The following is a 57,671-nucleotide window of genomic DNA, read 5'->3' as shown; positions in this document are numbered from 1 at the left end:
AAAATCTCGGCATGAGGAGTTGCGGAGGCAGCTACCTTAAGGGTCGTCCTGGCATTTGTGCCATCAGACTTGGAATCCTTCCCCTTGGCTGCACCGCAGCCTGCAAATGCGCCCACAGCCAAAGCTGCTGCCAAAACAGCGGATAAAATTTTCTTTTTCATATCTTACCTCTTTTCTTATTTTCTTTGATTCTCCAACTTCCGATCTCGCATGAGATCCGGCTCACAGTTTCCTCTTGTCCATCCTGTTGGCGATGAAAGTTCCCAGCAGCTGAAAGAGCTGCATAAGGATGATAAGAAGGACAACCGTGACAATCATGATATCCGCCTGATAGCGGTAGTATCCGTATCGAATGGCGATATCCCCCAGTCCGCCGCCGCCGATGACACCGGCCATGGCAGAGTAACCCAGAATCGTTCCAACAGAGATGGTCGCCCCCGCGATCAGGGAGACCCGGGATTCCACAAGAAGGACTCTGCTGATAATCTTTCCATTGGAGCAGCCCATGGATTGTGCCGCCTCGATGACGCCGGGATCCACCTCATTGAGGGAGGACTCGACCATGCGGGCAATCATGGGAGCCGCGGAAATAGTCAGCGGAACAACCGTCGCCGTTGACCCATAGCTCTTCCCTAAAAGAAGAGTGGTCAGGGGCATGAGCAGAATCAGCATGATGAGGAAGGGAACGCTTCGCATAATACTGCTGGCAACATCAAGAATCCGATAGATCACCCTGTTGGGGCGGATCCCCTCTTTCCCGGTCACCGTCAGCGCAATCCCCCAGGGGAGACCCAAGAGATAGCCGAAGACAGAGGAGAGGACCGTCATATAGAGCGTCTCGCCGATCCCCTTGATAATCATCAGAATTACATCACTGGACATGATCGCTCACCTCCTCGACTGACAGGCCATGCTCCTTCAGATAAGAAATCACAGCCGCCTGTGCTGTCTCTTCCTCCGGAAGCCCCAGAATCATCTGCCCCTTGGCGACGCCTCCGACATCCCGGGTATCCGCCAACAGGATATTGACCGCATGCCCTGTGGTCAGAATCATATTGGAAATAACAGGTTCATAGGAGGAATTCCCTGAGAAGACGATGCGAATCTTACGGTCCGTCTTAATCTCCTCCCGGGTTCGGCTGACGCCGTCAGTCCAGGCCTCCGGGTCCTTGCCCTCAATGATCAGAAGCCTGGCCGCTCTGGATTTGGGATGGTTGAAGATCTCCTCAACCTGTCCCTTTTCCGCGATCCGACCCTGGTCAATAATCGCCACATGCTGACAGACCTCCTGTACAACGGACATCTGATGGGTAATGATCACAATGGTGATTCCCAGCTTTTGATTGATCTCCTTTAGAAGTTGCAGGATGGAATTGGTCGTCTTGGGGTCCAGGGCGGAGGTTGCCTCGTCACAGAGCAGGATCTTAGGATCAGAAGCCAGGGCTCTGGCAATCGCCACCCTCTGCCTCTGCCCTCCGGAGAGCTGTGCCGGATAGGCCCTGGCCTTATCCTCCAGTTCAACCGTCTTGAGAAGCTCCAGGGCCTTGGCTCTGGCCTCTTTTTTAGGAAGACCGTGGACGGTCAGGGGAAAGCAGATATTGTCTAAAACATTCTTCTGCATCAGGAGATTGTAGCTCTGGAAAATCATACCGATACGAGTGCGCTCCCTGCGAAGCTCCCTGGCTGACAGCTTCGCCAGCTCCCTGCCCTCGATGATCACGTTTCCCTCCGTCGGGACCTCTAGAAAATTCAGACACCGCACCAGGGTCGATTTCCCGGCGCCGGAGAGACCTATGATTCCATAAATATCACCCTCTTCAATATCCAGATTGATATCGGAAAGAGCGCTGACCTCCCGATCCGCCAGAGCAAAGCGTTTGCTCAGCTTTTTTACCTCAATGATATTTGCCATGTAATTATTCCTCGAAAGGGTTTTGTACATCAGAAAAGGGGTTTGCACATCAGAAATTCAATTCTAAAAAAGCATCCCCGCAGAGCTCTGTCTGCCCCTGTCACTGCTACAGGCCATAATTTATCATATCCCTGGGTTCCTGTATAGAATATAATTTTTATCATTCGCTATAGTTGCATTCTATGTCTATTCCCTTATTTTCATATTCTCATATATTCCGGTCGCCTAATATTCCGGTGCCCTATATCCCGGTGCCCTGTGTTCCAATCGCCTTATCTTCCGGTGACCTATCTTCCGGTGCCCTGTGTTCCGATCGCCTTATGTTCCGGTGACCTCATTCCATGGCGCTCTTTCCTATTGCCATTTCTCCTCAGCCCCATGCGTGCCTCGTATTTTACTGATGATGTTTTCGCACTCTCGTCCTGAGTGCGCCAGCCCCCATACATGCTCGTATGTTTGCCGGCGCTTGATCCGGCGGGTTTTCGACTAGGACATTCATTTATGCTAGAATGGTGTCAAGACAGCAATGAGCACCTGCCCGATCAGCGGCGAGGAGAATTCATGAGAATTTATGACGAGCGCAATGTATCCATGATGATGGATCTCTATGAGATGACCATGGCCAACGGCTACTATCTCCTGGAGAACCAGGATACCCATGTGGCATTTGACGTCTTCTACCGGAGAAATCCCGACTCGGCCGGTTTTGCCATCTTCACCGGTCTCGAACAGATTGTGGAATATCTTGAAGGACTTCACTTTGATCCTGAGGATATCGACTATCTTCGCTCCCTGGGGCAGTTTGATGAGAGCTTTCTCTCTTATCTGGCTGATTTTTGCTTCAGCGGAGACCTCTACGCCTTCCCTGAGGGAACCATCATGTACCCCAATGAGCCTGTCATCACGGTCGTCGCTCCCCTGGTGGAGGCCCAACTGATTGAGACAGAGCTTCTGACCCAGATCAACCATCAGTCCCTGATCGCCACCAAGGCCCGCCGGATCGTCCGGTCCGCGGAGGGCCGCCCGGTCTCCGACTTCGGCGCCAGGAGAGCCCATAATAATGACGCCGCTATCTACGGGGCCCGCGCCGCCTATATCGGCGGTGTCGCAGCCACCGCCACCGTCTCCTCCGGCCAGCATTTCGGCATTCCCGTCAGCGGCACCATGGCCCACTCCTGGGTTATGTTCTATAAGAACGAACTGGAATCCTTCCGCAAATTCGCCTCGATTTATCCTGACAACTGCATTCTCCTTGTGGACACATATGATGTCCTTCACCAGGGTCTTCCCAACGCTATCCAGGTCTTCACCGAGATGCGCGACAGGGGAATCGCCTCCAAAAACTACGGAATCCGCATCGACTCCGGCGACTTGGCCTATCTGACCGCCCGCTCCAGGAAGATGCTGGATGAAGCCGGTTTTACCGATGCAAAGATCATCATCTCCAACAGCCTTGATGAGTACACCATCCGATCCATCTTAGACCAGGGCGGACAGGTCGATGCCTTCGGCGTCGGCGAGCGCCTGATCACATCCCGGTCCGAGCCCGTCTTTGGGGCCGTCTATAAGCTCTGCGCCGTCGAGGAGGATGGTCAGATGATCCCCCGCATCAAGCTGTCTGAGACGCCCGAGAAGATCACCAATCCGGGACTCAAGGATGTCTACCGGATCTATGACGCCGACGGACACGCCGTGGCTGACCTGATCACCAGGCAGGGGGAGGAGCTTGACCTGTCCAGCCGCTACGATTTCGTCGATCCCATCAAGCCTTGGAAGCGCCGCGCCTTCGAGAACTGCACCGCAAAAAAGCTGCAGGTCAAGATCATTGAGGCCGGCAAGAGAACCAGTCAGCTTCCCTCGGCCAAGGAGATCGCCTCTTATGTCGACCGGCAGCTGCGGGAGGAAATCTGGGATACGGAGCAGCGCTTCGAGAATCCTCATATCCACTATCTGGATATGTCTCCCGCCTACTACGAGATGAAGATGGATATGCTGGAGACCAATCGCTAAATGATCTCCAATTTCAAAAGCCTGCAGCTGTGGAGGGTTTTCCTTCCTCAGCTACAGGCTTCTTATAAATGCCGCAATCATTTCATCTACGATTTTTGGCTGATCATCGTTGGAATTCATCAAATGGCACAGATCTTTTCCCCATATGGTGAGCTGTCGACTGCGACAAAGGCGCGAACCAGGTCAGTGAATCTCTTGATCACAGACTGCGCGACATACCCTCCCATGGACTGACCGATGAAAACAGCATCTTTGATCTTCCTCTCCAGAAAAATCCGCCTGACGATCTCCCCCGCCCCCTCTCATAGCAATTGCATGATAAGAGATGATAAGGAGCATCCTTGAAAGCGAAAACAAAGCTGTCTTCTGCTGATGCCCTCGAATCCGATCTCTACAGATTCTCCTTGAAGAAAGCCTCCATCTCATCGGCCGCCTTGTCTTCATCGGGGCCCTCAACATCTACCCTGATCGTATCGCCCTGCTTAACTCCCAGGCTCATAATGGCCATCATACGGCCGGAATCTGCTGACTTATCGCCGAAATGGATGGTCACCTTGCTCTCATACTCCTTGGCCTTCTTGACCAGAAGTCCTGCCGGGCGGGCGTGCATGCCGGCGGCGTCCTGAACCTCGAACTCAAATGATTTCATTGTCTGATCCTCCTCTGCCTGTCAGTCTGTCGTAATAATTCTTGTAGATCATAGAATACATGTATTCTATACCATAAAACTATTGTATCCCCTGCTTTCCCTGTGTCAAGCCGGGGTGTTTCCGCTGTCATCTGCGCTGTCAGCGAAACCATTTGCTCCTACTCGTCTTTCATCCCGCTTGTGTTTCTCATCACTTGCGACTGTCAACGGAAGCCCATTTGTTCCTGCTCCTGTTTCATCCCGCTTGCGTTCTCACCCTTACTTGCGGCTGTCAACGGAAGCCCATTTGTTCCTGCTCCTGTTTCATCCCGCTTGCGTTCTCGCCCTTACTTGCGGCTGTCGATGGAGCGGATCTTGTCCCTGACCCGAAGAACCATGGAGGGGCTGACAGATAACTCGTCCACCCCCATTTTAATAAAGGTCTCTGTCAGACTGGTGTCAGCGCCCAGTTCTCCGCAGATCCCGGCCCAGGCTCCGTACTTGTGGGCATTTTCGATCACCATGGCAATCAGGCGAAGAATCGCCGGATGGTGGGGATCATTAAAGGCCTCCAGCTTGGGATTCTGCCGGTCAATCGCCAGGGTATACTGGGTCAGGTCATTGGTTCCGATCGAGAAGAAATCAACCTCCTTGGCCAATTCGTCCGACATAATGGCGGCCGCCGGCGTCTCAATCATGATACCCAGCTCCACGTCTCCATAGGGGAGCCCCAGTTCCTCCAGCTCGGACTTGACTTCCTCGGCGATGGCCTTGGCCCTTCTGACCTCATCGACAGAGATGATCATGGGAAACATAATGGAGATGGTTCCGAAATGACTGGCCCTGTAAATCGCCCGCAGCTGGGTCTTGAAGATCTCCGGCTGGGTCAGGCAGATGCGGATGGCCCGGTAGCCGAGCGCCGGATTGTCCTCCTGGTCCAGATGGAAGTAGTCCACCTTCTTGTCCGCGCCAATATCCAAGGTGCGAATGATCACCTTCTTACCTGCCATATTCTCGGCGACGGTCTTATAGGCCTGGAACTGCTCCTCCTCTGTGGGGAAATCCTTTGCCTCCAGATAGAGGAACTCTGAGCGGAAGAGGCCGATGCCCTGCGCGTCATTGGCATGTACGCTGGCCACATCCCCCACGCCGCCGATATTGGCATAGAGCTGGATATGCCTGCCGTCTAAGGTGACGTCTTCCTTGCCCTTGAGCTCCTGGAGGAGTCTGGCCTTCTCGGCGTCCTCGGACTGCTTCATCTGATAACTCGCCAGGATATCCTGGTCCGGGTCAATAATGAGTTTGCCGCTGTAGCCGTCCACCACAGCCATCCTGCCCTGCATGTCATCCCGGTAGTCCACACCGATCAGGGCAGGAATATTCATGGTTCTGGCCAGGATAGAGGTGTGGGAGTTGGTTGACCCGTGTCTGGTGACAAATGAGAGCACCTTGGACTTATCCAGCTGCACGGTCTGCGAGGGAGCGAGATCATCCGCCAGTAAAATGCTGGGGACGTCCCCATGGCCTCCGGTCTCCGCAGCCCCCGCCAGAACCTTAACCAGACGGTCGGAGACATCGCGGACGTCCGCCGCTCTCTCCTTCATGTAGTCGTCATCCATGGCAGCAAACATATTGGAGAAGTTATCCCCCGTGGTCGCCACGGCATACTCCGCGTTTAAACCCTGGTTTCTGATGATATTCTCCACGGAGTCCACATAATCCAGATCCTCAAGGAGCATCTGATGCACATCGAAAATAGCCGCAGAGGCCTCGCCGACCTCCTTGACCGCCTTCTGATAGAGCTCCTGCAGCTGCCTCTTGGCTTCTTCTGTGGCCTGGTGATAGCGCCTGACCTCAGCTTCCGCGTCAGAGACCTTCTGCCGTTTTACCAGAACCTCATCCTGTCTGAACACAGACAGGGGACCGATGGCTATTCCGCCAAAAACACTCTTACCTTGTAAAATCTCCATTTATTCCTCCGCATTCTTCTTCAGCAATCCCAGGAGCAGGCAGGTGACAATCGAGCCAACGAACCAGGCGATAATATAGAAGAGAGGGTTCCCGACCGTTGCAAAGACGAAGATTCCGCCGTGAGGAGCCATCAGGGTGCAGCCGAAGAGAGCTGACAGACCTCCGGCGATGGCAGAGCCAACCAGGGTCGCGGGGATGGTGTGCAGGGGGTCAGCCGCCGCAAAGGGAATGGCCGCCTCTGTGATGAAGGACGCTCCCATGACGAAGAGGGAGACCTTGGTATCTCTCTGGGTCTTGGTGAATTTCCTGGGGAAGAAAATGGTCGCCAGAGCGATCCCGATCGGGGGAACCATACCGCCGGCCATCACAGCCGCCATAGCGACATAGCAGGCGATGACAGCGGGATCTGTCGCGGAAGCCCCCTTGTCCATCAGTTCCGCTGCTGTTGACAGCATGCCGGTACCGAAGACATAGGCGGCCTTATTGATGGGACCTCCCATATCGATGGCCATCATGCCGCCCAGGATCAGCCCCATAACAACCAGGAGATTGGCGTCAGCCAGAGCGGTCAGCATGGAGGACAAACCGGCATTAATCAGACCGATCAGGGGATTGAAGATGAAGCACATCAGAAGGCTGATGATAAAAATTCCGCCCAGAGGATAAATCAGGGTGGGACGGATCCCGTCCAGGCTGGCGGGAAGCTTTGAGGTCAGCTTCTTGAGCCAGAGAACCACAAATCCTGCCACAAATCCGGCGGCAATACCACCCAGGAATCCGGACACTGTGGAACCGCCGTCGGCTCCCTGGAAGGCAAAATTCGCGATGAAGCTGTTAAAAGCTCCCAGATTCGTCCAGTTGTAACTGGCAAAGAGGGCATTTCCGGATGTGGCTAAAAGACCGCCGGTAAAGCCGACCGCCAAGCCGGGACGATCCGCAATGGAATAGGCAATGTAACCGGCCAGCACGGGAACCATCATGCCCATGGCCAGACCGCCCGCGTATTTAAAGAAGGCGGACAGGGGAAGCATAGTACCAAAAGCGGAACCTGTAGAAGCAGAACCGGCGGAGGCTCCATAGCCCGCGATGGTATCAATCAAAAAGGCCAGCGCCACCATAATACCGCCGCCAATGACAAAGGGAAGCATGTGGGAGACCCCACTCATCAGATGCGTGTAAGCCTGGTGACCGATGGAATCCGTCTCTTTATCCTTGTCATCCTCCTCTTCTCCTCCATCACCGCTTGCGTGATAGATCGGAGCGTCTGAGACGGAAGCCCTCGTCACCAGCTCCTCGGCCTTGTGAATCCCGTCGGCCACCTTGCACTCGATCAGATGCTTGCCATCGAAGCGGTCCATGGGCACCTTGGCGTCGCAGGCGACCACAACTCCGGCCGCTCTTTGAATGTCCTCAGCGGTCAGGATGTTCTTGGGTCCTGAGGAACCGCGCGTCTCCACCTTGACAGGAATCCCAAGCTTTTCTCCCGCCTTCTCTATGGCCTCAGCCGCCATATAGGTGTGGGCGATTCCGGTCGGGCAGGCAGTCACCGCAATGACATAGCCCTTATCGGAGCCTGCCCCATTGGCCTGCTCGTCAGAAGGTTCTTCCCTTGCGGCTTCTTTGGCGGCCTCCTTCTGGGCCTTGGCATTCTCCGCCTTCTCGATGATATCCAAAAACTCCTCGGGGCTCTTAGCCGCCTTGAGGGCTCTTGTGAAGTCCTCGTCCATAAGCAGCATGGACAGGTTGGAGAGAACCTCCAGATGCACATTGTCCTTGGTATTGGGAGCGGCAATCAGGAAAATCAGGTCGACGGGCTCATCATCCAGGGCCTCGTAATCGACGCCTCCCGGAACAACCATGGCAGCCAGTCCCGGCGCACTGACAGCATCAGACTTGCAGTGGGGAATGGCGATTCCCTCGCCGACACCGGTCGTCCCCTCTTCTTCTCTCGCGAAGACCCCGGCCCGATAGGTATCGATGTCCCTGATATTGCCCCGCTTTTCCATGAGGGCGACCATCTGCTCAATAGCCTCCTTCTTGTTTGCGGGCGCCCCATTGAGTTCAATGCTCTGAGGGGCAAGTAAATCTCTAACTCTCATTTGCTGTCCTTTCCTGACCGGGCATTCCTGCCCTTGTCACTGCTGATACCTGCCTGCTTTTTATCGACCCAGACTCCTGAGCAGGGTCTCGACCTCGTTTCTCTCTGCCAGTTCTTCGGAAAAGGCGGAGGCGGATCCGGTGCAAAGTCCCGTGTAAAAAGCGTTTTCATAGTCAGCTGTCTCAATGTAGCCGGTCAAAAAACCTGCCACCATAGAGTCTCCGGCTCCGACGGAATTGACAATCCTGCCCTTGGGAGGCATAGAGGCATATGTCTGTCCATCCTCCGTAATCAGAAGGCCCCCATCGCCGGCCATGGAGATCATGACATTCTTGGCCCCCATCTCCTGCAGCTTCTTCGCATAGGGGATGACCTCCTCCTTGGTCGACAGTGATACGCCAAAGATCTCACCCAGCTCGTGGTTGTTTGGTTTGATCAAAAAGGGATGGTACTTCAAAACGTTGACCAGAAGATCCCTGGTGGCGTCTACCACAATGTGAACGCCTCTTCCCTCCAGGCGCGCCATGATATCCTCATAGCTGGAGGCAGGCATGACATCCGGGATTGATCCTGCCAGGACCAGAAAATCCCCCTCCCCCAGCTGATCGAGCTTATCATAGAGCTTTGCAATGTCGGAAGCCCTGATGGCAGGTCCCTGCCCGTTGATCTCAGATTCCTGGTCGCTGCGCAGCTTGACATTGATCCGGGACATTCCCTCTGCCACATCGATAAAGTCGCTCTCAACCTGGCTGGCAGCTAACAGGCGCTCAATCTCTCTCCCGGTAAAGCCCGCCATAAAACCGAGCGCCCTGCTTTCATGGCCCATATTCTTGAGCACAATGGAGACATTGATTCCCTTGCCGCCGGGCAGGACATGCTCTCCTGTCGTGCGGTTGACCATGCCGGTCTGAAAATGATCCACGTCGACAATATAGTCGATGGACGGATTAAAGGTTACGGTATAGATCATTCGCTCACCTCCCAAATGTTCTCGTAGCTGCGGTAGCTGTCATCAAGCTGTCCTGCTACCAGGACGCGGGCCTCGGCGAAGCTTCCGAATGAAATCGGAGCTACGCGGCCGAACTTACTGGCGTCCGCCAGAATATAGACCTGTCGGCTGGCCGCCATTGCCTGCTTCTTGATATAAGCTTCCTTGAGTTCCGGAGTTGTAAAGCCCGCCTGGAGATCGACGCCATTCGCTCCCAAAAACGCCCTGGAGAAGTTATACTTGCGCACGGACAAGCTTGCCTCTTCACCGACAATCGCCTCTGTCACGGACTTGAACTGACCTCCCAGAATATAGCAGGTGTAGCCCCTCTGTCCCAATCGCCTGGCGTGACTGATGGCATTGGTTACAAAGGTCAGGTCCTTGCCATGGATGAAATCAATCATCAGCTCTGTCGTCGTCCCCGCGTCCAGATAGATCAGCTCTCCGTCCCGAATCAGTCCGGCAGCTTCCCTGGCAATCGCCAGCTTCTCCATCCGATGGCGCTGCTGGCGAAGCGTGACGGCATCATCCTGATCACCGGGCAGGCTCTCCGGAAGAATCGCTCCTCCATGCACTCTCTGGCAGCGGCCCTCCTTCGCCAGGCGGCTGATATCGCGACGGATTGTGGACTCGGAAGCTTCCAGCTCCCGCATCAGCTCTGTATTCAGAACAGACCCCTTCTCCCTGAGTTCTTCCAATATGAACTTGTGTCGCTCAGCGGTCAACATACTTTCTCCTCCTCACAACTTCTTGTTTATTATAGGTTGGATAAGCATTCAATACAATCATTTTCATTCAAAAACATTCATAAACAGTCAGCTCTCTTTTTGTCTATTTTCACCAGTCCTCTTTAAAAAATATTGGAGCGGGCTCCCCAAGAATCCCGCCCCAATATTGATATAGAGACCCAATATATTTGACACAGAACCACAAAAAGAAAGGGCTGCCACACATGAGTGCGACAGCTCCTTTCTGATCGTCATATGTTATTGGCCAAAGGGAATCGAACCGCTGTCATGCGCGTTCGATGATCTCAAAGGCAATTACTCAATGATCTCGGTAACACGGCCTGAACCAACCGTACGGCCACCCTCACGGATCGCGAAGGTAAGACCCTGCTCCATAGCTACGTTATGGATCAGCTCGATGGTCATCTCAACGTTATCGCCGGGCATGCACATCTCAACGCCGTCGGGAAGCTGGGTGATGCCGGTTACGTCAGTCGTTCTGAAATAGAACTGAGGACGATAGTTTGAGAAGAAGGGAGTATGACGGCCGCCCTCGTCCTTGGTCAGTACGTATACCTGCGCCTTGAACTTCCTGTGGCAGGTAACCGTGCCGGGCTTAGCAAGAACCTGGCCGCGCACGATCTGATCACGGTTCACACCGCGAAGCAGAGCACCGATGTTGTCACCGGCCATAGCCTCGTCAAGCTGCTTACGGAACATCTCAATACCGGTACATACGGTCTTTCCGACACTGTCCTTCACGCCGAGGATCTCAAGCTCCTCGTTGAGGTGAAGAGTACCACGCTCTACACGGCCGGTAGCAACGGTACCACGGCCGGTGATGGTGAATACATCCTCGACAGGCATAAGGAAGGGCTTATCAGTATCACGCTGGGGAGTAGGAATATACTCGTCAACCGTGTCCATCAGCTCCATGATGCAATCGCCCCAGTTCTTATCGGGGTTGGAAGGATCAAGGGGCTCGCCGTTAGCAAATACTGCCTTGCCCTCAGCATCCTGCAGAGCCTGATAAGCAGAACCCTTGATAATGGGGCAGTCATCGAAGCCGTACTCAGACAGCTGATCAGAAACCTCCATCTCAACCAGCTCAAGGAGCTCAGGGTCATCGATCATATCGCACTTGTTCAGGAATACGATGATGTAGGGAACGCCTACCTGACGGGCAAGAAGGATGTGCTCCTTGGTCTGGGCCATAACGCCGTCGGTAGCGGCTACAACCAGGATAGAACCATCCATCTGTGCAGCGCCGGTGATCATATTCTTAACATAGTCGGCATGTCCCGGGCAGTCTACGTGAGCGTAGTGACGCTTCTCGGTCTGATACTCAACGTGAGCGGTAGAGATGGTAATACCACGCTCTCTCTCCTCGGGAGCCTTGTCGATGTCCTCAAAAGCCTCCATCTTGTTACCAGCGACGCGCTGTGCAAGAACGGTAGTGATAGCAGCCGTAAGAGTGGTCTTACCATGATCGACATGACCGATGGTACCGATGTTTACGTGCGGCTTGGTGCGGTCAAAATGCTCTTTTGCCATTGTGAAATTCCTCCTTAAATCTCCCCCTCGCGGGGTATGTTACCTTATAAAATCTCAGCTAAAGTCCATTATATGAAATTCAGCTGAGTATTTCAACTATATTGCCGGGCAAATGCCCTCTCAAAGCAAGAATTACTTGCGCTCAGCGATTACCTTCTCCTGGACGGACTTGGGAGCCTGCTCATATCTGTTGAAGAACATGGAGTAGTTCCCGCGGCCCTGGGTGATGGAACGCAGGTTGGTCGCATAGCCAAACATCTCGGCCAGAGGTACATAGCCGACGACGATCTTACCGTTGCCCACATCGTCCATCTTCTCAATGCGTCCGCGCCGTGAGTTCAGATCTCCGATGACATCGCCCAGATAGTCCTCAGGCATGGTGACCTCAACCTTCATGATCGGCTCTAAGAGCGCGGGAGCAGCCTTGGCCATAGCCTCCTTGAAGCACATGGATCCGGCAATGTGGAAGGCCATCTCCGAGGAATCGACCTCGTGGTAAGATCCATCGTAGAGGGTGGCCTTGATGCCAAGAACAGGGAAGCCTGCCAGAATCCCTGACTGGGCAGCCTCTTCAATACCCTCGCCGACGGGAGCGATGTACTCCTTGGGAATGGATCCGCCGACAACAGCGTTCTCGAACTTGAACAGTTCCTCTCCATTGGCGTCCATGGGCTCGAAGCGAACCTTGACGTGACCATACTGACCGCGGCCGCCGGACTGCTTGGCGTACTTGTACTCCTGGTCGACAGACTTGGTGAAGGTCTCCTTGTAAGCGACCTGGGGAGCGCCGATGTTGGCCTCGACAGAGAACTCCCTGAGCAGACGGTCAACCGTGATCTCCAGATGCAGCTCGCCCATACCTGCCAAAATAGTCTGGCCGGTCTCCTCGTCCGTGTGAACGTGGAGCGTGGGATCCTCCTCGACGAGCTTGGCCAGGGCCTCTCCCATCTTCTGCTGTCCAGCCTTGGTCTTGGGCTCAACAGCGACCTGGATAACCGGATCCGGGAACTCCATGGACTCCAGAATTACAGGATGCTGGTCATCACAGAGGGTATCGCCGGTCGTCGTATTCTTCAGACCTACGATCGCGCAGATATCGCCGGAGAACATCTCGTCGAGCTCCTGACGCTTGTTGGCGTGCATGAGAAGGATACGGCCCACGCGCTCCTTCTTGTCCTTGGTGGAATTCAAAACGTAGGAGCCGGAATTGCAGTGACCTGAATACACGCGGGTAAAGGCCAGCTTACCTACATAGGGATCGGTCATGATCTTGAAGGCCAGAGCCGAGAAGGGCTCATCGTCGGAAGAACGGCGAACGACTTCCTCCCCGTTCATATCTGTACCCTTGATGTCGGGGACATCAACCGGGGCGGGCATGAACTCAATCACACCGTCAAGGAGCTTCTGGATGCCCTTGTTCTGATGGGCGGAACCGCAAAAGACCGGAACGCCCTCAGAATGAATGGTGGCCTTGCGGAGAGCTGCCTTGAGCTGATCGATGGAAGGCTCTTCCCCTTCCAGATACATCATCATCAGATCCTCGTCGAAGTCGCAGCACTGCTCAACCAGCTTGGCGTGATACTCCTCTGCCTGCTCCTTGAGCTCATCGCGGATATCGACGATCTCTATCTCCTGTCCCGCGGCGTCCTTGTAGAGGTATTCCTTCATCTCAAAGAGGTCAATGACTCCCTCGAAATAGTCCTCCTTGCCGATGGGAAGCTGAACACAAACGGCATTCTTGCCAAGCTTGGTTCCGATTTCCTTAACGGTATTGAAGAAGTCGGCGCCCATGATGTCCATCTTGTTGACAAAGGCCATACGGGGAACCCCGTAAGTATCCGCCTGACGCCATACGTTCTCGGACTGGGGCTCAACACCGCCCTTGGCATCGAAGACGCCGATGGCGCCGTCCAGGACGCGAAGAGACCGCTCTACCTCAACGGTAAAGTCTACGTGTCCCGGGGTGTCGATGATATTGATCCGGTGCTCAAGCGCGCCCTCCTTCAGCTGGGCCTTCTCCTGAAGGGTCCAGTGGCAGGTGGTCGCCGCCGAAGTAATGGTGATTCCTCTCTCCTGCTCCTGCTCCATCCAGTCCATGGTGGCAGTTCCCTCGTAGGTCTCACCGATCTTATAATTTACACCAGTATAATACAGAATACGCTCCGTCAGCGTGGTCTTACCAGCATCGATATGAGCCATGATTCCGATATTCCTGGTTCTCTCAAGTGGGTATTCTCTTGTAGCCAAGATATATTTCCTCCATACTTATTCGAATTGTCCGCCTCTCATAATGAGTTGCAGTGACTCGCACGGGAAATGTGTCGGTCAGGGGCATTTGCCCGGGCCGCCGCCAAAACAGTCTCTGCCTCCCTGACGCGGACTCTTCGATCAGAGATCCTGCAGCAAAATGCCTGTCCCGCAGACATTCTGCCGCCATAAACAATTGAGTGCCCTGCTTGCGGGCATTTGCCGCCATCAACAGCAGCATATGCCCCGCAGGCATCCGATTGTCCTGAAATCAGAAGCGATAATGCGCGAACGCCTTGTTGGCGTCTGCCATTCTGTGCATCTCTTCCTTACGTTTTACTGCAGCTCCGGTATTATTGGCTGCATCCATGATCTCATTGGCCAGTCTCTCCTCCATGGTCTTCTCACTTCTGTTGCGAGAGAACAGGGTGAGCCAGCGAAGTCCCAGGGCCTGACGGCGATCCGGACGAACCTCAATCGGCACCTGATAGGTGGCGCCGCCGACACGTCTTGCCTTAACCTCAAGTACAGGCATAACGTTGTTCATCGCCTCCTCGAAGACCTCGAGCGCGGGCTTGCCGGACTTCTCCTCGACGCGACTGAAAGCGCCGTAGACGATCTTCTGGGCAATGCCCTTCTTGCCGTCTAACATGATATTGTTCACGAGCTTGGTTACGATCTTGCTGTTATAGATCGGATCTGCAAGCACGTCTCTCTTAATATTGTGACTCTTACGTGGCACGTTACTTCCCTCCTTAATCATTGATAGGATTAATTCATCGGTACTCACATATACATTATGTGTTCATGTCTCATTTATCGCCTTCCTCTTGCAAGGTCGGCTTAGCAAATAAATTTCAACATTAACCATATTGTTGTGAATGTTACTTAATTGATTTTACCGATTACTTCTTCGGCTTCTTAGCGCCATACTTGGAGCGACCCTGCATGCGGTTTGCTACGCCTGCGGTATCCAGAGTACCTCTGATTACGTGATAACGTGTACCGGGAAGATCCTTGACACGGCCACCGCGTACCAGAACTACGCTATGCTCCTGAAGATTGTGCCCCTCTCCGGGAATGTAGCTTGTTACTTCGATTCCGTTCGAGAGACGTACTCTGGCAATCTTACGAAGAGCTGAGTTAGGCTTCTTGGGAGTTGCAGTCTTAACAGCGGTGCACACGCCGCGCTTCTGGGGAGAAGAGTTGGTGACGGCACGCTTCTTAAGAGAGTTGAAACTTCTCTGAAGAGCGGGGGCACCAGACTTCTTTGCAGCAGTCTGTCTTCCCTTTCTTACTAACTGGTTAAATGTTGGCATTTACTTTACCTCCTATGTTATTTGCTCATGCCCACATTTCTAGGCATGCCTTATAATTCTAGTGATGCGGCTATCATTTGTCAAGTTCATATCCCCTCAGTTCCAGGGTGCCGGGTCGTAGTCGTGCCGGGTCGTGGTCACCCAGGGGTCGTCTGTATTCCCTCGGTTCCCAAGGTCGTAGCTTGTCGGGTGAATTGCGTAGCTTGTCGCTTGTCAAGGATCCATAGGCTATCATTCACGCGCCTTCGCCCGAGCTTCAATCCGGCCTGCGAGCGATTTCCTGTCAATCGTAGAGAGTCTCCTGTCCCAGCCTTCGGGCGGCCTCTTCTCCCCTGACATAGGCCACGATGGCCAGTCCAAAGGCAAAGGCGGTTCCCATGGCTCGGCTCATGCAGGTGTCCGCCTGAAAGATAATCCCATGGGAGCCCCTGATTTCAGTCTCCTCTTTGACGGAAATGCTATCGATCCCGATGCCGGCTCTGCGAGCCAGGTCAACCACGGTCAATCCCTCGATCTCCTCGCAGCCGTCTGCGAATAAAATTGCTATAAAGCGACTTAAGCCAGAAAGCGCCTGCGACAAAACCTATTACAAGCAACACAATGAAACCTTTCCGCGAAATAATATGTTTCACAAATTTCTTGTTGTAAAAACATCTAATCCAATCAATCCCCCGAAATATATCAAGAGCAAAATAATCCCTATAGCCACATTTGAAGGATGTTCATCTTCTGGATCGCTATATCCATATCCCTTCGGTCGATTCAATCTAAATAAGAATGCCATTGAAACACACCGGGATTTATACCCGAAAAAGAAATTCATCAACATATTGTTATGCTACACAATAACATATATAAAAACATGGAAATTGACAAACATAGAAAGTCCCGGTCGTAATTCGGCTAACTGTTGTAGTATATATAACTGTTGTCAACTGGCTGAAGTGAAAAGTTTATTCCCACTCTGACCCCCCCCAGGCAAAAGAGGAATTCAGTGTTACACTAATACATAATAACAGGCTCCTGTTCAGGGCGTCCCGTGTTTTTAGAGCATGACAAGCAAGCGGACTTTAGTCGTTGACAAAAAGTGTAGGACTAACTTCCACTTCAAGTATGGGGGTGCGGACATTTTTTTAGACAACCACACCCAACTCCTTTCTATACTGAAGAGGACTGAGCCCTCCGAGTGTTGATTTGATTCGATCTGTGCAGTATCAGCGAATATAACTGTCGATCTCATATTTTAACTCAGCAATCGAACAGCCTTCCCAACTGCGGTTATAGAACATCTCGTTTTTTAGATGTCCGAAGAAGCCTTCACAGGCAGCGTTGTCTGGTGAACAGCCTTTTCTCGACATAGACCTTGTAAGTCCCGCTTCATTAACTATTTTGATCCATTCCGGCCATCGGTAATGACATCCGCGATCTGAATGAATCATGGGTTTCTCTTCTGGATCCAGTGTACTGATAGCATCTCTCAGCATTGCGTTCACCAGATTGGCATTAGGCGAGACTCCCATCCTCCAACTGACAGGCATTCCATCAAAACAGTCAATGACAGGGGACAGATATACCTTCCCGGACGGAATGGAAAACTCCGTGATATCTGTGAGCCACTTTTCATTCGGTTTATCCGCATGAAAATTACGATTGACGAGATTCTCCGGAGCTATGCTAAGTTCACCCTGATAAGAGTTGTATTTACGTCTCCTGCGTATCTTGACAACAAGGGATTCCTCCTTCATGATTCTGCGAACGATCTTTTCAGAAACGATGGTTCCCTTCCGCCTCAGAAGCTGATGGATTTTTCTGTATCCATAAACACACCTGTTGTCCTGAAAAACCTTGATGATTCGACTCCGCAGTTCGCGGTATTTATCATCTGCCCGTAATGCGGCCTTCTGATAATAATAGCTGCTTCTGGGGATTTCCAACTTAAAGCAGAGTTTTGGCAGTGAGTATTTATTCTTCAAGGCGCCGATGATCACTGCCTTCTCTCTGTTCTTGAGAATCGTCTGATCGACGCCGGGGTCTTTTTTTAAGACATTGATTGTCTCCTTCAGGATATCAATCTCCATCTGCATATCAAGCATTTTTTCTTTCAGATCCTCGATATTGTCCGCCGCCTGAAGATCGGAGGAAATCGTTTTCTTTGCTTTTTTCATGTTGAAGCAGGTTCCTTTTTCTCTGTAAGACCGTAGCCATTGATATACAATGGACTCAGTATATCCGATATCTTCTGCTATTGATCTTACAGGCTCGCCATCAATCAGGCAACGAGGAATTGCCTGCTCCTTCAATTCGACTGTTGCTTGCTTATAGTGTCGAACATGTGGCTTAGATAAATACTCCGGATACTTTTCAATCCAGTGATAAAGCATTGGATTTGAAGGATATCCCAGGGTTTGTATGACCGTATTTGCCGAACCCGTTGTGCTATATAATGTCAGTGCGACGATAATCTGCTCCTTGGTGTACCGCATCTGTTCTCACAAGGGTATCATGGTGTCCAGGTTTTTGTCCGCACCCCCTATATATATATTCTCTATTGCCTGACCACTCGTATCGCTCGTATAATATACAATATAAAGAATTATTTCCTCGTGTTATTCAAACTTTCTTACCAATTCAAGAGGAGGGAACTATGAAAAAACGTCTTTTATCAATTCTGCTATCGATTTCTATCACTTTACTCTTTTTACTTCCTTCGCATGCAGCCACGCCAGAGTCTGACTCTAATATTCTATTTACTCCTGAATTAGCAGAATCTACGGCCGAAAAGTTTTCTTCTAATCTAGGGAAAAAATACCATGCGATCTCTACAACAAAAATCTACGCAGCAAATGAACAAGCCATCGGCTACATTGTTAACCTTCAAGATGATAACAATCACACTGGACATATCGTTTTTGATAATACGAAGGACAGTTTGATTTCAGAGTTTTCTTTTGATGAACCATCTATTGGTAGCAAAAATCATATTTCTTCCCCATATATCATTTCTGGCTCTGCTACTTTCGCCCCGCTGGATAGCTCTTTTCATAAAAAAATGAGCTCCACTTGTGGTACGACTAAAACTTACAAAGTCGGACCTTTCACTTATGAAACCAGATCCCCACGTATGTCCGCGAACTCCAATTATTTGTTTCCGTTTGGAAAGCACACAAGTACGTGGGACGACATTTTCGTTCCTGTAAAGACAATATATGAAAACTACAACCTGGTGGGTACAAATCATATATCTGATTTTTACACACTTCCTGAAGATCTTGTCAAAGAGACCACCAAGCATTACGCTTGCGCCGTATCCGCCTCCTACATTTGTGGAAGCTATTACGAGGCTAACTTAGGTTGCATTGATGAATCGCTAAAAGATGAATACATGGATATTTGGGCAAGGACAAAAACTACTGTACGCAGTATTAGAGGCGGAATCACATACGGGACAACGCCCATTACCGATATTACCCCCGGCATTAACTCCTACTTAAAGTCAAAGAATAAATCCGCAAGAGGTACTTATGTTGAATCCCCTTCATACAGTAAATTTACGAAAACAATCGATTCTCATAATATTGCCATGATACACTGTGGAATTAATACAGACGAAGGAAGATCTGGGCACTCTATGGCTGTTGAAGGCTATTGCACTATCGCAAAAAAATATGACCATAGTCAATTACATACTCTTATGGCATGTGATGGATGGGACGGACAAGTAAAATATATAAATCTTGATTATTCATATTTCACTGACTATCAGGGGACCTTCTTCCATGAATAAAAAAAAATTCTTGATAATTTGTATCAGTTTTATCTGTATTATTTTTATCTGCCTTATCTGCATCATAGCCATTCCGAGAAAACCAAAGGCAGAGCCTGACCAATTACAGTCTGGAACATGCTTACTAAGAAGCAAGGGAATTATCCTATCAGTAGATAAAAAAAATAAATTGCTTCGTGTCTCCCCGCTTGATACAACAGGTCGTTCTCTCCTCCCCAAGGGTCAAACGGAACTTACCCTACAATATAATGAGGTGATACTGAATCGCCAGCAGTTAGAGCCTGGGAAGCATATCGAATTCGGTTATTTTGATACGTCGCTGGGTACTTATCCCTTGCGGGTATATCGTTTGGAAATCCTGTATTGAAAATCTTTCATCTTCTTGTCTTTCATAATTCAAAAGAGGGGCGGCCGGGAAATAAAAGTCATTTCCCGGCCGCCCCTCGGCTCATATCTTCTTATGAAATAAGGTCAGATGACTGACCTGCGCCAATGGCTCACTCGGCGTCAGCGCCAAGCAGCTCACTCTTGCTCTCGTCCGGGATCTCCTCCTCAGCCATATAGTCGCTGTTCATGGGAACATCCGAGTAGATCTTCATGCCGGTTCCGGCAGGAATCAGCTTGCCGATGATAACGTTCTCCTTGAGTCCGCGCAGGCTGTCAACCTTGCCCTTGGTCGCCGCGTCTGTAAGAACCCTGGTCGTCTCCTGGAAGGAAGCCGCGGACAGCCAGGAATCCGTTGCCAGAGCGGCCTTGGTGATACCGAGGAGCTCCTGCTCACCGACGGCAAGCTCCTTGCCCTCATTCTCAAGTTCTTCATTGGTGTCGACAAAATCCAGGCGGTCAACACGCTCGCCGGGCAGGAAATCAGACTGACCGGGATCCTCAACCGTGATCTTCTTGAGCATCTGGCGGACGATCACCTCGATGTGCTTGTCATTGATGTCTACGCCCTGCAGACGGTATACTCGCTGCACTTCCTGGAGCATGTATTCCTGCAGTGACTTTACGCCCTTGATCTTAATAATGTCGTGGGGGTTGACAGAGCCCTCGGTCAGAGGATCGCCGGCCTCCACTTCATCGCCGTCCAGGACTTTGATACGGGAGCCATAGGGGATCAGATAGGCCTTCTCCTCTCCTGTCTTGCGATTGGAGATGATGATCTCGCGCTTCTTCTTATCCTCCCGCATGGTCGCGGTACCTGCGATCTCCGTGACAATGGCGACACCCTTGGGCTTACGGGCCTCAAAGATCTCCTCGACACGGGGAAGACCCTGGGTGATATCACCGCCGGCCACACCGCCGGTATGGAAGGTTCTCATCGTCAGCTGCGTACCGGGCTCCCCGATGGACTGAGCCGCGATGATCCCGATGGCCTCTCCGACCTGAACAGCCTGCCCGGTCGCCATATTGGCTCCGTAGCACTTCGCGCAGACTCCGTGATGCGTGCGGCAGGACAGAATGGTACGGATCTTGATTCTGGCCTTGACATTGCCGGCAATCGGCTTGCCATCCTCGTCGACACCGTTCTCGCAGATTGCGTGAGCGCGGCGCGGCGTGATCATGTGGTTGGCCTTGACGATGATATTGCCGTCAAGGTCGCGGATCTCATTGACGGAGAAGCGGCCGGTAATACGGTCTTCGAGGCTCTCAATCTCCTCTTTGCCGTCCATGAAGGCGGACACGTACATGCCGGGGATCTCGCGATCATGGCCTGCGTTGCAGTCGGCCTCACGGACAATCATCTCCTGAGATACATCCACCAGACGTCTGGTCAGATATCCTGAATCCGCGGTACGCAGAGCGGTATCCGACAGACCCTTGCGGGCGCCGTGGGCTGAGATGAAGTACTCTAGGACATCAAGGCCCTCACGGAAGTTGGACTTGATGGGTAGCTCAATGGCCCGTCCTGACGTATCGGCCATCAGACCGCGCATGCCGGCCAGCTGCTTGATCTGCTGGTTTGAGCCACGGGCTCCGGAATCAGCCATCATAAAGATATTATTGTACTGATCCAGATCGTCCAGCAGGGCGTCTGTCAGCTGTTTATCCGTCTGCGTCCAGGTCTGGATCACTTCCTTATAGCGCTCTTCATCTGTGATCAGACCGCGCTTGTAGTTGCGGGTGATCTTCGCGACCGTCTCCTCTGCCTCCTCGATCATGGCGGGCTTCTCGTCCGGGATGGTCATATCGGAGACGGATACTGTCATTCCTGCCAGTGTGGAGTACCTGTAGCCCATCGCCTTGATGGAGTCAAGAACTTCAGCCGTCCTTGTCGCCCCATGGGTATTGATGACCTTCTCCAGGATTTTCTTCAGCTGTTTCTTGCCGACCATGAAATCAACTTCCAGCTGCAGGTAGTCGTCGTCGCTCTTTCGATCGACGAATCCCAGATCCTGCGGAAGAATCTCGTTGAAGACCAAGCGCCCCAGCGTGGTCTCGATCTCGCCGGTGTGCTTTCTCCCATCGGGCAGGTCAACCGTGCGGCGAACCCAGATTCTGGAATGGTAGTTGATAACCTTGTTCTCGAAGGCCAAAAGCGCCTCGTTGACGCTCGCGAAATGCTTGCCCTGGCCGGGCTCTCCCTCGCGCTCCTGGGTCAGATAGTAAATACCCAGAACCATATCCTGTGAGGGAACGGCCACGGGTCCGCCATCTGACGGCTTCAGAAGGTTATTGGGAGAGAGCAGCATGAAACGGCACTCCGCCTGCGCTTCCTCCGTCAGAGGCAGATGAATCGCCATCTGGTCTCCATCGAAGTCGGCATTGAAGGCAGTACATACCAGAGGATGCAGCTTGATCGCCTTGCCCTCAACCAGAATGGGCTCAAAGGCCTGGATTCCGAGACGATGGAGGGTAGGCGCGCGGTTCAGCATCACGGGATGATTGCGGATGACATCCTCCAGAACATCCCAAACCTCATCCTGCTGCTGCTCGACCATCTTCTTGGCCGCCTTGATATTGCTCGCGGAGCCTCTCTGAACCAGAACCTTCATGACAAAGGGCTTGAAGAGCTCCAGCGCCATCTCCTTGGGAACGCCGCACTGGTAGATCTTTAATTCGGGTCCGACCACAATAACGGAACGGCCGGAGTAGTCCACACGCTTGCCCAAGAGGTTCTGGCGGAAGCGGCCGGACTTGCCCTTGAGCATGTCAGACAGAGACTTCAGAGCCCTGTTTCCGGGTCCTGTCACAGGTCTTCCCCTTCTGCCATTATCGATCAGAGCGTCTACCGCTTCCTGCAGCATCCGCTTCTCATTGCGGACGATAATATCCGGAGCTCCCAGCTCAAGCAGACGACGCAGGCGATTATTGCGGTTGATAATTCTCCGGTAGAGATCATTCAGATCAGAGGTTGCGAAACGACCGCCGTCCAGTTGAACCATAGGGCGCAGATCCGGTGGGATCACGGGAACGACGTTCAGAATCATCCAGGTGGGATCATTGCCGGACTCTAAGAAAGCATTCACGCACTCAAGTCTCTTTAAAGTGTGCGCTCTCTTCTGGCCGGAGGCATTCTCCAGCTCCGCAGACAGGCTCTCAGATTCCTTGGCCAGATCGACCTCAGACAGAAGCTCCTGAATCGCCTCTGCTCCCATGCCGACCTTGAATCCCTCGCCATACTTCTCCCGCGCCTCAGCATACTCATTCTCAGTCAGAACCTGCTTATAGGAGAGGTTGGAATCAGCGGGATCCAGCACGATGTAATTCGCGAAATAGAGGACGCGCTCCAGGGTTCTGGGCGACAGATCCAGCATCAGCCCCATGCGTGAGGGAATCCCCTTAAAGTACCAGATATGCGATACCGGGGCGGCCAGCTCAATATGTCCCATGCGCTCACGGCGGACAGAGGCCTTGGTGACCTCAACGCCACAGCGGTCGCAGATCACTCCCTTATAGCGGATCTTCTTGTATTTGCCGCAGTGACACTCCCAGTCCTTGGTCGGTCCGAAGATCTTCTCGCAGAAGAGTCCGTCCTTCTCCGGCTTGAGCGTTCTGTAGTTGATGGTCTCCGGCTTCTTCACCTCGCCGCGGGACCACTGACGAATCTTCTCGGGAGAAGCCAGTCCAATCTTAATCGCACTGAATTCCGCCGCTTTGTTCGTGGATTTCTTCATATCTTCAGGCATTTATGGATCTCCCTTCTGATCAATCTTCGTCGCCGAAGTCCTCCTCGGCATCCTGGATGTCTCCGTCCGTATCCTGATCCTCGGAATCTACCAATTCCTCGCTCTCCGCGTCAAACTCCTGCTTGGTGAAGCCGTGCCGACCGAAGTTCTCAACATTCTCGAAGGCTGCGTAGCGCGTGTCATCAGAGCCGTCAATTAAGGCCCTGATCTCGTCGCTGTTCGCGTCGGCATTCTCCGCAGATCCCAAAGCCTCTGCCTTCTCCCTGTTTTTGGCATTGCGCTCCTCCCGGGAGATAAGAGCATTGATATTGGTATTGCCGTACTCCGTCGACTCCATCAGCTTCACTTCTCTGCCGCTGTCATCAAGGACATTGACGTCGAGCGCCAGAGCCTGCAGTTCCTTGAGCATAACCTTGAAGGACTCCGGCGTTCCCGGATCGGGAATGTTCTCTCCCTTGATGATGGCCTCGTAGGTCTTAACGCGGCCGACAACATCATCCGACTTGACGGTCAGAATCTCCTGCAGCGTATGGGCCGCTCCATAGGCCTCCAGGGCCCAGACCTCCATCTCTCCGAATCTCTGACCGCCGAACTGAGCCTTGCCGCCCAGAGGCTGCTGGGTTACCAGGGAGTAGGGACCGGTAGAACGCGCGTGAATCTTGTCGTCGACCAGGTGATGCAACTTCAGATAGTGCATGTGTCCGATGGTCGTGGGCCCGTCAAAGGGCTGACCGGTACGGCCGTCGCGCAGCTGAACCTTGCCGTCCCTGGAGATGGGAACTCCCTTCCACAGGGCTCTGTGGCCGCGGTTCTCAGAGAGATAATCCATGGTCTTCTGATCCAGGATCTCCTGGTACTTGTTCTTGAAGTCCTCCCAGGGCTCATTGACATAGTCGTTGGCCATTTCCAGCGTATCTCCGATCTCGCGCTCGCTCGCGCCGTCGAAGACAGGCGTCTCAATATTGAGGCCGAGGGCCTTGGCGGCCAGGCTCAGATGGATCTCCAGGACCTGTCCGATATTCATACGCGAGGGCACGCCCAGGGGATTCAAGACGATGTCCAGGGGACGGCCGTTGGGAAGGAAGGGCATATCCTCGACAGGGAGAACGCGGGATACGACACCCTTATTTCCATGTCGTCCGGCCATCTTATCGCCGGGGCCGATCTTGCGTTTCTGCGCGATGTAAATGCGGACCGCCTTGTTGACGCCGGGATTCAGCTCGTCGCCATTCTCCCTTGTAAAGATCTTGGCGTCTACAACAATCCCATACTCACCGTGCGGAACCTTCAGAGAGGTATCTCTCACCTCTCTTGCCTTCTCTCCGAAAATAGCGCGAAGCAGCTTCTCTTCCGCCGTCAGCTCTGTCTCTCCCTTGGGAGTAACCTTTCCCACCAGAATATCACCGGAGCGAACTTCCGCGCCGATGCGAATGATACCGTTCTCATCCAGATCCTTGAGGGCCTCATCTCCGACGCCGGGAACATCTCTTGTAATCTCTTCCGGTCCCAGCTTCGTGTCACGGGACTCCGTCTCATATTCCTCGATATGGATGGATGTGTAGACATCGTTCTCGACCAGGTTCTCTGACAGAAGAACCGCGTCCTCGTAGTTATACCCCTCCCAGGTCATGAAACCGATCAGGGGGTTCTTGCCGAGAGCCAGCTCTCCCCGCGATGTGGAGGGTCCGTCAGCGATTACCTCGCCGGCCTCGACGCGGTCGCCCTTGAAGACGATGGGTCGCTGATTATAGCAGTTGGACTGGTTCGACCGCTCAAACTTGGTCAGGAGATACTCATCTCTTCCACCGTCATCCGTCTTGATAATAATGCGATTGGACTCGGCCGCCTCAACGGTTCCCGCCGCTCGGGCCAAAACACAGACCCCGGAATCGACTGCCGTCTTTGGCTCCATACCGGTGCCGACAACCGGAGCCTCTGTCGTCAGAAGAGGCACTGCCTGCCGCTGCATGTTGGATCCCATGAGGGCGCGGTTCGCGTCGTCGTTCTGAAGGAAGGGGATCAGAGCCGTCGCAACAGAGAATACCATACGGGGAGAAACGTCCATATAGTCAAAGGCTCCCCGGTCATAAGTCTGGGTCTCATCGCGGAAACGGCCGGATACCTGCTTGTGGACAAAATGTCCGTCCGCGTCCAGGGGCTCATTCGCCTGAGCCACGTGGTAATTATCCTCCTCATCGGCCGCCATGTAGACAACCTCTTCGGTGACACGCGGATTGTCCGCGTCGGATTTGTCGATCACACGGTAAGGCGCCTCGATAAATCCGTACTCATTGATGCGGGCATAGGAAGCCAGCGAATTGATCAGACCGATATTGGGTCCCTCAGGAGTCTCGACCGGGCACATACGGCCATAGTGGGTATAGTGTACGTCTCGAACCTCGAATCCGGCGCGGTCTCTTGAGAGTCCGCCGGGGCCAAGGGCAGAGAGGCGCCTCTTATGGGTCAGCTCGCCCAGAGGATTGTTCTGATCCATGAACTGTGACAGCTGTGAGGAGCCGAAGAACTCCTTGACCGCTGCCGTCACGGGCTTAATGTTGATCAGGCTCTGCGGGCTGATCGTCTCGACATCCTGGGTTGACATGCGCTCACGGACCACGCGCTCCATGCGTGACAGGCCGATCCGATACTGGTTCTGGAGGAGCTCTCCGACCGCGCGGATACGGCGATTGCCCAGATGATCGATGTCGTCGTCATTGCCGAGTCCATACTCCAGATGCATGTTGTAGTTGATCGAGGCAAAGATATCGTCTCTTGTAATATGTCTCGGAATCAGGTCATGCGCATCGCGCCGGATCGCCTCCAGCAGATCCTCCCTGTTGGGATTTTCCCGCATCAGCTGCTCCAGGACAGGATAGTAGACCTTCTCATTGATTCCATAGGCCCTGGGGTCGTCGATATCCACATGCGCCCTGATATCGACCATGAGGTTGGACAGGACCTTCACATTGCGGGTCTCTGTCTGAATCCAAACGAAGGGAACACCGGCATTCTGGATTCGATCCGCCAGCTCCTGGTCAACCCTGCTGCCCGCCGAAGCCAGGATCTCACCAGTCGACTGATCCACCACATCTTCCGCCAGAACCTGCTTATTGATCCGCTTGCGCAGGGCCAGCTTCTTATTAAACTTGTAGCGGCCAACCTTGGCCAGATCATAGCGTCTAGGATCAAAGAACATCCCGCTGATCAGACTCTCCGCAGACTCGACCGTCAGAGGCTCACCGGGGCGGATTTTCTTGTAGAGCTCCAGAAGGCCGCCCTCGTAAGAGCCCTGGGGCGCCTGTTCCGTAATGGAAGTGTCTTTCTCAAAGGAGGCCAGAATCTTAGGCTCCTCACCGAACATCTCGATAATCTCCTGGTTGCTGCCCAGTCCCAGAGCTCGAATCAGAACCGTGATCGGAACCTTGCGGGTGCGGTCAACGCGAACATAGAAGACGTCGTTGGAATCCGTCTCATACTCCAGCCAGGCTCCGCGATTGGGAATGACAGTCGCGGTAAAGAGCTCCTTGCCGATTTTGTCATGGTCAATTCCGTAGTAGATACCGGGCGAGCGGACCAGCTGAGATACAATGACGCGCTCCGCGCCGTTGATGACAAATGTACCCGTCTCCGTCATCAGAGGAAGGTCCCCCATGAAGATCTCATGTTCGTTGATCTCGTCGGTCTCCTTATTATAGAGGCGAACCTTTACCTTAAGAGGAGCAGAGTATGTGGTGTCCCTGGCCTTGCATTCCGGAATGGTGTATTTGATCTCATCGGTACACAGGCGGAAACCCACGAACTCCAAGCTCAAATGGCCGCTGAAATCCGAGATGGGGGAGATATCATCGAACGCCTCCTTCATGCCCTCATCGAGAAACCACTTGTAGGAGTCTCTCTGAACTGCAATGAAATTTGGCATCTCAAGAACTTCCTTGGAGCGCTTATAGCTCATGCGGACTCCCTTGCCGGATTTCACCAGATGTACTCTGTTCTTCTCCATTGACGTTTCACCTCTCGTTCAATCTTCGCATCCCGCAGAAGGCCACAGAAGGCCGCAAAAAGCTGCAGAAAGCTGCTGTGATAGGTTCCTGTAAAAGGGCGCAATATGCCTATTGCGCCACAATAGTGCAACCTACATACTACTACGGCTTATCAAGGCCTGTCAACCGGCAATTTTCGACCAGTTTTCCGGCGATTTTTCGGTCAGACTTCCGGCACGTCAATTTTCGACCTGAGAAGCAAGCAAGTAAATCAGGGAGAAGCATCAGAAAAGCCACCAGAAAAAGGGTACTCCCTTCCATCAAAAAAGCCGCAGCCCACACGCGGTGAACTGCAGCCCTTTCTCTGCATAGGAACGGGATCTCCGGCAGACATCTGCTCCGTCCCCTGTGTCGAATGATAGAAGTGAAGCCTCTTACTTAAGGGTAACCGTAGCGCCCTCAGCCTCGAACTTCGTCTTGAGCTCCTCAGCCTCTTCCTTGGAAACGCCCTCCTTGAGCACCTTGGGAGCTGCCTCAACAGCCTCCTTAGCCTCCTTGAGACCAAGACCCAGAGCATCACGGACAACCTTGATGACCTTGATCTTATTGGCGCCGATAGAAGTCAGCTCTACATCGAACTCTGTCTTCTCCTCAGCGGCCGCGCCGGCAGCGCCGCCAGCTGCGACAACAACGCCAGCCGCTGCGGATACACCGAACTCCTCCTCGCAAGCCTTAACAAGATCGTTAAGCTCGAGCACAGAAAGCTCCTTGATCGCCTCGATAAACTCTTCCGTCGTTAACTTAGCCATTTTTATTTCCTCCATAAATATTGATGATCACAGTATTTTCTGATTCAAAGCGCACGCATCAACGCGCAATTACTCTGCAGGGGTCTCCGCTGCTGCCTGAGCGGGCTCTTCTGCGGGAGCTTCGGCTGCTGCCTCAGCGGGCTCTTCGGCGGGAGCCTCCGCTGCTGCCTCAGCGGGCTCTTCTGCAGGAGTCTCGGCTGCTGCCTCAGCAGGCTCTTCGGCAACTGCCTCGCCGCCCTTCTCCGCGATCTGATTGAGAACGCGGGCCAGGTTGGTGACAGGAGCCTGGAAGCTGCCCAGCAATCTGGAGATGAGCTCGTCTCTTGAAGGTACGGACGCGATTGCCTGAATCTCCTCCGCGTCGCAGAACTTGCCCTCGACAACGCCGGCCTTCAGCTCAAGCTTGGGAGCCTTCTTGGCGAAGTTGGCAAGTACGCGCGCGGCGGCGGTTGCGTCGTCCCTGGAGATCGCGATCGCGTTGGGTCCCTCGAGAGCATCTGCCAGGCCCGCGAAATCAGTATCCTTGATCGCGAATCTGACCATGGTGTTCTTGTAGACCTTGTAAGTAACGCCCGCTTCTCTCAGGTCCTTACGCAGCTCAGTATCTTCAGCGACCGTCAAGCCACGGTAATCAACCACAACAACAGAAGCTGCGTCCTGAATGCTGTCGGCGATTTCCTGAACGATCGGCTGTTTTAACTCTACTTTTGCCATGTATTGGTTTCCTCCTTATTAGATTTCAACTTGCGACATAAACCGAAAAACCTCACCGTCCTAAGACAGTGAGGCAGATGATCCTACGTATCACAGACAGGCTGTGTTCGTCGTCCTCCTCGGCAGGTCGATCTACGTTACGCCTTGCGGCACCTGCTGTCTTCGGTAAAGATGCTTACGCATTATAACTGGAATTGTATATGGTGTCAATCCTCAGGCAAACTGTGTCGTGTTTACCTTGACGCCGGCCCCCATGGTAGGCGCAAGAGTCACACTCTTCAGATACTGACCCTTCAGGCTTGAGGGTCTTGCCTTGACGATTGCGTCCATTAAGCTCTGGAAGTTGTCCGCTAACTGCTCATCGGTGAAGGAAGCCTTCCCGATCGGCACGTGAATAATATTGGCCTTGTCAAGGCGGTACTCGATCTTACCTGCCTTGATGTCGTTGACTGCCTTGGTGACATCCATCGTAACGGTTCCGGCCTTGGGGTTTGGCATTAAACCCTTTGGTCCGAGGACACGGCCGAGACGTCCTACAACGCCCATCATGTCCGGGGTAGCTACAACAACGTCGAAATCGAGCCATCCCTCGTTCTGGATCCTGGGGAGCAGGTCCTCAGCTCCAACGAAATCAGCTCCTGCGGCTGTCGCTTCCTCAGCCTTGTCACCCTTGGCAAATACCAGGACGCGAACGGTCTTGCCGGTACCGTGGGGGAGTACAACCGCTCCACGGATCTGCTGCTCCGCGTGACGACCGTCACAACCGGTGCGGATGTGAACTTCAATGGTCTCATCGAACTTGGCGGTCGCGTTCTTCTTAACCTGGCTGATCGCCTCCGCCTTATCAAGCTCTACCGTCTTATCGTAGCTCTTGACGGCCTCCTGATATCTCTTACCTCTCTTCATGATTACCTCCTGTGGTAGTAGCGGGAGAAGATCCCCTCCCACAAATTCTCTTGTAAAGACAGCAAACCGCTTTCCTTCAATCTGCCGTCATCCCCTGGTTATAAAACTGCCCTCCGGCCTCTTATGACCCGCGACTTAGCCGCGAACCAAACGGGGGTCAGTCAACAATCTCAATTCCCATACTGCGCGCGGTACCCGCGATCATAGACATTGCAGCCTCAATATCCGCAGCGTTCAGATCGGGCATCTTGGTCTCAGCGATCTCCTGAACCTGCGCCCTGGTGATCTTGGCGACCTTGTTCTTGTTGGGCTCGCCGGACGCCTTCGCGATTCCGCAGGCCTTCTTGATCATGACCGCAGCCGGAGGGGTCTTGGTGATAAATGAGAAACTTCTGTCAGTGTAGACAGTGATAACAACGGGGACGATGGTATCACCCATGTTCGCTGTCTTCGCGTTGAACTGCTTGGTGAACTCTACAATGTTCACTCCGTGCTGACCAAGCGCGGGTCCTACGGGGGGGGCAGGGGTTGCCTTGCCCGCGGGGATCTGAAGCTTGATATATCCTTCAATTTTCTTTGCCATTTTGGAAATGCCTCCTTAATTCATTTTCTGAACGTCCGTGAAACTGATTTCAACCGGCGTCTCACGGCCAAAGAGCTCAACGTTAATGGTGAGACTCTGTTTATTGGGGTTCATCGCCTGAACGACACCGACCGTATCCTTCCAGGCGCCTCCGATCACGCTGACCGTATCGCCAACGCCGAAGTCGACCTCAATATTTTCGGTATGAATTCCCATCTTGCTCATTTCTCTCTCAGTCAGAGGGACAGGATCGGATCCGGGGCCGACAAAGCCGGTCGCGCCTCTGGTGTTGCGTACGACATACCAGGTATCGTCATTCATATACATGTTGATCAGAACATAGCCGGGAAAAATCTTCTTGGAGACAGTCTTGCGGACGCCGTTCTTCACTTCTACGACATCCTGCATGGGGACCATAACCTCGAGGATCTGATCTTGCAGATGACGGTTCGCTACCGTCTTCTCAATATCAGCCTTCACCTTGTTCTCATACCCCGAATAGGTGTGTGCCACATACCAGTGTGGTTCCGTATCGTGCCGAGTTGCCAATTCTCTCCTCCTTGTACAGCCTTACAGCTATCACTTCAGATTGAAATTCACCAGAAAATTAAGCCCGAAGTGGACAACGAAATCGACAGCCACAATAATTGCGGCAGTGATAACGCTGGTCACAACGACCGCTACCGATTCTCTGGACACCTGGTTGATTGAGGGCCATGTAATCTTAGAGAATTCATGCTTGATTCCTGTCCAAAAACCGGTCTTGGACTTTGATTCATTTGCCATAGCGTCTCCTAGCTGAGATTATTTTGTCTCTTTGTGCAGAGTGTGTCTCTTGCAGAAGGGGCAATACTTCTTGGTCTCAACACGATCGGGATGCGTCTTCTTATCCTTGGTCGTGTTGTAGTTCCGTCTCTGGCATTCTGTGCATGCCAATGTTATTCTTGTGCGCACAACTTCTACCTCCAATTTCATTAAGAGTATGCTGTCGCGTCAATTCCTGTCCTTCGGGCGGAAAGTACCCGAAAATAGACATAAAAAAAAGACGCTCTTCCATCGCCAAAATAATATAGCATAGAGGGGAAAGCCGCGTCAATCTATTTCTGCCGGGGAGGCGGGGAAGCTCCCCATTCAAAATTGAAAAAAGAAAGGCTTCGTATATAATGAAGACAATCATATGACTAGAGAAGAGGTGCCCTATGTTTCAGATTGACTTTACACAGCCGATACATGTCCATTTCATTGGCATCGGCGGCATCAGCATGAGCGGTTTGGCTGAGATCCTGCTGGACCGTCACTTCACGGTTTCCGGCTCCGACCGGTCTCCCTCCGCGATCACAGAACACCTGTCTTCCCTGGGCGCGAAGATTGCCTGTCCCCAGTCCGCCGCCAATGTCACGGACGACATCGACTGCTTCGTCTACACGGCCGCCATCTCCCCGGATAACCCCGAATGGATTGCCGCAAGCGCCAGCAAAAAGCCCATGCTGACCCGGGCCCAGCTCCTGGGACAGATCATGAGCCACTACCCGGAGTCCATCGCCATCGCGGGAACGCACGGCAAGACCACAAGCACATCCATGATGTCCATGCTCCTTTTAGAGTCCGATCAGAAGCCCACCATCTCTGTCGGCGGTATCTTAGACGCCATCCACTCCAATGTCCATGTGGGAAACTCTGACCGTTTCGTCGCCGAGGCCTGCGAATACACCAACTCCTTTTTGGAGTTTTACCCCAAGTACAGTGTCATCTTAAACATTGAGGCAGAACATCTGGACTTCTTCAAGGATTTGGACGATATCCGCCGCTCCTTTAAGCGCTTTGCCGAGAACACGGCCGACAAGGGTCTGCTCGTCATCAACGGTGAAATCAATGACTGGCAGTCTCTGGTCGCCGACGTCAAATCCGATGTGCAGACCTATGGTTTCGACGACAGCTGCGACTGGTATCCCAGCCAGATCAGTTATGATCACTTCGGCTGTGCCAGCTTCATTCCCCATTTTCGCCAGCAGACCCTTCCTCTGATCCGGCTGCATGTGCCGGGCCGCCATAACATCGGCAACGCCCTCTCCGTCCTGGCGGTCGCTCACCGCATGGGCCTGAGCGAAGAAGAGATCCGGGAGGGCTTTGCCAAGTTCCACGGAGCAGACCGCCGCTTCCAATATAAGGGAAAATTCCATGGGGCTACCGTCATCGACGATTACGCCCACCACCCCACAGAGATCCGCGCCTCATTAGCAGCCGCCAAGAACTATCCGCACAAGCGCATTGTCGTCGTATTCCAGCCCCACACCTATACCAGAACCAAGGCCTTCTTAGAGGACTTTGCCGACGCCCTTTCCGCCGCGGACCAGGTCATCCTGGCCGATATCTATGCGGCCAGAGAACAGGATATTTACGGCGTCAGCTCCCTGGATATCAAGAAACGGCTGGACGCCGCCGGCGTCGACTGTCTCTATTTTCCTTCTTTCGAGGAAATTGAGGACTATCTGAAGAAAAATTCTATCGACGGGGACCTGTTGATAACCATGGGGGCCGGAAATGTCGTGCAGATTGGAGAGGACTTGCTCCGCTAAGACTTATCCACCTCTTCCACACCTGTCTGTCTCTTTTTATTCACAGCCGGTGTGGATTTTTTTGCCCCTGTCCATAGGCTTTTTAGGCATTTATCCACATACGCACAATTGGAGCGGAGCCTCTTTCTTCCGGGCTCTGCGCCTTTTTCACCGCCTGTCTCTATGGTATAATCGCAGGCGTGTTTCAAGGAAAAAAGGGAAGTTATCATGTCAGATGTGAAGATCCATACCAGCGACGGCAGGCAGGTGACCTGCGTTCCAAACGCGTTTATTGACCGCTATATGAGGGATGCCAACGGGGAGTATGTCAAGGTCTACCTCTATCTTCTCCGCTGTCTGGAGGACCGCCATATGGATCTGTCTCTGCCAAGCATTGCCGACCATCTGGATCTGACGGAGAAGGATGTGCGCCGGGCCCTCTCTTACTGGGAGTCCGTCCTGATCCTGCGCCTGGAGTACAACGCGAAGGATCAGCTGACTGGGATCTGCATGCTCAATCTCCAGGAGAAAGAGAATGTCCTTTTCGACGCAGACAGAATGTCAGACCCTGTCGCCCCTGTGATCGATCCTGGTACGGGAAAGTATCCTTCCATCAATGATCGGCCTGCCTACAGCCCCGAGCAGATCAATGCCTTCTCCGCGGATGAAAGTGTCCGCGAGCTCCTCTATGTCGCTCAGACTTACTTCGGCAGGCCCCTGACCCACAAGGAGATTGAGACCATTCTCTATTGGAAGGACAGCCTTCACTTCTCTTCCGAGCTGATCGAATACCTGATTGAATACTGTATTGATAACAATCATTCCTCCATCTACTATATGGATCGGATCGCTCTCTCCTGGGCTGAGAAGAAGATCCTCGATCCCCAGGAGGCCAAGAAGCAGAACGAGATCCGCTCTTCTGTCTACCGGACCGTGATGAATGAGTTCGGCATCAAAAATCGCTCCATGGCCGCCAGTGAGCAGGAGCATCTGCAGCATTGGGTCTGTGACCTCAAATTCGACGAGGAAATTGTGGCGGAAGCCTGCCGCAGAACCATTTCCAATATTTCCAGACCCAGCTTCGAGTATGCCAACAGCATCTTAAACAGCTGGTACCGCCAGGGCGTATCCAGCCGCGCTGACATCATGCAGCTGAACGCAAGGTACATGGAACAGAAGAAGACCTCCTCTGACAGCCAAAAGACCGGCGGACAGACGCAGGCCGGCGGCGGGCAGACAGCCGCCAGCAAGAAGAACCGCTTCCATAACTTCTCCCAGGGAAACTACGATATCGCAGCTTTAGAAGACGCCCTGATCAAGAACTGAGGATCCTATGCCACTGACCAACACACAGTATGACCAGCTGATGCGGGAATACCAGCAGAAACAGTTCCGCAATCAGCGCATCATCGATGCCAGACAAGCTGAGCTCTACAAGAAGCTTCCCCTCCTGCGTGATCTGGACGAGCAGATCCGCTCTGTCAGCATGCAGGCAGCCCGCGCCAGAATCAAAAAAAACGGGGAGACGGACGGGGAGACAGATTCGGAGAACTCCCCCTCTAAATCGGCATTGCATGAGCAAATCAAAGACCTCTGCCGACAGAAAATACAGACGATGGAGGAGGCCGGCTATCCCTCCGATTACCTGGTCCCACCCTATGATTGCCCTGACTGTCAGGACACCGGCTATATCAATGGCCGGCGCTGCCACTGTTTTAAGCAGGCGGCGATTGATCTGATCTATACCCAGTCCAATCTGACCGACCGCTTTCAGAGTGAGAATTTTGACCTCTTCCGGCTCGACTATTACTCCAGAGAGCAAATTGACCCCAGAAGCGGCAAATCTTCCTACGAAATTGCCAAAGAGGCCCTTGCTTTCTGCCATTCTTATGTGGACAATTTCGACAGAGATGGTGGTAACCTAATGCTGATCGGTATGCCCGGCATAGGAAAGACCTTTCTGTCCAACTGCATCGCTAACGCGCTCATGCAAAAGGGGCACTCGGTAATCTACTTCACCGCCTTCCAATTGCTCAAGGCCTTTGAAGCTTCCACCTTCCGCCACGACGAGGAGGCCGGCAGGGAATCCGATAACATTTTCAGCTGTGACCTGCTGATCATCGACGATCTCGGCACGGAGATGAATAATTCCTTCACCAACTCCAAGTTCTTTGAGGTGGTCAACGAGCGCCTCCTGCGGAAGAAATCCACCGTGATTTCCTCCAACCTGGATATGGGTCAACTGCGGGATACCTATTCGGACCGCGTCTACTCCCGCCTGGCCAGCAATTATTCTTTCATCCGGCTCTACGGACAGGATATCCGTGTCCTTAAGAAAATAGAGCAATCGTAAACCCAACAATAAGGAGAGCAAAATGCCAAATGACAAGCTGTTACTGGAGAGCAACCCGGTCGCACCCCTGGGAGTCATCCCCCTCAAGAGCTGCACTGATATCGGAGACCGGATCAACCGCTGGCTGACCACCTGGCGCCAGGAGAGGGATTCAGAGCGCGCCAACAGCAATGAAGAACCCGTCTACACGGAGGGAAGCTATATTGTCAAAGCTCACACCCCCCGCTTCGGCTCCGGTGAAGCCAAGGGTACCATCGAGCAATCCGTGCGCGGCTTAGACCTCTATATCATGGTCGACGTCACCAACCACAGTCTGACTTACGACATGTGCGGCGAGTGCAACCACATGTCTCCCGATGACCACTACTCTGATTTAAAGCGTATCATCGCCGCAGTTGAGGGCAAGGCTCATCGCATCACAGTCATTATGCCCTTCCTCTACGAGGGCAGGCAGCACCGCCGCTCCTCCAGAGAATCCTTAGACTGCGCGCTGGCCTTACAGGAGCTGGTCTCCATGGGCGTCGACAATATCATCACCTTCGACGCGCACGATCCCAGGGTTCAGAACGCCATCCCCTTGCACGGCTTTGACACCGTGACCTGCGCATATCAGTTCATCAAGGGAATTTGCCATAACTGCGATGACCTCAAGCTGGACAATGATCATCTGATGATCATCTCCCCCGATGAAGGCGGCACCCAGCGCGCCGTCTACATCGCCTCTATCCTGGGCGTTGAGATGGGCATGTTCTACAAGCGCCGTGACTACTCCAGGATCGTCGACGGCCGCAACCCCATCGTAGCCCACGAATTCCTGGGCGCTCCCGTCGAGGGCAAGGATGTCTGGATCGTCGACGACATGATCGCTTCCGGCGAGTCCATGATTGATGTCGCCTCTGAGCTCAAGCGCCGCGGGGCGAACCGGATCTTCGTCATCGCCACCTTCGGCCTCTTCACCAAGGGTATGGCCAGATTCGACAAGGCCATCGCGGACGGGATCATCTACAAGGTCGTCACCACCAATCTGGTGTACCAGAGCGCAGAGCTCCTCTCCCGCGACTACTACATCAGCTGCGGAATGAGCAAGTACATCGCCTATATCATCGACACCTTGAATCACGACAATTCCATCGCCAGACTCCTGGATCCCTATGACCGAATCCAGAGACTGGTAAGCAAGTACAAGGAGGAGCACAAAGAGGCATAAGGATCTATCCGGCCGGATCAGAGAAACCTTCTAATCACAGGGTGCTATTTCCTGTGTATTCGTCTGTCTAACAATAAGAACCAGCTACTATATCACGCATACTTTCCTCCGGGAAAGGCGAAATATAGTAGTTGGTTCTCTGTTTTTAGATAATCATGCATGCCGCAGATCGCATGCTCATACAGATATTTCTGCCCTTTGTCCCCTCCGGGGAGGCCTGCTCTGTACGATGAAAACTAGAAATGATCTTCGTATCTTGCACAAAATTCCTATAGGTATCCAGATCTCCAATAACTGTCGCATAATTTTCGGACAGAACAAGCGCCTGCCCCTGATCCTCATAGAGATTCCTGACCGAAAGTCAGCACATTATCAGAATCTATTCTCTTTGGCTCCTTGCCAATCATATGTTTGATCTGATCCAAAGCGAAGATGGAATACTCGCGAAGAATGCATTTCATTGTGCCACTGTCTACATCTCTACAATAAATGTTTACTTCCGCGTCAGCCTGTGTCCTCCATGCAGGCCGCGCGGAAAGAGGATCCGATAGCAGGCCAGCCCGAAAGCCAGGAGACCGACAAGGTAGATCGCGCCCAGGCTGAGCAAGAGGAAAATATCCAGAATGCGAATCATCAGAGCTGATAGGTCTAACATAAGAACCTCCCTTCTCCAAATACAATTCCTTCTTCAGCCCAAACATAACGCGATCCACGGAAGATGGCAAGATGAAAGATTCACTAAATATTCATCTGCTTTTTGTCTATTTTTCAGACCCGATCCCCGTCGTTTTCAGGGCGGTACAGCTTCACTCTCATCCCAAACTAATTCACTTTCAAGCCTTTTCTGCTTCACTTTCAGACCCCAGCTAATTCGCTTTCACGTAGGACAGGAATACATTTCCCGCCTCCTCCAGCTGCCCGCTGATGCTGTCCATTCTGGCGGAAATCACATTTCCCGTCTGAGGCTGAAAATAGCGGATCGTATCAGCGGAATAACCCACAATCAAGATAGCCTCGCCGCCCGGCAAAAGGGCATAGACCGCGCTTCCCTTGGACACATAGTAGAGAACCTGTGACAGCTTTGCCCCGGTCAAATCCACTGCCAGAGATCCCTGCAGACTCTCGTCGAGAATCTGTGCCGGTCGCTTGCCCTGAGCAGTCAGGTCAGAGACCTTCGTCGGCTTCTTCTCCCTCATTAAGATGGCGGACAGAGCCTGGCTGGAAGCGTCTGCCCCCTTGTCGACGTCATTGACCTTAAAACCGCTCAGCGCTCCGACATAAGCCCGCTTATCCCTGCGCCAGATAGTATGCGCCTTGCTGTCCACCACCAGTCCCATGTCCGCGTCGGCCCGATCGATGGCACCGATCAGGCTGTCGGTCGTCAGATCTACCCGGCTCCCCTGATAGACAAAATATCGCAGGTCCTGGTCGCCGGGATCCAGCTGCAGACTCGCCTTCTTCGGCGCGGCTGCCAGATCAGCCCTCTGAAAACGCAGCGCCTGCGCCTTCTCCTGTCCGGTCGTCTCACGGCCGGAATCAGTCATCTGCACTATAGTCACCATTCCCAGACCCGGATCCTCCTGCGCCTGAATCTCACAGAAATCGGATTTCTCAGTGAGGCTCTTCTGTATGCTGTCCGAATCAGCAGACACATAGTGGTCGCCCTGTCTTCTGACCCTGCGCAAGGTCAGCGTTGCCCCGCTGCAGTCAGCGCCCACCACAAAGAGGCCGTCCTTCTGGTAGGTCAGCAGTTCTTTGTCCTCCGAAATACTGTGGATCTTGACCTGATACATGGGACTGATCACATTGCCTGCCGCGTCCTTGGTCTGGTCCGACGGACGGATGACACCATAAGCCAGATCTTCGCCCATAAAGGCCAGAACCTGTATCTTCTCCCCATCTGAGGCGGTCAGATCCCTCTTCTCTCCCGTCTCAAAATCCATAATGTGAATCTGGTCGGCCGGTTCGCTGGCCTCTGTGTAAGCCAGATAGCGCCCGGAGGCAGAAACCGCGTACTGTCCCTTTTTCAGCCCCCGCAGCAGCTCTGTCGTCTTCCCCCTGTTTAAGTCGATTCGAACTGCCGTCCCGTCAACTATCAGGTAAAAATCCTGTCTCCCATTCATATAGAGCAGGTCTGAGAAAGAAGCCTTAAGGATCTGATAGGAATCCCCGCTTCTGACGAAGGCCTTCTCCAGGGTCTGTCCTGTCACAGAGTCATAGTGGTACAGGTTGATCCCCACCTGACCTTCATGAGGTCCGGCATTCATGTACCCGTACACCACAAAATCCATGCTTCCCGACTCATCCAGGCCAAGCAGCTTGTATGCGTGGTCCGCGCAGTTACTGCGGGGATCTGTCAGATCGCTGTCATCCCGGAAGGAAAAGATCCGCTTGAGGCTTTTCTTCCCCTGATCATAGGTAAAGAGATCTCCGCCGGAGACGAAGCTGATCAGGCTTCCGGTCTCATTGGACAGACAATTCAGATTTCCATTGCCCACGCCAAGGTTCAGTCTGGCTCCCGTCACAGAGATGCTTCCATCTGTCTGGATGGGATCCATCCGCCTCTGATAGTCCATCAGATACATGCGCCTTGTGCTGTAGCGAACCCGAAAGTACTCATGCACCGTAAAATAGCGGCTTATCCCCTGGTCATCCTTCCTCAGGATGAAGCTGGACTCCAGCATACAGTAATTGGTATTGATATCCGTGAAGGAATAGTCCGGCTCCCGGACCTGGCTGGCCTTCAGAGAGCCATAGCCGATCTGGCCAATTCCGGAATTCAAATTCACCTCTGTCAGGTCTGTCGAGTTCACCTCCCGGCTCGGATCATTCAGATAGACGGACAGGTCCCTGTACTGATCTGACAGGCTCTTTGCGTGAAAATCCCTGGCGAAGTCAAAGATCTCCTCTACGTGATCATCCCTGGTCTTTAATACCCTGGTATAGTAGTAGATCTTCTCCTTGGATCCGGTCAGCTGGAGGGTTAAAGTCAGCAAATACTCCGTCTCATCCTCCAATTTGCCGGACAGGTCGATCTCGGCGGACGGATCCTGCCCGCCGCCTCCCAGGTCGTTCAACTGCCCGCTCGCCAGCTGATTCTGCCCATCAGCTGACCGCAGCTCATAATCCAGACTCTGGACTGCTTTTCCCAGACTGTCAATCGTCAACTGCAGCCGGTCACCGTCAATCAGAGGCGTGATGGTTCCCCGCATGTAGCTGCCTTCCATGGGAGTCGTATAGGCAAAGAGACGATTGATTTGCCGGTCCTTTAGTCCGACGCTGATCCCCGGCAGACTGGGCTTGTCCATGGAAAGCGCCCTGGGTCTCCGGTGAAAATTAAACAGAAGGGAGAAAAGAATCAGAGATGACAAAAAGACCAGCCCCAGGATGATCAGCTGCCTGCGCAGCTTGGGGCTGGGTCCTTTTTCGCGGAATCGCAGATTCATAGCTCTGATACCCAGGCCCTGATCTGCCGGTAAATGCCCTCGGCATCCAGCTGATACTTATGGAGAAGCTCTGCCGCCGGGCCGGATTCGCCGAAGCGATCGCGAATGCCGATGCGCAGCAGCTTCGCGGGATACTCTTCCGCCAGAGTCTCCGCAACCGCGGATCCCAGCCCACCGATGATCGAGTGTTCCTCGACTGTGACCACTCTGCCGCAGTCAGCGGCGGACCGGATCAAGAGGTCACGGTCCAGGGGCTTGATCGTATGCATGTTAATGACACGGGCTGAAATGCCATCCTCCTCCAGCCGCGCGGCCGCCTGCAGGGCCTCCCCCAGTTCCAGACCGCAGGCAATCAGGGCGAGATCGGTTCCCTCGCGGACAACGCTCCCCTTGCCCAGCTCAAAATGATAGTCCGGCCTGTCATTGATGACAGGGACCGCCAGACGCCCGAAACGGAGGTAAAAGGGTCCATCCGTCTCGTATGCGGCCCGCACAGCCTCTCTGGCCTCAATATCATCCGCGGGGACGACAATGGTCATCCCGGGAATCGTCCGCATGAGGGCGATGTCCTCGTTACACTGGTGGCTGGCTCCATCCTCCCCGACGGAGATTCCGGCATGTGTCGCCCCGATCTTGACATTCAGATGAGGATAGCCAATGGAGTTGCGCACCTGCTCAAAGGCTCTTCCCGCGGCAAACATGGCGAAGGTGGACGCGAAGGGCACCTTGCCGGTAGTGGCCAGTCCCGCGGCAATTCCCATCATATTGGACTCCGCGATCCCACAGTCGATATGACGGTCCGGAAAGACCTTCTTGAACATCCCCGTCTTGGTGGCCGCTGCCAGATCCGCATCTAAGACGACCAGATTCTCGTGTTCTCTTCCAAGCGCAACAAGGGCATTGCCATAGCTGTCACGCGTCGCAATCTTCCTCATCTCTGACATAGTGCTTCCTCCGCCTGATTCAGTTCCTCCATCGCCACCGCGAACTGCTCGTCATTGGGCGCCTTTCCATGCCACTCACAGGCATTCTCCATATAGGAGACTCCCTTTCCCTTGACTGTGTGCATGACGATACAGCTTGGCGCCCCCTTATGGGCGCGGGCCCCGGCAAACGCCTCCCTGAGCTGGTCGAAATCGCTGCCGTCCATCACCTCTATGACATTCCATCGAAAGGCCTCAAACTTCGCCGGAATGGGAACCGGCGAGTTGACCTGGTCCAGCGTCCCGTCGATCTGCAGATTGTTGTAGTCTACGATGGCAACCAGGTTGTCAAGCCTTCGGTTCCCCGCAAACATGGCGGCCTCCCAGACCTGTCCCTCCTCGATCTCACCGTCTCCCAAGAGAGTATAGACCCGGTAATCCGCCCCGCTCAGCCTGGCGGAGAGTGCCATGCCGACCGCGACAGAGATCCCCTGTCCCAGAGAACCGGAGGAGGCATCCACCCCTGGCGTCTCCTGCATGCAGGGATGCCCCTGCAGATAACTCCCCACATGGCGAAGGGTCTTTAAATCCTCCGGGGGAAAATATCCCCGCTCCGCCAGAGCCGCGTAAAGGGCCGGGGCATTGTGCCCCTTAGAAAGGACAAAACGGTCCCGATCCGCCTTTTTGGGATCCCCCGGATCCAGCTTCATCTCCTCAAAATAGAGATAGGTCAGAAGGTCAGCAGAAGAAAGAGAGCCGCCCGGATGCCCGGACTTACCGGCATGCACACCAGTAATAATACCCTTGCGGATTCGAACCGCATGTTTCTGCAATTCCAGATTTGTCATATCCATTCCTTTCAGAGAGCACACCGACGTCAACCATTATAGTAGAAAAGGGAGCACTTTTCTATTGGTTGAAAGCGCCCATCGCAATCCCCTTATCGTAAACTCCCATCACAGCCCCCGCTATGGAATTTTCTCTGGAAATTTGCTCTTTTCTGTTGGCAGAAATCGCTCTCCCCTTTTCCCCTTATCCACCCTTCTCTATATCAATCTCGCCTTCTATCCTTCTCTATTGAGAATAAAAAAACTATACTGTAATCAACGGCTGATTCGGATACAGACAAGGAGGTTTCCCATGCCCGGAATGAAAACGCACAACATCTTTGGCCTCAGGGCCGCCAGCTTCATGCCCGCTGACCTCAAGAGCCGAATCGCGCGCCATCCGGTCGCCTACGCCATCGGCCAGCAGGGACCGGATCTCTTCTTCTACTCCCTCTCCCCCTACCTGGCCTACTCCGAAAACCCGGGGGTGGTCATGCACTCCAACCGGGTTATGGATTTCTTCGACGCCCTCTTGAGCGCCCGGGAAGAGATCCTGAATTCCGATGAGGGCCGCTCTATCGCCGACGCCTATATCTGCGGTTTCATAGGTCACTACACCCTGGATTCGACCTGTCATCCCTATATCTACTGCCGGACCCGAAAGAGAAGACATACCGACCGCCCCGTCTATGACTTCGGCCTGCACGTCTTCCTGGAAACGGATATTGACAGCGACTGCGGACACTACTATCTCAACCAGGAGCCGCTCATGGACCACACGGAGCGCTATTTTAAAGCCTCTGCCTCCGAGCGAAAGGTTCTGACCCTTCTTCTTTCCCGGGCAATCGGACGAACTTACCCAGAACTGGGTCTCAAGTCGTGGACCATTTATGAATCGCTGCTCAGTCTTCCCATGACCGCCAGGCTCCTGCGGGATCCCTCCGACGCCAAGAGAAAGCTCCTGCGCCGGGCGGAAGAGCTGAGCATGGGACACGCCGTCGTCTCCGGTATGCTGGTCAGCAATCACATCCGCAAATATCCCGATCCCTGCAACCTCTCCCATCAGACCTGGTGCAACCCCTGGGATCCCGGGCATAGACCCCGCAGAGAGAGCATCATGGACCTGATCGACGACTCCACCGCTGCTCTGATTCGGCGGGTCGAGCTCTACTTTGAGGCAGTAGATCTGGCGGACGCAAATCAGGGGCGGGCGGACTTTATCCCTCTTCTGGAGGATCTGGGCGACCGCTCCTATCTGACGGGGTATACCCTGGAGGATTAAGGCAGACTGACACACTATCCCGTGATCATCCTCTCACCCGTCTCAGACAGCTGTTCCTCCTCGTCCCCGGTTCATCTGCGCGTGTTTTTCGGGTAATTCTCTGCTTTTCTGTTTCAAGCAGCCCTTACAGTGACCGCTCCGCGATCTCCCCGCTCCGGTACATCTCCAGAAGAGAGGTCAGATCCTCAATATCCAGGGCGATCCCCCGGCCGATATCCGTATCCCGCACCATCACGCGCTGCTGCTCCTTCTCAATCACCTCAGAGCTGGACTCGATATCGTCATTATTGGCAAGGGCATCCTCAATCCCCATAAAGGGCCTGTGCTCCTTGAGACGAATTCCGTGCGAATTATAAATCATGGTGTAGCCCGCGATCCCGGTTGTCTTGTGCATACCAGCGCAGAAGCCCCCGTCTATCACGTAGAGCTTGCCTCCGCCCCGCACCGGCTTCTCGCCCCGGATCGTCTTGACCGGAGTATGGCCGTTGATGATGTGCCCCATGGGCGAATAGACCCCGAACTCACGCATGATCATATTGCAATAGCGCTGGTCCAGGCTGAAATTGTAGTAGGGATCCGTGGGCTCCTCCCAGGTCGACCGGTCGTCGATGAACTCCCTCTGAAAGGTCGCCAGCCTGCGGCCGCAGAGGGGGGACTTAGGTCCTGCCCAGAGGAAATACATGAAGTCCAGATCCCTCTCGTGATCCTGCTGGCTGAAATCCTTGCCGCTCTTGGGATCCCTGGTCCGATAGTAGGCTCTTCGGGCGATGCGGTCGGCATAATCCATGTAGCTCCTGCCCCGATAGACATTTCCCTCCAGGCAGATTCCGTCCAGATTCCCCTCGGAGTCCATGGGAATGCAGCCGTGGTAGAGAACATTATCATTGAAGACGCGGTAGATGCTCCCCTTCTCATAGAGGAACTCCACATGGGCCTGCAGGCGCTTGGAACCGGAGAAATCATCCACCAGGCCGTCCAGGATTGTCTTCTCTTCCTCTGATAATTTCGTCGGATCATCCGGGTCAACCGTCGGGAAATCCCTACAGTTCAGGGGATAGATCTTCCCCTCGATCTCCACACTGTAATTGCGAAAATCACAGCGGGAAAACAGGCGCGTCTGATCCATGCCAAATCCCGGATTCTCCCGGATCACACGGTCTTCCAGCTTATAGGCGATCACGCTGATCGCCCGCAGGGCCGCCTTGATCGGGTCTGTCTCCTGGTACTGCTCCAGGGCGAAGAGAACCAGCTTGCGCAGATTAATCCCGTAGCGGCTCTCCAGAATCTCCATATTGCCATGTCGCAGATTGTTGCGCAGGACATTGGCGACGCAGACCCCGGATCCGCAGGCAGCTCCCATCCAGAGGATATCGTGATTCCCCCACTCGATATCCAGGGAGTGATATCCCATGAGCAAGTCCATGATCTTATCCGCGGAGGGTCCCCTGTCAAAGATGTCTCCCACAATGTGCAGGTGATCGACGGCCAGGCGCTTGATCAGGGAGGACAGGGCGATGACAAACTCCTCCGCGTTTTTCAAGGCGATAATGGTGTGCAGAATCTCCCTGTGGTAGGCCACCTGATTGTTGTCCTCATCCGCCTGCATATGGAGGAGCTCGTCAATGATGTAGGCGAAGTCCGGCGACATGGCCTTGCGGACCTTGGACCTGGTGTACTTGCCGGACAGGAAACGGGCGATGGAAATCAGGCGATTTAGGGTCATCAGATACCACTCGTCTGTGATCTTCCCCTGGCGCTTGAGCAGGGCCATCTTGCGGCGGGGGTAGTAGACCAGAGTGGCCAGATCCCGTCGCTCCGCCTCTGTCATCTCATCCTCGAAGATCATCTGGATCTTCTCCCTGATCACGCCGGAGCAGTTGTTGACGATGTGGTAGAAGGCCTCGTACTCGCCGTGGAGATCAGACATGAAATGCTCCGTCCCCTTGGGCAGGTTCAAAATGGCGTTGAGGTTGATGATTTCGCGGCAGACCGCCTGCTGACTCGGATATTTCTCAGCCAGCAGTTTAAGATACTTCCTGTAATCTGTATTCATAGGGCTATTCTAGCAAATCCTTTCCCTTTCGAGGAGACTCTTTCCCATAAAAATTTTCCCGGCGTTTCCATAAAAATTCCAAAAAATCCCCCCGGAGGCCATCTGATTGCGACTTGGCCGCCGGGGGGATGTTCTCCCTGAATTTATATAGAGTTTCCGCTCACCGGATCGGCTCTCCCCGCAGGATCTTCTGCGCCCGCTCGGTCCGTTCCGCGCTGGGCGGTTCGACATCGGCCAGAGTGTTCTTCATCCCAAGCTCCTCCCACTTGTAGAGACCCAGCGTGTGATAGGGAAGAACCTCTATCTTCTGCACGTTGGATAAGGAGGCGATGAATTCTCTGGTCTGATAGAGATACTGATCCACATCGGTAATTCCCGGAACTAAAACCTGGCGGATCCAGATGGGCTTGTGGATGGAGTCCAAATAACGGATTCCGTCCAGGATATTGGCGTTATCCCTGCCGGTCAGCCATCTGTGCTTCTCCGGATCGATGTGCTTGATATCCACTAAAAGCAGGTCCGTGTAAGTCATCAGCTCCTGAAACTTTGAGAAGTAAGGTTCCTCCCTGCTGAAGGGATTCAACGAGGTGTCTATGCAGGTGTTGATCTTCCTCTCTTTGGCCTGGCGGAAGAGCTCCAGCAGAAAATCGATCTGCAAAAGAGGATCCCCGCCGGAGACGGTGATCCCGCCTTCCTTGCCCCAATAGCTGCGATAGCGCTCCGCCTGATCTAAGAGCGCGGATGCCTCCTGCTCATTGTAATTCTTCACATCGTCGATATCCCAGGTATCCACATTATGGCAGTAGCGACAGCGCATATTGCAGCCCTGCAGAAAAATAATGTAGCGGATCCCGGGTCCGTCCACGGATCCGAAGGACTCGACTGAGTGTACTCTTCCGATTGCCATGGTTCACCTCTTTTCCTACTCACCCCGGTCTGTCTTGCTCTTTGATATTTCCGGGCTCTTCTTTTGACCCCTTCGAGCGCTGTTCCTGGCATTCGCAGGCACTTCTTTTATCCTTTTCGAGCGCTGTCCTTGATATTTCCGGGTACAAAGATACCTTCTTTCCTGTCCTGCGCCCGGGTCATTCCTAAGACTGCTTTGATAAGTCTTCTTCAGCAAGAAAAACAGGGACTGCGAGGAGCAGAGGGGCAATGCCGCGTCGCGCATCGGCAAAAGGTATGCGTCTGCGGTATACGGCAAGGTCTCTCCCTGTCTCACTGTCCCTGTCTGTCACAGCCAATAGGGTTCTCTGACATTGCAACCCTTACATTAGCATTGCAATCCTTGCATTGGCATTGCAGCTTTTACATTCTCTTGTGGCAGGTTCTCGCGATAACATCCAGCTGCTGCTCGCGGGTCAGATCGATGAACTTAACCGCATAGCCGGATACGCGGATGGTGAAGTTAGCGTACTCCTCCTTCTCCGGATGCTCCATGGCGTCGATCAGCTTCTCGGTGCCGAAGACATTGACATTGAGATGATGAGCGCCCCTGTCAAAGTAGCCGTCCATGACGCGAACCAGATTGCCCTTGCGCTCGCCAAGGTCGTGGCCGATCGCGTCGGGGCTGATCGTCTGTGTATTGGAAATACCATCCAAAGCGTACTCATAGGGCAGCTTGGCGACAGAGTTCAAGGATGCCAGAAGACCACTCTGCTCAGCTCCATAGGAGGGGTTTGCTCCGGGAGCGAAGGGCTTGAATGCCTCTCTGCCATCGGGCAGGGCTCCGGTTGCCTTCCCGTATACCACATTGGATGTGATGGTCAGGATTGAGGTCGTGGGCTCTGAGTTGCGATAGGTGTGATGCTTCTCAATCTTCTTCATGAATGTCTTGAGGAGCCATACCGCAATGTCATCGGCCCGGTCGTCATCGTTGCCGTACTTGGGGAAGTCTCCCTCAACCTCGTAGTCTGTTACCAGTCCGGATTCATCCCTGATGGTCTTGACCTTGGCGTACTTGATGGCGGACAGAGAGTCGACTACATGTGAGAAGCCCGCGATACCGGTCGCGAAGGTCCGGCGGACATTGGTGTCGATCAGGGCCATCTCAGCTGACTCGTAGTAATACTTGTCATGCATATACTGGATCAGATTCAGGATATTGACATAGAGACCGGACAGCCAATCCATCATCAGGTCAAACTTGTGCATCACCTCGTCATAATCCAGATACTCGGAGCGAATGGGAGCGAGCTCAGGTCCGCACTGTACCTTGAACTTCTCATCCATACCGCCGTTGATCGCGTAGAGCAGGCACTTGGCCAGGTTGGCGCGGGCTCCGAAGAACTGCATCTCCTTACCGGTCTGCGTTGCCGATACGCAGCAGCAGATGGAGTAATCGTCTCCCCATACCGGCTTCATGACATCGTCATTCTCGTACTGAACGGAAGACGTATTGATTGAAACCTTTGCCGCATATTCCTTGAAATTCTCAGGCAGCTTGGAGCTGTAGAGAACCGTCAGGTTGGGCTCGGGTGAGGGACCCATGTTCTCCAGGGTGTGGAGGAAACGGTAGTCGCTCTTGGTGACCATGCTGCGTCCGTCCATGCCGATGCCGGCAACCTCCAGCGTCGCCCATACCGGGTCCCCTGAGAAGAGCTCATTGTAGGAGGGAATACGGGCGAACTTAACCATACGGAACTTCATGACGATGTGGTCAATCAACTCCTGCGCCTCTGACTCGGTCAACTTGCCGGCCGCAAGATCGCGGTCGATATAGATATCCAGGAAGGTAGAGATCCTTCCGACAGACATGGCGGCTCCATTCTGGGTCTTGATGGCTGCCAGGTAGCCGAAGTAGAGCCACTGTACAGCCTCTCTGGCGTCCTTGGCGGGGCCGGAGATATCGTAGCCATAGGCCTTGGCCATCTCCTTCATGCCCTTTAAGGCCCGGATCTGCTCCGCAATCTCCTCGCGAAGACGGATGACATCATCCGTCATCGTCCCGTCTCCACAGTTGTTGAAGTCCTCGGTCTTCTTCTCGATCAGGAAATCAATTCCGTAGAGGGCAACTCTTCTGTAATCGCCGACGATACGGCCACGGCCATAGGTATCGGGAAGTCCGGTCACAATATGGGTATGACGGGCTGTCTTCATCTCGGGGGTGTAGGCGTCAAATACTGCCTGATTATGGGTCTTGTGATACTCGTTGAAGATCTTGTGATACTTCTCGTTGATCTGGTATCCGTAATTGGCAGCTGCCTGCTCGGCCATCTTGATTCCGCCATAAGGCATGAACGCCCTCTTCAGGGGCTTGTCTGTCTGCAGGCCGACAACCTTCTCGAGATCCTTCAGAGACTCGTCGATGTAGCCGGGCCCATAAGCGGTCAGGCTGGAGACAACCTCTGTCTCGCACTCAAGCACGCCGTTTTTAGCTCTCTCTTCCTTCTGCAGCTCCTGCAGCCTGCCCCAGAGCTTATTTGTCGCCTCGGTTGGAGCCGCCAGGAAAGACTCGTCTCCCTCATAGGGGGTATAGTTGTTCTGAATAAATTCACGGACATTGACGTCATCCGTCCACTTGATGCCCTTGAATCCGCTCCACGCTTCCTTAAATGCCTCTCTCATTTTATGTACCTCCTCGCACATAAGATTCCGAAGATCATTCTTCTTTACGCCCTCATCATATGGACCTGATTCCTTGAGTGCAATAGGTTGAGCGCAAGTTCTACCTTAAGTACAAAAAGGAGGTATTTTTGATTGGATGATTGGAAGATTTTACTATATATTGTGCTTAATCATAACTAATCATCTATATATTGCTGTTAGTTGTACCTTATTGTATACAATTTGTATCAATTCAAGAACATGACGATTTTTGTTTGTCGAACGCTTGACCTATCTTTCTTTCGTGTTATAGTTATTTTTATGCATCCTGTTATTTTTTTATCAGATTTCGTTTTTCCTTGGATTTCTTACCTTAGACTTCTTACCTTGGACTCCCTACCCTGGACTTCTTACTTTGGACTCCCTACCCCGGACTTCTTACCCTGAACCCTTGCCTTTGATTCCCTAACGCTTACAGACTAAGCTTTTCATCTCCTTGTTCTTCTTTTCCCGTCATTCCTGCCGTCTTTTATTTTCACATCTCCGACTTCTGTTTTATTTTTCCTGGAATTTCCTGTCCTTCACCGGCCACCAGATGGCCTCAAAGGTCTCCGCTGTCATTTTCCCTTCCTCCCGCATTCTAGCCAGATGCAGCACTCTCTGATTGCGGCTGCCCCGAAACTGCAGGCTGATATCCTTCAGTTCCATGACAAATCGGCCGTCCACCAGAACGTCGATATAGGAGAGCATCTCCTCCGTAAAAGGAGTATGCCGGCATCCTTCCCTGGGGAGCAGGTCACGGTCTATGCTGTAACCGGTGTAGCACCAGACATCCTTGTCAGGATAGGTCTCCTTGATCCTCCGCAGAAGCTTCGTGATCTCGCCCTGGTTCTCCGGCTCGAACGGCTCTCCCCCCAGGCAGGTAAATCCCTGGATATAGTCATGATCCATGGCGTCTATAATAAAAGCTTCCTCTTTCTCCGTGTAGGGCTTGCCGTAACAGAAGTCCCAGGTGTCCGGCTGAAAGCAACCGGGACAGCGATTGCGACAACCGGAGACAAAGAGACTGACCCGCACGCCCGGGCCGTCGGCAATATCCCAATCCTTGATATTTCCGTAGTACATATGAACTCCTTTTCAGATCCTGTGAGGAATGGAAGGATCCTTCTTCCGCTCTCATCATACATAATAAGGGCAAAGGACTGACCCTGGCAAAAGATCCGGGAATCTTCTAAAATATACTTGTTCCCCCGGAATATTTCCGTTCCGTCCGGAATATCCTTGTTCCCTCCGGCGATCCGTCATGAATCTATTCCATCTCGCCGTTCTCAGGCGCAGCCGTTTTCATATATCAGTGTCGTCTCAAACACTCAGTATATCAGTATAAAGGAAAAGAAATGAATCTCTCCAGCCCTGCGACTCAAAAATTATACGACCAAAATCCTTACGGGAAAACATTCGAAGCCCAGGTCCTCTCCTGCTGCGAAGGGGAGAAATCTCACAAGGGGCAGTTCGACATCATCCTAAACCAAACTCTCTTCTTTCCTGAGGAGGGCGGGCAGACCCCGGATCTGGGTCTGCTGATCCCCCTTCCGTCTTCGCCCGATCTACCGGCAGGCGCATCTCCCCAGGTGCATGTTCTCGATGTAAAGATCAAATCCGGCGTCATCCACCATTTCTGTGACGGGCCTCTGGCCCCCGGGACCCCTGTCCGGGGAAGCATTGATTGGGAGCGCCGTTACGACAATATGCAGAACCACAGCGGAGAGCATATCTTCTCCGGTCTGGTTCACTCCGCCTTCGGTTATGAAAATGTGGGATTTCACTTGAGTGAGCGGACCTGCAGTATGGACTACAGCGGTCCTTTGACCCGTGAGGAGATCGACCGCCTTGAGACGGCGGCCAACCGGATCATCTTCGACAACCGGGTCATTGACGCTTCTTACCCCTCCGCAGAGGAGTTGGCGCAATTAGACTACCGGAGCAAAAAGGCTCTGAGCGGACCTGTCCGCATTGTCACAATCCCCGATTGTGACGTGTGCGCCTGCTGCGCTCCCCATGTCAGAAGAACCGGCGAGGTCGGTCTGCTCAAGGTGTTGCAAATACAGAGCTACAAGGGAGGAACCAGGCTTATGATCGCCTGCGGCATGCGGGCTCTGGCAGACTTTCGCCGCAAACAGTCTGTTCTGGAAGAGGTCTCTCATCTGCTCTCCTCCCCCCAGGAGGAGGCCGCCATGGCCCTTTCCAAAAAGCTTGCAGACCTCTTGGCTCTCAAAGACGCCCTACATGAGGCCTCTGCCCGCCTTCTTGCGTCTGATCTGGCGGTCCTTGATCCCTCCGCTGCCAACGTCTGCCTCTTTGAGAACGGGATCGACCCCATTCGCCTGCGCCAGGCCGTCAACCAGATGTCTGCCGCACACAGCGGCTACTGCGCCGCCTTCAATGGAAGCGATTCGGACGGCTACTCCTACATTCTTTCCATCGCTGACGGCGATGCCAGAATCCTCAATGAGCAGCTGAAGGAGCGATTCTCTGCCCGTGGAGGCGGATCCGCCGCCATGTGTCAGGGCAGTCTTCGGGCCAGCCGCCGGGATCTGGAGGATTTCTTCTCAGCGCTGTGATTTTTCTCCGCCACAGGCAGGCGCGGTCTCTGTTCTCCCTTTTCCTCTTCTCTCATCTCCTGCAGAATGCTGATTTCATCCAACTGATCCGATCCGCAAATTCATTGGCAAAGCCTGACATCGAACAACCCGCAGAATACTGATTTCATCCTGCGGTCCGGCTTTCGCATATGCAGCTTCCTAGATCCGCACAATAAAGCGGATATTTCCGTCCTTATAGTCCGCCCGGATGGATCCGCGGAACTGATCCACAACGATCCCCTGGGCCATGGACAAGCCGATCCCGTAGCCCTCCCTCTCGGAAGAGTGGGAGCTGTCCTCCCGGTAGAAGCGGTCAAAAAAGCGATTATAGTCCACATTTGCCCCCTGGGCATAGGTATTCTCGACAACCAGATGCGCTCCTCCCACCCGGTTTCTTCTGCGCAGGGAGACGACAATGCGCCCCTCGTCGTCGCAGTATTTGGCGGCATTGTCCACCAGAATATTGACCAGCTCCTTGGCCAACTTCTCTTCCGCGTGGACGTGAACGGCGGGATTGACCTTGAGTACCAGGGCCTTATGCTGCTGTTCTACAACGGGCCGGTAGGACTCCGCCGCGTCGGTCACCACAGTAGATAAGTCAATATCATGCAGCTTGATCCGCTCCTGTTCTCCCATGCGGGTCAGGGTAATCAGGTCCGCGACCAGGTCGCTGAGCCTGGCCGACTGCTTGCGAATCGACTGGGTCCACTCATTCTCGCCCTTCATCATCTCAAGCAATTCCGCGTTGGCGGAGATAATCGCGATCGGGGTCTTTAACTCATGTCCCGCGTTGGTGATGAACTGCTTCTGCGCCTCATAATTGCGAATCATGGGGTCGACAGCTCTTCTTGAGAAGGCGACTAAAAGGGCGATGATCAAAAAGGCCAGTACCCCGCTTCCAATAATCGAGAGGATCAGAACAGACCGGACCGAGTCATGATAGTTGCTGGCGTCTAAAAAGACCGTCATGGTGGACCCGTCTTCGTAACGGCTGATCTGATACTCATAGGTGGCAAGTCCCGATACAATACTCCCTCTGCTGCTTCCCTTTTTCAGCACCATAGCCGCGAACTTGCGCGCGTTTTCCTCAGACACTTCCGCGATATAGCTGCGGTTGGTCTGCGTAATCTGTCCGTCGGATCCTGTCCAGACCGTGAAAAAGCGGGTCTGCAGCAGGCTGTCACGACTCATCTGAATGTGGTGATCTCTCTGGAGCACCAGGAGAATATTGTCCGCAATAATACTGAGACCGCGCCGGATGACGGATCCTCCACTCTCCTGGTCGCCATCCGCGGTGATTACTTCTACCGATGTCCCCCCGGACTGGTCGCCCTTCTCGGCGAAATCAGGCAGGGTTCCCCCGGACTGGGTCAGATAATTGAGAACCAGATGAGCCTCATGAATATTTCTATAGTAGTTGGACACATTGATCAGAAGCAGGATCACTGCCATGACCAAAAGAATCGCCGCTGTTGCGGAACCGATAAAGCGCCTCTTCAGCTTCTTAATCATAGCTACGCCCTCTCGTGAATCCGATAGCTTCCTCCCTCGTCACCCTCAATGGCGACCTTGCCCGTAATCGCGTTAAACTTCTGGCGCAAGTAGGAAATATAGACCCAGACCAGCCCGATATCCGCCTCCTGATCATCCTTCCAGATTCGCTCAAAGATCTGCTCGGTTGAGACGTCCTTTCCCACATTCTGCAAGAGATATTCCAGTAATTTGGCCTCTTTGGGAGCCAGCCGGATGGCATTCTGTGCCCGTATTTCCTGCTGCTCCACATCCAGGGTCACATCGGCAATGGTCAGGTTTTTGGGAGAGAAGTCCTCATTTCTTCTGGTGAGAGAGCGGATTCTGGCCAGGAGTTCTCCCAGGGCAAAGGGCTTGGTCAGATAATCATCGGCCCCGGCATCCAGTCCGTCGATCCGGTCCTCTACCTCCGCCTTGGCTGTCAGAAGCAGAATCGGGGTCATATCTCCTCCCGCCCGGATCTGCCTTAAGGCCTCAACTCCGGTCATCTTGGGCATCATGACATCGAAGACCAGGCAATCATAGGTTCCCTCACAGGCAGCCTCAAGGGCTGCCTGACCGTCAGCGACGTCGACCACCTCATAGCTGTTCATGTGCAGGGCTGTCACCAGGACGCGGCGCATCTCCTGCTCATCCTCCGCAACCAGTACTTTCATGGCCTTCCTCCTTGCTTTATCCGAATCTCCGTCCGCTTAACCGCGCGCTAATCGCCCGGCCACGAACCTCCGGCTGTATATTCTCCCGACCTTCCCCGAATCTTCAGCTTCGGTTCTTGGCGTTTTCATGCCGGATCAGATCGCGAATGGTCTGCATTGTAACATCACAGGAGGCCAGCTCATCAGCGCAGCGCTTTAGCTCCGTCTCGATCAGCCTGGCATTGCCGGACACTCCCTGCTTGTAGCTAATCTCATGCTCCAGAGCGGCCCAGGAGTCCATCGCGATGGTTCTCAGCTGAATCTCCACATAGAAGTGACCCGGGCATTCCCCGTCCACGTCCATGTAAGGTTCCTCCACATCCAGGATCACATGATAGCTGCGGTAGCCATTGCCCTTGGCATGGCGGACATAGTCCTTCTCCTGAATGATTTTCGTCTGGCCCCAGGAGCGGATGCAGTCCAGATTGGCATAAATGTCGTCGCGGAAGCCACAGACGACACGGATTCCGATGGCGTCTGTCACTTCCCGCAGGGCGGAATGGGCATTGATGGGCAGACCCCGCATGGCCAGCTTTTCCCGCATGCTCTGATCCTCTTTGATGCGGCCGTCCAGATGCTCGGCGATCTTGCCGCCATGTACCTTCTCATACTCCCTCTGAGAGCTGCGAATTCGATGGAAAACATCCTCCATCACCAGGCGCAGGGTCTCTTCGTATTCTCCGTAAATACTCTCCCGGACCGGACCTTCCTCCTCTAAAATAACGTTCTCTTCTTCCATATTTATCGTCCTGTCACCCCACGCCCCCGGCGCAAAGCTTTCAATGTTTTGTCAAACCATCAGGGAAAAGCGAAGACTCCGGCTTTCATCTGAGTCCCGCATGCAGCTATTATAACAAAGAATGGAATCTCATGAATTTGTCGCCGCGCAGGTCCTCTTCCGCAAAAATTCTGCCCTTGTGTTAATCGCGCCATTACTTGTCCATGGAATCTGCAAGCTCCTGCTTTTTGTGCTTTCCCGCGGCAAAGAAGTCCCGGGTCTCCTTCACCACCACTCCGCTCAGAGCAAAAATAGCAATCATATTTGGAAGCGCCATCAGGCCGTTGAAGATATCGGCGATGGTCCAGACTGCGGACACAGTCATGTAGGGGCCGATGAAGACGGCCAGAATATAGAGCCAGCGATAGGTCAGGATAACCCTTCTGGAATTACCGGACAGGTATTCCAGACAGCGCTCCGAATAATAGTCCCATCCGAGGATGGTCGTAAAGGCAAAGAAGACCAGACAGAGCATGAGGACGAAGGAGGATACGACCGGCGCGAAGGGGAGCCCCTGATTAAAGGCATAGGTCGTCACCTGAACTCCCTCCAGTCCCGGAATCTTATAAGCCCCCGTCAGGACAATCGAGAGTCCGGTCATGGTGCAGACGACAATGGTATCAATAAAGGTTCCGGTCATGGTCACCAGTCCCTGGCGCACCGGCTCATGCGTCTGCGCGGCGGCGGCGGCGATGGGGGCGGAGCCCAGCCCGGCCTCATTGGAGAAGATTCCGCGGGCAACTCCCATCTGCATGGCAACCAGCATGGAACCCACGGCTCCTCCGGTTACGGCGGAGGGATTGAAGGCCCCCTCCACGATGACCCGGATTGCTGTCGGAACCTCTCTGATGTTGCAGATTAAAAGCATAAGGGCGAAGGCAATATAGATTAAGGCCATAAAGGGGACGATGATCTGCGCGACAGCGGAGATCCGCTTCAGGCCCCCGATCAGAACCAGAGCCACGAAAAAGGCTAAAAGCAAAGAGGCGATGACAACTGCTACCGAATAATCGCCCAGGCCCAGGAAGGAAATGTGGATGACATTCGCATTATTGGGATCAAAGAAATTGTGGATGGCAGTGGCGATTCCATTGACCTGGGAGAAGGTCCCGATCCCGAAGAGACCGACACAGACGCCGAAGAAGGCAAACAGCTTGGCCATCCAGGTCCAGCCCCTGCCCATTCCGTTCTGGATATAGTAAAAGGGGCCACCCAGGGCGTGGCCGTTTTCATCGACCGTGCGGTATTTGATCGCTAAAAGCCCCTCCGCGTATTTGGTCGCCATTCCAAGAAAGGCCGCCAGTTCCATCCAGAAAAGGGCTCCCGGGCCTCCCATGCCGATGGCAGTTGCGACACCGACAATATTTCCCGTTCCGATGGTGGCCGACAGGGCCGTGCAGAGGGCCGCGAAGGAAGAAACCTCTCCCTTGCCCCCCTCCTCGTTTCTAACCATCCACTTCAGAGCCAGGGGGAGGCGGCGAACCTGCAGGAGCCCCAGTCGAATCGTGAGCCAGAGGCCGCCGGACAGGATCAGCAGCATCAGGGGCAGTCCCCAAATCAAATTGTCAATGGTTTTCAGATTCTGGTTGATCACATGCCACATAAATCGTACTCCTCACTTGACCGCACCCGCAATTTCTTCTCTGACGAACTGTTTCTCTGTTGCGGACATTTCTTTCTCTTACGCGTACACTCTCACAAGAATAGCGGACATGCTTCATCCGGTCAACTTAAAAATACCTGCAGAAGCGCATGAGAATCAGGCACCCTCCCTTTACTTTGCCCCTTTTCTTTCCTATACTGACCTTAGTTACTGACCTTAGTTTCGGTGTGTCTTTGAGGGCGGCTTACATCTGTGCTTTTTCGCCCGATTTATGTCGACCGACAGGATCCACGCTCCGCTTACATCGAAGAAAGAAGGCTTATATGTATCAGGAAGAATATCAGCGCTGGTTGACCGCAGACCTGGAGGATCTTGATCTCAGGCGAGAGCTCCTGTCCATTCAGGGCAAGGACGAGGAAATCAAAGACCGCTTCGCCGTATCCTTGAAATTCGGCACAGCCGGCCTGCGCGGGGTTATCGGCGCAGGTACGAACCGCATGAACATCAAGCTGGTCGGACAGGCCACCCAGGGCCTGGCCAACTGGGTGAAGACCCAGGGCGGGAACCAGTCCGTGGCCATCTCCTATGACAGCCGCATCAAGTCCGATGTCTTCGCCAGACGCGCCGCCTCTGTTCTGGCGGCCAACGGGATCCGGGTCTTCATTTACGACGCTCTCATGCCGGTTCCGGCCCTGTCCTTTGCGACCCGCTACTATGGCTGCAATGCCGGCATCATGATCACGGCCTCCCATAACCCCGCCAAATACAATGGCTATAAGGCCTACGGTCCTGACGGCTGCCAGATGACTGACGATGCCGCTGCGATTGTATATGAAGAAATTCAGAAAACCGATATCCTGACCGGAGTTTCCTGCGATTCCTTCGCGGCCGGTGTCGCGTCCGGCAAGATTCAATTCATCGGCGACGACTGTAAAAAGGCCTTCTATCAGGCGATTGAAGAGCGACAGGTTCGCCCGGGTCTCTGCAAGTCGGCCAGTCTCAAGCTGGTCTACTCCCCCCTCAACGGGACCGGTCTGGTTCCTGTCACACAGGTTCTGTCTGACATCGGCATTGAGGACATCAGACTTGTTCCCGAGCAGCAGTATCCCAACGGTTACTTTACCACTGCCCCCTATCCCAACCCCGAGATCCGTCAGGCCCTGTCCTATGGTCTTGATCTAGCGGAGAAGGAAGGGGCTGATCTCATGTTAGCCACGGACCCCGACGCCGACCGCGTGGGAATCGCCATGCGCTGTCCCGACGGATCCTATGAGCTGGTCAGCGGCAACGAGATGGGCGCCCTGCTCCTCGACTACATCTGCGCCGGCCGGATTGAGACGGGCACCATGCCCGTGGATCCCGTCGCCGTCAAGTCCATCGTCTCCACCCCTCTGGCGGACGCTATCGCCAGCCACTACGGGGTCGAGATGCGCAGCGTCTTAACCGGCTTCAAGTGGATCGGCGATCAGATCGCAGGTCTTGAAGCCAAGGGAGAGGTTGATCGCTTCATCTTTGGCTTCGAGGAGAGCTATGGCTACCTGGCCGGCCCCTACGTCCGCGACAAGGACGCCGTCATCGCTTCCATGCTCATCTGTGAGATGGCTGCCTACTACCGGAGCATCGGCTCCTCCATCAAGGAGCGTCTGGAAGAGATCTACCGCAGCTACGGCCGCTACTTGAACCAGGTGGACTCCTATGAATTCCCCGGCCTGTCCGGCATGGACACCATGGCGCGGATTATGGATTCTTTCCGGTCCGCTCCCCCCAGGGACTTCGCCGGAATTGCCGTGACAGCTGTCCACGACTATGAGAAGAGCGAGGAGACGGGTCTCCCTAAATCCAATGTCTTAATCTATGAGTTGGAGGATGG

General features: G+C 53.6%; 45 protein-coding genes and 1 other annotated feature (2 of these 46 running past the window's edge). Of the genes, 10 read left to right on the top strand and 35 right to left on the bottom strand.

Annotated elements, in window-relative coordinates; all coding sequences use genetic code 11:
- The 3 genes from GCWU000342_RS09635 to GCWU000342_RS09625 form a co-directional block, all read right to left on the bottom strand.
- On the bottom strand, positions 1-161 hold the 5' portion of the coding sequence (locus GCWU000342_RS09635) for a MetQ/NlpA family ABC transporter substrate-binding protein (RefSeq protein ID WP_006907263.1). Its footprint begins 688 nt before the window's first position; 161 of the gene's 849 nt are visible here — the first part of the coding sequence; it begins with the start codon at positions 159-161; the stop codon falls past the left edge of the window.
- Positions 162-222: 61 nt separating this feature from the next.
- On the bottom strand, positions 223-882 hold the full coding sequence (locus GCWU000342_RS09630) for a methionine ABC transporter permease (protein ID WP_006907262.1): 660 nt from the start codon (positions 880-882) through the stop codon (positions 223-225).
- Positions 872-1,912 carry a methionine ABC transporter ATP-binding protein gene (locus GCWU000342_RS09625; protein WP_049921741.1) on the bottom strand — a complete coding sequence of 347 codons (1,041 nt, stop codon included), beginning with the start codon at positions 1,910-1,912 and terminating at the stop codon, positions 872-874. Before GCWU000342_RS09625 ends, GCWU000342_RS09630 begins: the two co-directional genes overlap by 11 nt.
- A gap of 561 nt (positions 1,913-2,473) precedes the next feature.
- Between GCWU000342_RS09625 and GCWU000342_RS09620 the strand changes: the two genes are divergently transcribed.
- Entirely contained in the window at positions 2,474-3,922 is a 1,449-nt protein-coding gene (locus GCWU000342_RS09620; RefSeq protein WP_045001027.1) for a nicotinate phosphoribosyltransferase, read from the top strand.
- A gap of 391 nt (positions 3,923-4,313) precedes the next feature.
- Here GCWU000342_RS09620 and GCWU000342_RS09610 read toward each other — a convergent pair whose 3' ends face one another.
- The 11 genes from GCWU000342_RS09610 to GCWU000342_RS09555 all read right to left on the bottom strand — a co-directional run bounded on the left by GCWU000342_RS09610 (position 4,314) and on the right by GCWU000342_RS09555 (position 17,938).
- A complete protein-coding gene (locus GCWU000342_RS09610) occupies positions 4,314-4,571 on the bottom strand; it encodes an HPr family phosphocarrier protein (protein WP_006907256.1) in 258 nt (85 codons plus the stop codon).
- A gap of 326 nt (positions 4,572-4,897) precedes the next feature.
- Positions 4,898-6,520: a phosphoenolpyruvate--protein phosphotransferase gene (gene ptsP, locus GCWU000342_RS09605; RefSeq protein WP_006907255.1), complete on the bottom strand. Its 1,623-nt coding sequence runs from the start codon at positions 6,518-6,520 to the stop codon at positions 4,898-4,900.
- Positions 6,521-8,620: a PTS fructose transporter subunit IIABC gene (locus GCWU000342_RS09600; protein ID WP_006907254.1), complete on the bottom strand. Its 2,100-nt coding sequence runs from the start codon at positions 8,618-8,620 to the stop codon at positions 6,521-6,523. It abuts the gene before it with no gap.
- A 60-nt stretch (positions 8,621-8,680) separates the two neighbouring features.
- The gene (gene pfkB / locus GCWU000342_RS09595) at positions 8,681-9,589 is read right to left on the bottom strand and encodes a 1-phosphofructokinase (protein WP_006907253.1); all 909 of its coding nucleotides are present in this window, start codon (positions 9,587-9,589) and stop codon (positions 8,681-8,683) included.
- A complete protein-coding gene (locus GCWU000342_RS09590; protein ID WP_006907252.1) occupies positions 9,586-10,335 on the bottom strand; it encodes a DeoR/GlpR family DNA-binding transcription regulator in 750 nt (249 codons plus the stop codon). The genes pfkB and GCWU000342_RS09590 overlap by 4 nt, the downstream gene beginning before the upstream one ends.
- Before the next feature lie 315 nt (positions 10,336-10,650).
- Positions 10,651-11,889, bottom strand: coding sequence for an elongation factor Tu (tuf, locus tag GCWU000342_RS09585; protein ID WP_006907249.1), 1,239 nt, complete (start codon positions 11,887-11,889; stop codon positions 10,651-10,653).
- A 132-nt stretch (positions 11,890-12,021) separates the two neighbouring features.
- Positions 12,022-14,136, bottom strand: a complete 2,115-nt coding sequence (gene fusA, locus GCWU000342_RS09580) for an elongation factor G (protein WP_083790763.1) — start codon at positions 14,134-14,136, stop codon at positions 12,022-12,024.
- A gap of 271 nt (positions 14,137-14,407) precedes the next feature.
- Complete coding sequence (gene rpsG / locus GCWU000342_RS09570) at positions 14,408-14,878, bottom strand: 30S ribosomal protein S7 (protein WP_207635030.1); 471 nt, start codon at positions 14,876-14,878, stop codon at positions 14,408-14,410.
- Between the two features lie 163 nt (positions 14,879-15,041).
- Entirely contained in the window at positions 15,042-15,455 is a 414-nt protein-coding gene (rpsL, locus tag GCWU000342_RS09565; RefSeq protein WP_006907245.1) for a 30S ribosomal protein S12, read from the bottom strand.
- Between the two features lie 283 nt (positions 15,456-15,738).
- Positions 15,739-16,035 carry a DJ-1/PfpI family protein gene (locus GCWU000342_RS09560; RefSeq protein ID WP_006907244.1) on the bottom strand — a complete coding sequence of 99 codons (297 nt, stop codon included), beginning with the start codon at positions 16,033-16,035 and terminating at the stop codon, positions 15,739-15,741.
- A gap of 634 nt (positions 16,036-16,669) precedes the next feature.
- The gene (locus GCWU000342_RS09555; protein ID WP_006907242.1) at positions 16,670-17,938 is read right to left on the bottom strand and encodes an IS3 family transposase; all 1,269 of its coding nucleotides are present in this window, start codon (positions 17,936-17,938) and stop codon (positions 16,670-16,672) included.
- 161 nt (positions 17,939-18,099) lie between these two features.
- On the opposite strand from GCWU000342_RS09555, the gene GCWU000342_RS09550 reads away from it, so the two are divergent.
- Positions 18,100-19,239, top strand: a complete 1,140-nt coding sequence (locus GCWU000342_RS09550; RefSeq protein ID WP_006907241.1) for a hypothetical protein — start codon at positions 18,100-18,102, stop codon at positions 19,237-19,239.
- Positions 19,232-19,606: a hypothetical protein gene (locus GCWU000342_RS09545; RefSeq protein ID WP_006907240.1), complete on the top strand. Its 375-nt coding sequence runs from the start codon at positions 19,232-19,234 to the stop codon at positions 19,604-19,606. Before GCWU000342_RS09550 ends, GCWU000342_RS09545 begins: the two co-directional genes overlap by 8 nt.
- A gap of 130 nt (positions 19,607-19,736) precedes the next feature.
- Here GCWU000342_RS09545 and rpoC read toward each other — a convergent pair whose 3' ends face one another.
- The 9 genes from rpoC to rpmG form a co-directional block, all read right to left on the bottom strand.
- A complete protein-coding gene (gene rpoC / locus GCWU000342_RS09540; protein WP_006907238.1) occupies positions 19,737-23,369 on the bottom strand; it encodes a DNA-directed RNA polymerase subunit beta' in 3,633 nt (1,210 codons plus the stop codon).
- A gap of 19 nt (positions 23,370-23,388) precedes the next feature.
- Positions 23,389-27,369 carry a DNA-directed RNA polymerase subunit beta gene (gene rpoB / locus GCWU000342_RS09535; protein WP_006907237.1) on the bottom strand — a complete coding sequence of 1,327 codons (3,981 nt, stop codon included), beginning with the start codon at positions 27,367-27,369 and terminating at the stop codon, positions 23,389-23,391.
- A 414-nt stretch (positions 27,370-27,783) separates the two neighbouring features.
- Complete coding sequence (rplL, locus tag GCWU000342_RS09530; RefSeq protein ID WP_045001025.1) at positions 27,784-28,158, bottom strand: 50S ribosomal protein L7/L12; 375 nt, start codon at positions 28,156-28,158, stop codon at positions 27,784-27,786.
- Between the two features lie 69 nt (positions 28,159-28,227).
- A complete protein-coding gene (gene rplJ, locus GCWU000342_RS09525) occupies positions 28,228-28,872 on the bottom strand; it encodes a 50S ribosomal protein L10 (protein WP_006907233.1) in 645 nt (214 codons plus the stop codon).
- A 35-nt stretch (positions 28,873-28,907) separates the two neighbouring features.
- Positions 28,908-29,056: a sequence feature (ribosomal protein L10 leader region), on the bottom strand.
- Between the two features lie 29 nt (positions 29,057-29,085).
- Entirely contained in the window at positions 29,086-29,778 is a 693-nt protein-coding gene (gene rplA / locus GCWU000342_RS09520; RefSeq protein ID WP_044961458.1) for a 50S ribosomal protein L1, read from the bottom strand.
- A 157-nt stretch (positions 29,779-29,935) separates the two neighbouring features.
- Positions 29,936-30,361, bottom strand: a complete 426-nt coding sequence (gene rplK, locus GCWU000342_RS09515; protein WP_006907230.1) for a 50S ribosomal protein L11 — start codon at positions 30,359-30,361, stop codon at positions 29,936-29,938.
- A gap of 15 nt (positions 30,362-30,376) precedes the next feature.
- Positions 30,377-30,910, bottom strand: a complete 534-nt coding sequence (gene nusG / locus GCWU000342_RS09510; protein ID WP_044961456.1) for a transcription termination/antitermination protein NusG — start codon at positions 30,908-30,910, stop codon at positions 30,377-30,379.
- 30 nt (positions 30,911-30,940) lie between these two features.
- Complete coding sequence (gene secE / locus GCWU000342_RS09505) at positions 30,941-31,147, bottom strand: preprotein translocase subunit SecE (protein WP_006907228.1); 207 nt, start codon at positions 31,145-31,147, stop codon at positions 30,941-30,943.
- An 18-nt stretch (positions 31,148-31,165) separates the two neighbouring features.
- A complete protein-coding gene (gene rpmG, locus GCWU000342_RS10315; protein WP_156784547.1) occupies positions 31,166-31,315 on the bottom strand; it encodes a 50S ribosomal protein L33 in 150 nt (49 codons plus the stop codon).
- Between the two features lie 245 nt (positions 31,316-31,560).
- Here rpmG and murC point away from each other — a divergent pair, with 245 nt between their 5' ends.
- The 4 genes from murC to GCWU000342_RS09485 all read left to right on the top strand — a co-directional run bounded on the left by murC (position 31,561) and on the right by GCWU000342_RS09485 (position 36,476).
- Positions 31,561-32,937, top strand: a complete 1,377-nt coding sequence (gene murC, locus GCWU000342_RS09500) for a UDP-N-acetylmuramate--L-alanine ligase (RefSeq protein ID WP_006907226.1) — start codon at positions 31,561-31,563, stop codon at positions 32,935-32,937.
- A 207-nt stretch (positions 32,938-33,144) separates the two neighbouring features.
- Entirely contained in the window at positions 33,145-34,242 is a 1,098-nt protein-coding gene (locus GCWU000342_RS09495) for a DnaD domain protein (RefSeq protein ID WP_006907224.1), read from the top strand.
- 7 nt (positions 34,243-34,249) lie between these two features.
- Positions 34,250-35,269, top strand: coding sequence for an ATP-binding protein (locus GCWU000342_RS09490; RefSeq protein WP_006907223.1), 1,020 nt, complete (start codon positions 34,250-34,252; stop codon positions 35,267-35,269).
- A 22-nt stretch (positions 35,270-35,291) separates the two neighbouring features.
- A complete protein-coding gene (locus GCWU000342_RS09485; RefSeq protein WP_006907222.1) occupies positions 35,292-36,476 on the top strand; it encodes a ribose-phosphate pyrophosphokinase in 1,185 nt (394 codons plus the stop codon).
- Between the two features lie 493 nt (positions 36,477-36,969).
- Here GCWU000342_RS09485 and GCWU000342_RS10600 read toward each other — a convergent pair whose 3' ends face one another.
- The 4 genes from GCWU000342_RS10600 to GCWU000342_RS09470 form a co-directional block, all read right to left on the bottom strand.
- The gene (locus tag GCWU000342_RS10600) at positions 36,970-37,131 is read right to left on the bottom strand and encodes a hypothetical protein (RefSeq protein ID WP_006907220.1); all 162 of its coding nucleotides are present in this window, start codon (positions 37,129-37,131) and stop codon (positions 36,970-36,972) included.
- Positions 37,132-37,342: 211 nt separating this feature from the next.
- On the bottom strand, positions 37,343-39,922 hold the full coding sequence (locus GCWU000342_RS09480; RefSeq protein ID WP_006907218.1) for a TolB-like translocation protein: 2,580 nt from the start codon (positions 39,920-39,922) through the stop codon (positions 37,343-37,345).
- Positions 39,919-40,866: a transketolase family protein gene (locus tag GCWU000342_RS09475; protein WP_045001023.1), complete on the bottom strand. Its 948-nt coding sequence runs from the start codon at positions 40,864-40,866 to the stop codon at positions 39,919-39,921. Before GCWU000342_RS09475 ends, GCWU000342_RS09480 begins: the two co-directional genes overlap by 4 nt.
- A complete protein-coding gene (locus tag GCWU000342_RS09470) occupies positions 40,854-41,693 on the bottom strand; it encodes a transketolase (protein WP_045001021.1) in 840 nt (279 codons plus the stop codon). Before GCWU000342_RS09470 ends, GCWU000342_RS09475 begins: the two co-directional genes overlap by 13 nt.
- A 292-nt stretch (positions 41,694-41,985) precedes the next feature.
- Here GCWU000342_RS09470 and GCWU000342_RS10055 point away from each other — a divergent pair, with 292 nt between their 5' ends.
- A complete protein-coding gene (locus GCWU000342_RS10055; RefSeq protein WP_049921734.1) occupies positions 41,986-42,954 on the top strand; it encodes a zinc dependent phospholipase C family protein in 969 nt (322 codons plus the stop codon).
- A 124-nt stretch (positions 42,955-43,078) separates the two neighbouring features.
- Here GCWU000342_RS10055 and GCWU000342_RS09460 read toward each other — a convergent pair whose 3' ends face one another.
- The 4 genes from GCWU000342_RS09460 to nrdG all read right to left on the bottom strand — a co-directional run bounded on the left by GCWU000342_RS09460 (position 43,079) and on the right by nrdG (position 49,678).
- Positions 43,079-45,007 (bottom strand): fructose-bisphosphatase class III, encoded by a 1,929-nt coding sequence (locus GCWU000342_RS09460; RefSeq protein ID WP_006907213.1) that lies wholly within the window; start codon positions 45,005-45,007, stop codon positions 43,079-43,081.
- 160 nt (positions 45,008-45,167) lie between these two features.
- Positions 45,168-45,914, bottom strand: coding sequence for a pyruvate formate-lyase-activating protein (gene pflA, locus GCWU000342_RS09455; RefSeq protein ID WP_006907212.1), 747 nt, complete (start codon positions 45,912-45,914; stop codon positions 45,168-45,170).
- A 401-nt stretch (positions 45,915-46,315) separates the two neighbouring features.
- On the bottom strand, positions 46,316-48,574 hold the full coding sequence (gene pflB / locus GCWU000342_RS09445) for a formate C-acetyltransferase (RefSeq protein ID WP_045001016.1): 2,259 nt from the start codon (positions 48,572-48,574) through the stop codon (positions 46,316-46,318).
- A gap of 534 nt (positions 48,575-49,108) precedes the next feature.
- The gene (gene nrdG, locus GCWU000342_RS09440) at positions 49,109-49,678 is read right to left on the bottom strand and encodes an anaerobic ribonucleoside-triphosphate reductase activating protein (protein ID WP_006907209.1); all 570 of its coding nucleotides are present in this window, start codon (positions 49,676-49,678) and stop codon (positions 49,109-49,111) included.
- Between the two features lie 272 nt (positions 49,679-49,950).
- Between nrdG and GCWU000342_RS09435 the strand changes: the two genes are divergently transcribed.
- Entirely contained in the window at positions 49,951-51,174 is a 1,224-nt protein-coding gene (locus tag GCWU000342_RS09435; protein ID WP_006907207.1) for an alanyl-tRNA editing protein, read from the top strand.
- 180 nt (positions 51,175-51,354) lie between these two features.
- On the opposite strand, the gene GCWU000342_RS09430 is transcribed toward GCWU000342_RS09435, so the two are convergent.
- The 4 genes from GCWU000342_RS09430 to GCWU000342_RS09415 all read right to left on the bottom strand — a co-directional run bounded on the left by GCWU000342_RS09430 (position 51,355) and on the right by GCWU000342_RS09415 (position 55,801).
- Positions 51,355-52,707 (bottom strand): sensor histidine kinase, encoded by a 1,353-nt coding sequence (locus tag GCWU000342_RS09430; RefSeq protein ID WP_006907205.1) that lies wholly within the window; start codon positions 52,705-52,707, stop codon positions 51,355-51,357.
- Between the two features lie 2 nt (positions 52,708-52,709).
- Entirely contained in the window at positions 52,710-53,381 is a 672-nt protein-coding gene (locus tag GCWU000342_RS09425; RefSeq protein ID WP_006907204.1) for a response regulator transcription factor, read from the bottom strand.
- Positions 53,382-53,484: 103 nt separating this feature from the next.
- The gene (locus tag GCWU000342_RS09420) at positions 53,485-54,159 is read right to left on the bottom strand and encodes a GTP pyrophosphokinase (protein ID WP_006907203.1); all 675 of its coding nucleotides are present in this window, start codon (positions 54,157-54,159) and stop codon (positions 53,485-53,487) included.
- Positions 54,160-54,352: 193 nt separating this feature from the next.
- A complete protein-coding gene (locus tag GCWU000342_RS09415) occupies positions 54,353-55,801 on the bottom strand; it encodes an alanine/glycine:cation symporter family protein (protein WP_006907202.1) in 1,449 nt (482 codons plus the stop codon).
- A gap of 323 nt (positions 55,802-56,124) precedes the next feature.
- Between GCWU000342_RS09415 and GCWU000342_RS09410 the strand changes: the two genes are divergently transcribed.
- Positions 56,125-57,671: the 5' portion of a phospho-sugar mutase gene (locus GCWU000342_RS09410; protein ID WP_006907201.1), read on the top strand. The gene runs 136 nt beyond the window's last position; 1,547 of the gene's 1,683 nt are visible here — the first part of the coding sequence; it begins with the start codon at positions 56,125-56,127; its stop codon lies beyond the right edge, outside the window.

Origin of the sequence: Shuttleworthella satelles DSM 14600 (assembly GCF_000160115.1) — a bacterium.
GTDB classification, from domain to species: Bacteria; Bacillota; Clostridia; order Lachnospirales; family Lachnospiraceae; genus Shuttleworthia; species Shuttleworthia satelles.
This window is presented reverse-complemented; position numbering and strand designations above follow the sequence as displayed.

Bases quoted from the DNA above. Each gene is read 5' to 3' on its own strand.
- GCWU000342_RS09630 (WP_006907262.1), bottom strand. From the start codon at position 882: ATGTCCAGTGATGTAATTCTGATGATTATCAAGGGGATCGGCGAGACG.
- GCWU000342_RS09625 (WP_049921741.1), bottom strand. From the start codon at position 1,912: ATGGCAAATATCATTGAGGTAAAAAAGCTGAGCAAACGCTTTGCTCTG.
- GCWU000342_RS09620 (WP_045001027.1), top strand. From the start codon at position 2,474: ATGAGAATTTATGACGAGCGCAATGTATCCATGATGATGGATCTCTAT.
- GCWU000342_RS09610 (WP_006907256.1), bottom strand. From the start codon at position 4,571: ATGAAATCATTTGAGTTCGAGGTTCAGGACGCCGCCGGCATGCACGCC.
- ptsP (WP_006907255.1), bottom strand. From the start codon at position 6,520: ATGGAGATTTTACAAGGTAAGAGTGTTTTTGGCGGAATAGCCATCGGT.
- GCWU000342_RS09600 (WP_006907254.1), bottom strand. From the start codon at position 8,620: ATGAGAGTTAGAGATTTACTTGCCCCTCAGAGCATTGAACTCAATGGG.
- pfkB (WP_006907253.1), bottom strand. From the start codon at position 9,589: ATGATCTATACCGTAACCTTTAATCCGTCCATCGACTATATTGTCGAC.
- GCWU000342_RS09590 (WP_006907252.1), bottom strand. From the start codon at position 10,335: ATGTTGACCGCTGAGCGACACAAGTTCATATTGGAAGAACTCAGGGAG.
- tuf (WP_006907249.1), bottom strand. From the start codon at position 11,889: ATGGCAAAAGAGCATTTTGACCGCACCAAGCCGCACGTAAACATCGGT.
- rpsL (WP_006907245.1), bottom strand. From the start codon at position 15,455: ATGCCAACATTTAACCAGTTAGTAAGAAAGGGAAGACAGACTGCTGCA.
- GCWU000342_RS09555 (WP_006907242.1), bottom strand. From the start codon at position 17,938: ATGCGGTACACCAAGGAGCAGATTATCGTCGCACTGACATTATATAGC.
- GCWU000342_RS09550 (WP_006907241.1), top strand. From the start codon at position 18,100: ATGAAAAAACGTCTTTTATCAATTCTGCTATCGATTTCTATCACTTTA.
- GCWU000342_RS09545 (WP_006907240.1), top strand. From the start codon at position 19,232: ATGAATAAAAAAAAATTCTTGATAATTTGTATCAGTTTTATCTGTATT.
- rpoC (WP_006907238.1), bottom strand. From the start codon at position 23,369: ATGCCTGAAGATATGAAGAAATCCACGAACAAAGCGGCGGAATTCAGT.
- rpoB (WP_006907237.1), bottom strand. From the start codon at position 27,369: ATGGAGAAGAACAGAGTACATCTGGTGAAATCCGGCAAGGGAGTCCGC.
- rplL (WP_045001025.1), bottom strand. From the start codon at position 28,158: ATGGCTAAGTTAACGACGGAAGAGTTTATCGAGGCGATCAAGGAGCTT.
- rplJ (WP_006907233.1), bottom strand. From the start codon at position 28,872: ATGGCAAAAGTAGAGTTAAAACAGCCGATCGTTCAGGAAATCGCCGAC.
- rplA (WP_044961458.1), bottom strand. From the start codon at position 29,778: ATGAAGAGAGGTAAGAGATATCAGGAGGCCGTCAAGAGCTACGATAAG.
- rplK (WP_006907230.1), bottom strand. From the start codon at position 30,361: ATGGCAAAGAAAATTGAAGGATATATCAAGCTTCAGATCCCCGCGGGC.
- secE (WP_006907228.1), bottom strand. From the start codon at position 31,147: ATGGCAAATGAATCAAAGTCCAAGACCGGTTTTTGGACAGGAATCAAG.
- murC (WP_006907226.1), top strand. From the start codon at position 31,561: ATGTTTCAGATTGACTTTACACAGCCGATACATGTCCATTTCATTGGC.
- GCWU000342_RS09495 (WP_006907224.1), top strand. From the start codon at position 33,145: ATGTCAGATGTGAAGATCCATACCAGCGACGGCAGGCAGGTGACCTGC.
- GCWU000342_RS09490 (WP_006907223.1), top strand. From the start codon at position 34,250: ATGCCACTGACCAACACACAGTATGACCAGCTGATGCGGGAATACCAG.
- GCWU000342_RS09485 (WP_006907222.1), top strand. From the start codon at position 35,292: ATGCCAAATGACAAGCTGTTACTGGAGAGCAACCCGGTCGCACCCCTG.
- GCWU000342_RS10600 (WP_006907220.1), bottom strand. From the start codon at position 37,131: ATGTTAGACCTATCAGCTCTGATGATTCGCATTCTGGATATTTTCCTC.
- GCWU000342_RS09480 (WP_006907218.1), bottom strand. From the start codon at position 39,922: ATGAATCTGCGATTCCGCGAAAAAGGACCCAGCCCCAAGCTGCGCAGG.
- GCWU000342_RS09475 (WP_045001023.1), bottom strand. From the start codon at position 40,866: ATGTCAGAGATGAGGAAGATTGCGACGCGTGACAGCTATGGCAATGCC.
- GCWU000342_RS09470 (WP_045001021.1), bottom strand. From the start codon at position 41,693: ATGACAAATCTGGAATTGCAGAAACATGCGGTTCGAATCCGCAAGGGT.
- GCWU000342_RS10055 (WP_049921734.1), top strand. From the start codon at position 41,986: ATGCCCGGAATGAAAACGCACAACATCTTTGGCCTCAGGGCCGCCAGC.
- GCWU000342_RS09460 (WP_006907213.1), bottom strand. From the start codon at position 45,007: ATGAATACAGATTACAGGAAGTATCTTAAACTGCTGGCTGAGAAATAT.
- pflA (WP_006907212.1), bottom strand. From the start codon at position 45,914: ATGGCAATCGGAAGAGTACACTCAGTCGAGTCCTTCGGATCCGTGGAC.
- pflB (WP_045001016.1), bottom strand. From the start codon at position 48,574: ATGAGAGAGGCATTTAAGGAAGCGTGGAGCGGATTCAAGGGCATCAAG.
- nrdG (WP_006907209.1), bottom strand. From the start codon at position 49,678: ATGTACTACGGAAATATCAAGGATTGGGATATTGCCGACGGCCCGGGC.
- GCWU000342_RS09435 (WP_006907207.1), top strand. From the start codon at position 49,951: ATGAATCTCTCCAGCCCTGCGACTCAAAAATTATACGACCAAAATCCT.
- GCWU000342_RS09430 (WP_006907205.1), bottom strand. From the start codon at position 52,707: ATGATTAAGAAGCTGAAGAGGCGCTTTATCGGTTCCGCAACAGCGGCG.
- GCWU000342_RS09425 (WP_006907204.1), bottom strand. From the start codon at position 53,381: ATGAAAGTACTGGTTGCGGAGGATGAGCAGGAGATGCGCCGCGTCCTG.
- GCWU000342_RS09420 (WP_006907203.1), bottom strand. From the start codon at position 54,159: ATGGAAGAAGAGAACGTTATTTTAGAGGAGGAAGGTCCGGTCCGGGAG.
- GCWU000342_RS09415 (WP_006907202.1), bottom strand. From the start codon at position 55,801: ATGTGGCATGTGATCAACCAGAATCTGAAAACCATTGACAATTTGATT.